Below are 57,671 nucleotides of genomic sequence, written 5' to 3'. Positions count from 1 at the left end.
GTGTCGAGGTCGTTGGTCGGTTCGTCGAGTAGCAGCACGTTGCCACCTGCCTTCAACATCTTGGCGAGATGCACGCGGTTGCGCTGGCCGCCCGAGAGATTGCCGACCTTCTGCTGCTGGTCGCCACCCTTGAAATTGAACGCGCCGCAATAAGCCCGCGAGTTCATGTCGTACTTGCCGAGCTTGATAATGTCGTTGCCGCCTGAGATCTCCTCCCAGACGGTCTTGTTGCCGTCGAGCGAATCGCGGCTCTGGTCAACGTACCCGAGATGTACGGTGTCGCCGATGCGGACGGTGCCCTCATCCGGCTTTTCCTGGCCGGTGATCAGGCGAAAGAGTGTCGTTTTACCCGCACCGTTCGGACCGATGACGCCGACGATACCGCCAGGCGGCAGCTTGAAGGTCAGGCCTTCGAAGAGAACGCGATCGCCATAGCTCTTCGAGATGTTCTCGGCCTCGATCACGACCTGCCCGAGGCGCTCGCCGATCGGGATGATGATCTGCGCGTCGCCGGGACGGCGGTCCTCGGCGGCTGCGACCAGTTCGTCATAGGCGCGGATACGCGCCTTCGACTTCGCCTGGCGCGCCTTGGGGCTGGCGGAAATCCATTCCTGCTCGCGGGAGATCGCCTTCTGACGGGAGGCCTCTTCGCGGCCTTCCTGCGCCATGCGCTTGGCCTTGGCCTGCAGATAGGCCGTATAGTTACCCTCATAGGGAATGCCGCGGCCGCGATCGAGTTCGAGAATCCAGCCCGTGACGTTGTCGAGGAAATAGCGGTCGTGGGTGATCATCAGCACCGAGCCCGGATATTCTCGCAGGTGTTTTTCCAGCCAGGCGATCGTCTCGGCATCGAGGTGGTTGGTCGGCTCGTCGAGCAGCAGCAGGTCCGGCTGGGACAACAGCAGCTTGCAGAGCGCCACGCGGCGCTTTTCACCGCCGGACAGATTGTCAACGGGGGAATCGCCCGGCGGGCAGCGCAGTGCATCCATGGCCATCTCGACCTGACTTTCGAGATCCCACAGATTCTGGCTGTCGATGATATCCTGCAGCTTGGCGCCCTCTTCCGCCGTCTCGTCGGAATAGTTCATCATCAGCTCGTTGTAGCGGTCGAGGATCGCCTTCTTGTCGGCGACGCCCTCCATCACATTGCCCATGACATCCTTGGAGGGATCGAGTTGCGGCTCCTGCGGCAGATAACCGAGCGTCGCGCCCTCTGCGAGCCAAGCCTCGCCGGTATATTCCTTGTCGAGCCCGGCCATGATCTTCAGCACAGTGGATTTACCAGCGCCGTTCGGGCCGAGGATGCCGATCTTCGCATCCGGATAGAAAGAAAGATGGATGTTTTCCAATACCTTCTTGTTGCCGTAGGCCTTGTTGAGGCCGGCCATGTGATAAATGAACTGACGTGCCATAGGATGAACTGCTCCGGGAGGGGGATCTGTTTTGCCGCTATGTAGTGCATCCAACCGAAGAGTGTGAAGCACTTTTCGGAAAAAACCGATGCACAAGCTGGAAAATCGCGCATAAACGGTGAGGCAGACGGGAGGATCCGCATGTTCGACGAAACCAGACAGCTCGCAAGCGCCACGGGAGCGAGCCTTGCCTATCACCATCAGCCGGGCGCCGAGCCGGTGACGGCAATCCTCCTCATCTGTCATGGCCTTGCCGAGCACTCGAAGCGCTACGGACCATTTGCCGAAGCCATGGCCGGCCACGGCTTTCATGTCTACGCGTTCGATCATCGCGGCCACGGAGAAACGACGGCACCGGATGCGCCACTCGGACGTTTCGGCAGACGAGACGGCGTTCGGCTCGTTTCGGAGGATGTTAAAGCCATGCGCGACATGGCGGCTCAAAATCATCCCGGTTTGCCCGTCCTGCTCTTCGGCCATTCCATGGGAGGTCTGATCGCGCTCAACGCAGCGGTCGATCGTCCCGATAGTTATGATGCCGTCGCTGTCTGGAATTCGAATTTTAATCCCGGCATAGCCGGGCGTGCGGCGCAGGCAATCCTTCTTACGGAAAAAGCGCTCAAGGGCTCCGACGTGCCGAGCGGCCTCTTGCCCAAACTGACCTTCGAGGCCTGGGGCCGTTCAATTCCCGGCCATCGAACCGCCTTCGACTGGCTGAGCCACGATCGGGAGATCGTCGATGCCTATATCGCCGATCCTCTTTGCGGTTTCGATGCCAGCGTCTCGCTCTGGCTCGACCTCTTCGAAATGACTTTTCGGGCTCCGAAGCTCATCGGCAGGCTGCGGAAGGATCTGCCGATTCACCTGATCGGCGGAGCCGAGGACCCGGCCACCAACAGGGGACGCGAGGTCCTCTGGCTCTCTGGGCATTTGAAGAAGAACGGGCTTTCCAACGTCACGACGAAAATCTGGCCGGCGACCCGCCACGAGACGCTGAACGATACGGTCCGCGTTCGCGCTGCCGCCGAATTCGCCGCCTGGGCAAAAGCCGTGCTTCCCCTCCCGACGATGGCGAAATTGGAATGAGTTCATGACATTTCATCAAGTGCTTCCGATGCCTCCCCCCGCTATAGGAAGAACATGAGTTCGCAGCCCAGAAGCCTCGCCGGATCGATACCCGAGAGCCGCACCGTTCACGGCCTCGGTCTGATGATCCTTGCAATGCTGCTCGCGCCGCTCATCGACATCTTCTCCAAGCTCGCGACCGAGGCCGCCTCGCCAACCTTCATCACCGCAGCCCGGTTCGTTTTCCAGGCACTCTTTATGCTGCCGATCGTCCTCTGGAATGGGTCCTGGCGCACATTCTCCTGGCGGCTCAGTGGCTACCACGCCATCCGCGCCGGCCTGATCACCCTAGCCATGATCTGCTTCGTCGCAACCCTCGCCGTCATGGAGGTGGCCGATGCGGTCGCCATCTTCTTCGTTGAGCCGATCATCCTGACGGTGCTGTCCAGTATCTTCCTCAAGGAGATTATCGGCTGGCGCCGTTATACTGCCTGCACCATCGGCTTTCTCGGCGCAATGATCGTCATTCGCCCGAGCTTCGAGGAAATCGGCTTCGTTGCCATGCTGCCGATCGTCACCGCTTTCTGCATAGCGATCTTCGCCCTGATGACCCGCGCTCTTTCGCATCGCGAGGACCCCTGGTCGATGCAGTTCCAGATGGCGCTTTGGGGAATCCCAATCTCCGCCGTCCTGCTGCTTGTCGGCGCCCAGACAGACATCACCTTCCTCGCGCCATCGATACCGGATTGGCTAACCCTCACATGGCTGATCGGGGTCGGCGCCTTCGCGGCACTTTCCGGCATCCTGGCCGTTTATGCCTACCGGGCGGCGCCCGCCTCCGTCATCGCGCCGCTGCAATATTTCGAGATCGTCTCCGCCACCCTGTTCGGCTGGCTGGTCTTCGGCGATTTTCCTGATCCTATGAAATGGCTCGGCATTTCCATCATCATCGGCTCCGGCCTCTACATCATCTGGCGCGAACGGCGGGTCGCCTCCACGAAACCCGTGACCCGCACAGCAAAGACATCCGTGACCCCATGACCGAGACGAAAAAGAAGCCGCCGCTGGACGGTATACGCGTCATCGAACTGGCCCGCGTGCTCGCCGGCCCCTGGGCGGGCCAGATGCTGGCCGATATGGGCGCCGATGTCATCAAGGTCGAAAATCCCGACGGCGGCGACGATACGCGTGCCTGGGGACCGCCCTTCGTCGAAGGCACGAACGGCGAGAACCTTTCCGCCGCCTATTATCATTCGACAAACCGCGGCAAGCGCTCGATTGCCGTCGACCTGAAGAGCGAGGAGGGCCAGGACATCGTCCGCCGTCTCGCGGCGACGGCGGACGTGCTGATCGAAAACTTCAAGCTCGGTGGCTTGGCGAAATATGGCCTCGACTACGAGAGCCTGCGGAAAATCAATCCGAAACTGGTCTATTGCTCGATTACCGGGTTCGGCCAGAATGGGCCTTATGCAAACCTGGCGGGCTACGACTACATCGTCCAGGGCATGTCGGGCTTCATGTCGATCACCGGCGCACCGGACGGCGAACCGATGAAGGCAGGTGTCGCGATCGCCGACATCTTTACCGGCGTCTACGCCGTGACGGCAATCCAGGCAGCACTGATCCACGCCATGAGGAGCGGCGAAGGCCAGCTCATCGACATGGCCCTGCTCGACGTGCAGGCCGGCGTACTCGCCAACCAGAATATGAATTACCTGGTTTCGGGCAAGGCGCCGAAGCGGTTGGGCAACGCCCATCCCAACATTTCTCCTTACGAGGTCGTGCCGACCGAGGATGGCCATCTCATCCTTGCCATTGGAAACGACGGCCAGTTCCGTCGCCTCTGCCGCATCCTCGCCATCGAAGCCGTCGCCGACGACGAGCGTTTCTCCACCAACAAGGCGCGCGTCGCCAACCGCGACGAGGTCCGGCGCCTGGTTTTGGCGCAGACGGGTAAATGGAAAAAGGCGGATCTGTTGGCCGCTTGCGGCGAGAATGCCGTGCCGGCAGGTCCGATCAATTCTATCCAGGAAATGTTCGACGACCCACAGATCAAGGCGCGCGGGCTTCGGATCGATCTCGAAGCAGCCGACGGCACGGTCATCCCGGGTGTCCGCAGCCCGATTGTATTGTCCGAGACGCCGCTCGCCTATCACCGTCCAAGCCCGGCACTTGGGGAGCATACAGCCGAGATCCTCGGCGAACTGGAAGAAATGCAAAAAAGGGGGAAACAGAAATGAAGACCGGCGGCCAGCTTATCGTCGAGGCGCTCAAGGCGAACGGCGTCAAACGCGTCTCCTGCGTGCCGGGCGAAAGCTATCTCGCCGTCCTCGACGCGCTCTATGACAGCGGCATCGACGTGCTCGTATGCCGCCAGGAAGGCGGCGCGGCGATGATGGCCGACAGTTGGGGCCGGCTGACGGGAGAGCCCGGCATCTGCATGGTGACCCGCGGCCCTGGCGCCACCAATGCCTCCGCCGGCCTGCACATCGCAAGGCAGGATTCAGTCCCGATGATCCTGTTCATCGGCCAGGTTCAGCGCGAAGCGCGCGAGCGCGAGGCTTTCCAGGAGGTCGAGTACCGCCGCGCCTTCACCGAATTCGCCAAATGGGTCGGCGAAATCGATGATGCCCGACGCATTCCCGAATTCGTCACCCGTGCTTTTGCCGTCGCCACCTCCGGCCGCCCCGGCCCGGTGGTGCTGACGCTGCCGGAAGACATGCTGGTCGAGGAAGTCGAGGCGCCGAAAGCCCGCGCTTACATGCCGGTCGAGAGTCATCCGGGCAAAAGCCAGATCGCCGCCTTCGAAACCATGCTGAAGAGTGCTCAGCGTCCGATGTTCATCCTTGGCGGCACCCGCTGGAGCGAACAGGCGGTGGCCGATTTCCAGGCTTTCGCCAGCCGTTTCAAAATCCCGGTCGGCTGCTCCTTCCGCCGCCAGATGCTCTTCGATCACCTGCACCCCTCTTATGCAGGCGATGTCGGCATCGGCATCAATCCAGCACTGGCCAAGGAAATCCGGGAATCGGACCTGCTGGTGCTGCTCGGCAGCCGCATGTCGGAAATGCCCTCCTCCAGCTACACGCTGATCGACATTCCCTATCCCAAGCAGAAGCTCGTCCATATCTTCCCCGATCCGGAGGAACTCGGCCGCATGTACCGCCCCGACCTGGCGATCTGTGCCGCTCCCACGGAATTTGTCGCGGCGCTCAACGACCTCGAACCGCCGGCCTTGCCCCTCTGGGCCGAACGGAAATCGGCGATGCACGACGCCTATCTCAAGTGGTCGACGCCGCCGGAAGCCGGCCCGGGTGCCGTCAAGATGGGTCCGATCATGCAGTGGATCGAAAAGAACGTACCGGACGACGCGATCTTTACCAATGGCGCGGGCAACTACGCCACCTGGCTGCACCGCTTCCACCGCTTCCGGAAATACAACACCCAGTCCGCCCCGACCTCAGGCTCCATGGGTTATGGCCTGCCGGCGGCGGTCGCGGCAAAACAGCTCTTTCCGGAGCGTGAGGTGGTTTGCTTTGCGGGAGACGGCTGCTTCATGATGCATGGACAGGAGTTCATCACCGCCGTCCGTTATGGGCTGCCGATCATCACGGTGCTGGTCAACAACGGCATCTACGGCACGATCCGTATGCATCAGGAGCGCGAATATCCCGGCCGCGTCAGCGCCACCGACCTCGTCAATCCGGACTTCGTCGCTTACGCCGAAGCCTTCGGCGGTCACGGTGAACTGGTGGAGAAGACCGAAGAGTTCGGCCCCGCCTATTTGCGGGCCCGCGCCAGCGGCAAGCCGGCGATTATTGAAGTGAAACTCGATCCGGAAGCAATTACACCGAGCAGAACGCTCACCCAGATCCGCCAGGGCTCCTAGTCCGAATGCTACAATAGCGGCTTGCCGGAACCGATCATTTGATCCGTCGTTGATGGGCTATGGCAAAGGATACGAAACGCAAGGCACTCGGCGGAATGACGACCTTCGTCGTCGTCATCTTCCTGATCGCGATTGCGCTGGCCGCCTTTTATTTCTTCGGCCTCACCCCGGGTGAAGCCTGAATCACTGAAGAAGAATCGGGACCGGCTTATGCCGATCCCGATTCCTCGATTAAATCGCGGCCGTGACGATGAATTCAACTTTATACTTCGGAGCGGCAAGCTTGGCTTCGCTAGTGGCGCGGGCCGGCGGATTGGCCGGATCGATCCAGGCCTCCCAGACGGCATTCATCTCGCCGAAGGTAGCCATATCCGACAGGTAGATAATCGTCTGCAGGATCTTGGACTTGTCGCTACCGGCGGCAGCGAGCAGGCGATCGACTTCTGCGAGTGCCGATTTGCACTGGTCGGTGACGCTTTCGCCTTCTCCCACCTGACCGGCGAGATAGACCGTATTGCCGTGGGTCACGGCGCCGCTCATGCGGGCGCCCGGCTCGATGCGCTTGATGCTCATGGAACTACTCCTGAAATTTGAGCTGGGGAAGGTCTCGCGCTCCAGGCACGAGACACGATGAAATCTCAGCCGCGGATATGCTGGCTCTTTTCGTAGATTGCCGTCGAACGGGCGCCGGACCGGCAGAAGCCGAGCATCGGGCGCGGGAATTCGTCGAGCGCGTCGACCATGGCGCGGACGCCCTCCGCATCGACGCCCATACGACCGACCGGAATGTGGCGGATATCGAGACCAAGCTCCTTGGCGCGTGCCGCGATATCCGCAAAACGCGGTTGACCAGGCTCTTCGTCATCGGGACGGTGGCAAACGAGGGATTTGAAGCCCATCGCCTTGATCTGATCGAGCTCTTCGACGGTGATCTGACCGGTGACGGAATATTCGTCGTTGATCTGGCGGATATCCAAGGCTGAGCCCTCCGTTTTCAATGAGGCGCAAGCATTACGACGGTGCCGCGGAGGCGTCAATCACGGAACGGCTGCGCCTCAGCCGAAGCTGAGGCGCAATCCATACTCGATGCTTTCCCCCGGCTTCAGCAACCCCAGCTCCCCCTTTTCCGCCAGCTCGTATCGGCTTACCCAGCGATGCGAAACCGGTTCTATGCCAAGGACATGCGCCGGCGCCTTCTGGTTCCGCCAGATCTGCAGGTGCGGCAGCGTCTCCGTCTTGAACTTGACCTTGAGAGTGAGGCCGCCGATTGCGGCTATGGGTCCAAGGGCAATCTCTGCCCATTGTTCGCCACCGTCTTTCGCAGGCACGCAGAAGACACCTCCGGGGTCTGCACCGAACCTCCAGGGAAACCCTCCCCCCTCCAGCATTTTCCCTTTAAGGCGGACATGATCGTCGAGCAGCCATGCTCCAATATTCATGTGATACATGTGCACAGGGGCAAAAGCCTTCGTGCCGCTATTTGTGATCTTGTCCGAAAGCGTCACTTCGCCCGTGGCGCCGTCGATCCTCCAGTGGCGTTCGAGCAACGCGGGCTCGCCGGTCGCCATGGTGACTCGCACCCGGCCTCGGCATTCGGCATCGCCACCCTGGTTATCCCAGAAGACTATCTCCGCAGGGTGGGAAGAGAAGGAACCGTGGAGCGGATATTTCCGTCCGTCGGCCGCACCTTCGATCGGTTCGGGGTGGCGAATATGGTCGGGTCCACATGTAAAGAGGAAACCCTCCAGCGAATGGTCGATTCGCGGATCGCCGTCATCGGGAATGGCGCGGCCGGGAGACAGATCGATATCGCCGATCACGCACCCCCCGATGTCGAGCATGGATGTCTCGTCGAGGAAAAGCGTCGGACCTCTGGCAGTGGAAAACGCCTTCATAATCATTCCCTTCACGGTTTTGTCAAAAGTTCTACCCGATCGTGATACGATTTTAACGGGACATTCATGACGAATTCACTTTTTCCACACTACGGTCAAATTTACCTTGTCTGTGGCGACGGGTGCGGGCTGGGAACGAACACGCGAGTTCCCGATTTTACATATATTAGGAAACCAGGAAGTCGGTGACACAGTGAAGCGGCTATTTTTTGCAGGCATCAGCCTCGTCGTTTTGACAGCTGCCCAAGGCATTCCATTTGCAGAGGCGCAGAGCCGGTATCGTTACCCGGCGGAAACGATCCTCGTTTCCCCCGATGGTGCGATCCTGGACTATGTCCCAGATCGCGGGGATGTCGTCATCAGCCGTGACGGCATGGGGCGGCGCGTATTTATCGACCGCTACGGTAATGTCCTCGCCACCGAAATACGCCAGGAGACCTACCGCCCCGCCCGCGCCGACGACTATCCGCCGGCACCCGGCGGGTATCGCAACTCCCGCAATTCCGGGGGCTATCAGGACGGTTACGGCTATCGCGATTTCCGCGAATACCGGCCGGGCGAGCCGGGAGACGTGACCGGCACCGTTCCCGATCGCGGCACGATCACCCGGCTGCCACTGGAGGACCAGCCGTTGCCGGGTGCCGACAGCGACTACCCGCAAGAAGCCTCCATCGAGCCGGACCAGCAAGCCATCGAGGCCCTGCATCCGCAGAAACCGATCATTACCGTGACCAAGAAGCCGCAGGCGGAAATCGCCGCCCTTCAGGTCTTTCTTGATCGCGAGGGCATCTCTCCGGGCGTGATCGACGGGCATCTCGGCGACAACGTCAACAAGGCCATAGCCGCCTGGCAGGAAATGACGGGCGAAACGCTCGATCCGAACAATTCCGAAGATATCATGCAGCGCCTGACCTATTCAGGCGGCCTGCCGATCATCGATTACACGATCACGCCGGCGGACGCCGCCGGCCCCTATGTTGCGTCGATCCCGGACGACTACGCGCACAAGGCGCAGCTCCCCGCCATGTCTTATATGTCGGTGACGGAAAAGCTCGCCGAGCAGTTCCATATGGACGAGAACTACCTGAAGGCGCTCAATCCCGGAGTCGATTTCACGATCCCCGGCTCCACCATAAAGGTCATCAACCCCGGTCAGCCAAAGGTCGGCCAGGTGACGCGGATCGTCGCCGACAAGGGCAGAAAGCAAGTCTTCGCCTACGGCGAAGACGGACGACTGGTTTCGGCTTATCCGGCAACCATCGGCTCCACCGACACGCCGTCCCCAACCGGTACCCACACGGTCCAGCGCATAGCCCTGGATCCGGGTTATACTTACAATCCGAAAATTAACTTCCAGCAGGGCAAGAACGATCAGATCCTGCAGATTCCACCAGGCCCCAATGGACCGGTCGGGACAGTCTGGATCGCATTGTCAAAGCCCACCTACGGCATACACGGCACACCGGATCCCTCCAAGATCGGCAAGACCAACAGCCACGGTTGCGTCCGCCTGACCAATTGGGATGCGACCGAACTTGCCAAGATGGTGAAGCCCGGAACGACGGTGGAATTCGTCGAATAGCCCGCACCGATAGCTGAGCTGTGTTTCTGAATTGTCGGAGCTTCTACCGACACTTCAGTGCCAAGATCGCTCAGAAAGAAGGCCGGTTCGTTGGAACCGGCCCTTTTTCACAACAAGTCGTGAGCTGGACGCGCCCGGATTCCGATCAGGCGGCGTAGCGGTTCAATCCGAAGAGGCGCGACGCGACGGACCGGGTAACCTTGACGGGCATCAGACGCATCACTTCTTGCGCAAAAGACCGCGCGTTTTCCTTCGCCTTGTCGACATTGCTGACCTTCGCCGGATCCAGCGTGTGGAGCGTACCACCGATCTCGAACAGTTCCTTGAAGGCGATGCGCTCGCCGATCGGCGTATCCAGCACATGCACGCCGCGTGCAGCGAGCAGACCCTTGATGGTCAATAGCGCCTTGGTGGTGACCATCGAGGTGACGCGGGTCAGCACGACCGAATGCGCGATGTCGAGGTTTGCCTTTTCCTTGAGGAAGGAGAGAAGATCAAGGATCTGCGCAGCACCCTTGGCGTCCATGGCCGATCCTTGGACCGGGATCATCACGTGATCGGAAAGGCCGATCGCGGTGGTGACCAGCGCATCGCGGGCGCCGGCGAGGTCGATGATGAAATAGTCGGTCTGCGGTCCCATCTCCCGAAGATGACACTGCAACGAGGCGATAGTCACTTCCGAGATGACCTCGATATTGCGGACTTTCCCGGACGTCTCGGCCCATTGGCTTATCCAGCGCTGCGGATCGGCATCGATGACTGTGACGCGAAAGCCCTGGTGGGCGAGTTCGGTAGCGAGCAGCAGCGCGGCAGTCGTTTTTCCGGCGCCACCCTTGGCATTTGCAAATGATATTACAGGCATTTTCGGTCCTCGAAGAAGTCCTGAGCCGCATCGCTCACGAGGACACCGGGAAGCATGGTGTCATGAAGCCATCCTTTCCAAACATGGTTAACGAATTGTAAAATTAGACCTCATGAAAATAAACCGAAAGATTTAGCTCGACTTGCTAAAACGCAGAAAAGCCCGGAGATTTTGCCCTCCGGGCTTTGTTTAAGCCGATCCTGCCAAGGCGAAAAAGTATTAAAAGCAGTCGAGGAAAAGCGCCCTGGTGTTCTCCATCGTCATCGTGACGGGATTGCCGCCGCAACTCGGGTCCTCCATCGCCATGGCTGTCAGTTCATCGATTCGGTCGGACTTGATTCCCATGGCCGTAAGATTTTCCGGCACGCCGAGCTCGGAGCGCAGTGAAAGCACATAGTCGTAAAAACCGTCGAACCCGCCGGCAATCCCCAGATAGGCGGCAGCGCGGGCGATCTTTTCCTCGATCGCCGGCCGGTTGAAACGCAGCACCGGCGGCATGACGACAGCATTCGTCATGCCGTGATGGGTATTGTAGACGGCGCCGATCGGGTGGGAGAGCGAGTGGATCGCGCCGAGCCCCTTCTGGAAGGCAACGGCGCCCATCGCGGCGGCCGACATCATATTGGTGCGCGCCTCGATATCAGTGCCATCCTTGTAGGCGCGCGGCAGGAATTCCTTGACGAGCCGCATCCCTTCGAGTGCTATGCCCCCGGACATCGGATGGTAGAAAGGCGACGAATAGGCTTCCAGGCAATGGGCAAAGGCGTCCATTCCGGTGCCGGCCGTGATCGCCTTCGGCATTCCCATCGTCAATTCCGGATCGCAGATGACGACGCCCGGCAGCAGTTTCGGGTGGAAAATGATCTTCTTCACATGGGTGACCGAGTTGGTGAGAACCCCTGCCCGCCCGACTTCGGAACCGGTCCCTGCCGTGGTCGGCACGGCAACGATCGGCGCGATCTTCGAGGCATCGGCGCGCGTCCACCAGTCGCCGATATCCTCAAAATCCCAGACGGGCCGGGTCTGGCCGGCCATGAAGGCAATCAGCTTGCCGAGATCGAGGCCCGAGCCGCCGCCGAATGCCACCACGCCATCATGGCCGCCATCCTTGTATGCCTTGATACCGGCTTCGAGGTTTTTCTCGTTCGGGTTCGGATCGACATCGGCAAAGATCGCCCGGCTAAGACCTGCCTCTTCGAGAACGTCGAGGGCATGGCCGGTGATCGCCATCGGAGCGAGTCCGCGGTCGGTGACGAGCAGCGGCTTCCTCAGACCCAGCGTCTTGCAGGCGTCCGCCAGTTCCTTGATGCGGCCGCGGCCGAGCTTGATGGCGGTCGGATAACTCCAGTTCGCGACGATATTCATTTCGTGACCTTTTTCAGGTGATAGGATTTGGGACGGGTCAGGTTGTGGAAACCGAGGACGGAAAGCGAGCCACCCCGGCCGGTTTCCTTGACGCCTGTCCAGACGAGCGCCGGATCGAGATAGTCGGCGCGGTTCATGAACACAGTGCCGGTTTCAAGCTCCTGCCCGAGCCGGCCGGCGCGTTCGGCATCCTTTGTCCAGAGCGACGCGGTCAAACCATACTGGCTGTCGTTCATCAGGCCGAGCGCCTCTTCGTCGCTCTTGACCTTCATGATGCCGACTGCCGGACCAAAGGTTTCCTCCCGCATGAACGGCATGGAATGATCGACATCGACGAGGATCTGTGGAGCGAGATAGGCGCCGCCATCATCGGCCGGAAAGAGTTTCGGATCGATCAGTGCCTTGGCCCCCTTGGAGACGGCGTCGGCGATCTGTTCGCGCACCACCTTGGCGAAACGTTTGTTCGCCATCGGACCCAACGTCGTTTCCGTGTCCAGAGGATTGCCGAGCTTGTAGTTGGAAACCCAGGCGACCGACTTCTCGACGAACCGGTCGTAAAGCGATTCGTGCACATAGATACGCTCGATGCCGCAGCAGCACTGGCCGGAATTGTAGGTGGCGCCATCCATCAACACGTCGACGGCCGCATCGAGATCGGCATCCTCCATGACGTAACCGGGATCCTTGCCACCAAGTTCGAGGCCGAGGCCGGTGAACGTGCCGGCGGCGGCGCGCTCGATCGATCGACCGCCTTCGACGGAGCCGGTGAAGTTGATGAAGTTGAAGAGTCCCTGCGAAATCAGTTTCGCCGTCGTATCGTGATCCAGGAAGAGGTTCTGGAAGACGTCTTCCGGCACACCCGCTTCGATGAAAGCGCGCACCAGGCGTTCACCGACCAGCAGCGTTTGGGAGGCATGTTTGATGACGACGGTATTGCCGGCCATCAACGCCGGCGCGACAGTGTTGATCGCCGTCATATAGGGATAGTTCCACGGCGCGATGACGAAGACGACGCCATGGGGCTCGCGCTCGATGCGCCGTTCGAATGTCGCGCTATCTTCGATCACCATCGGCTTTAGCGCATCGGCGGCGATCGACGCGACATAGTTCGAGCGTTCGTTGAAGCCCTTGAATTCGCCGCCATAACGGACCGGCCGACCCATCATCCAGGCAAGCTCCGGAACCACCTCGTCGGCCATCTCGTTCAGCCGCGCGACGCCTTTCAGCACCAATTGCACGCGCTCTTCGAGCGGCCGTTTCGCCCAGGCCTTCTGTGCATGCCGAGCCCGGCCGATCGCTTCCGCCGCCGCCTGCAGCGACATGGCCTCGCGCTCGGCATAAACCGAGCCATCCACCGGCGAGATACATTGGATCATCGTCATGATCTCACTTCCCATTACGTTTTTGATTTGTGCGGAGAGGTCTACACCCTCTCGAATCCGCGCGCCACTTCCCAATCTGTCACACGGCGGTCATATTCCTCCTGCTCCCAGTGAGCCGCCCGCACATAGTGGTCGATCACTTCGTCGCCGAAGGCGGTGCGAAGCAACTCGGAACCGTGCAGCAGATGGGTCGCGTCGCGCAGGGTTTTCGGGATTTCCCTGATGTCCTTGCCGGCATAGGCATCCCCGACAAAGGCCGGCTCGAGCTCCATCTTCTTCTCTATTCCGTCGATGCCGGCCGCAAGCAGCGCCGCCATGGCGAGATAGGGATTGAGGTCGGAGCCGCCGACGCGGCATTCGACCCGGATCCCGCGGGTAGCCTCGCCGCAGAGCCGGTAGCCAGCGGTGCGATTGTCTTTCGACCAGACGGCCTTGGTCGGCGCGAAGGTTCCCGCCATGAAACGCTTGTAGGAATTGATATAGGGCGCCAGGAAATAGGTGATCTCGCTTGCATGGTTCAGCAGACCGGCCACGTAATGCTTCATGACCGAAGACATGCCGTATTCACCGTCCTTGTCGTGGAACAGCGATGTCTTGCCGTCGGCGCTCCACAGGGATTGGTGAATATGGGAGGAACTGCCGGCTGCGCTGTAATTCCATTTTGCGAGAAAGGTAATGGCTTTGCCCTTCGCCCAGGCGATCTCCTTGGCCGCATTCTTGATGATCACGTGCCGGTCGGCCATGGTCAGAGCATCGGCGTAACGCACGTTGATTTCTTCCTGGCCGGGAGACGCTTCGCCTTTGGAATTTTCGACGGGAATGCCGGCCCCTTGCAGGCCGGTGCGGATCGCCCGCATCACCTCCTCCTCCTTGGTCGTCTGGAAGATGTGATAATCCTCGTTATAGGCGCTTGCCAGCTTGAGATTGCGGTAGCCGCTCTCGCGTGCGCTGTCATAGGTCTGGTCGAACAGGAAGAACTCCAATTCGGTTGCCATGAAGGCCTTCATGCCCATGGCTTCCAGGCGCTTTACCTGCTTCTTCAGGATGGCGCGCGGCGAATGCGGCACCTCCTCATGGGTATGATGATCAAGCACGTCGCAGAGGACCAGCGCGGTGCCTTCCAGCCAGGGCAGTTTCCTCAGCGTCGAAAGATCCGGCTTCATGGTGTAGTCGCCGTACCCCTTTTCCCAGCTGGACGCCTTGTAGCCTGGGACAGTCTCCATCTCGATGTCAGTGGCGAGCAGATAATTGCAGCTGTGGGTCTCTTCGTAAGCGCTCGCGACGAAATATTCTGCCTGGAACCGCTTGCCCATCAGGCGGCCCTGCATGTCGACCAAAGCAGCGATAACGGTGTCGATACGGCCTTCGGCTACATCGCGCTTCAAATCGTCGAAAGAATAGTTGGCGGTCATGCCCTGCATCCGTTCCTATTAAAAACTGGGAGGCGTGGCCAGCGGAGTGCGGGCCACGCCGATAAGTGGATTAATCAGGCGAGCGAAGCCGCTTGCTTGTGTTCCATCGCAAACTCCTCTTCCGGGGAGAGGATCAGGCGGTGGCGGCCGACGAATGCGAAATAGGCAATCGCGATCGCAAACCAGATGACGACCCAGAGCACGCCCTTGGTGAAGTTCGGATCCTGGATCTGGTAGAGCAGCGTGACGATGGCAATGATGATCGTCAACACCGCCCCCGGGATACCCAGCGGCGAGCGGAAAGGCCGTTCGATATTCGGGAGCTTCTTGCGCAGGATGATGAACGAGATCGCCTGCATGATGTAGGAGAACATCGCCCCGAACACTGCCATGTTGAGAAGCACGCTGCCAATGATGCTGCCGCCCTGCTCCGCACCGAGCGCGAACCAGATCACGAGCATCACAGCAAGGCCGACGACGGAACCGGTGATCATCGCCACATACGGTGTCTTGTAGACCGAATGGGTGACGGACAGTACCGTCGGGAAATAGCCGGCGCGAGACAGCGAATAAACCTGCCGCCCCTGCGCGTAAAGGATCGTGTGGAAGCTCGCGATGAGGCCGGTCAGCGCCACGAGGCCGAGGATCACCACGCCGCTATCGCCGTATACTGCCTTGAACCCGTCGAGCAGCGGTTCCAGCGACGAGCCGAGATGGAACGAGCCGACGCCCGGCACGGACGGATTGAGCAGGACGATCATGAAGGCGGAGACCATTAATGTCACCATGCCGAGGATAATACCCTTCGGCATGTCCCGCTTGGGATCGACGGATTCTTCGGCCGCCAGCGGCAATTGCTCAATGGCGAGGAAGAGCCAGACGGCGAAGGGAAGCGTGGCAAGCACGCCGGAAAAGCCGAAGGGGAACCATTCGCCGTTGCCTTCCGGCAGTTCGACGGCTGCCCCGTCCGGTCCCACGCCGATATTCAGCGCCCAGCGCGAGAAATCCATGCTCGGAATTGCGCTGATCCAGAAGAACACCAGAACCGCCAGCGAAAGAACGGTGATGACCAATGTCACCTTGAACGACAGTTCCAGCCCGAAGACATTGAGAGCGAGAAAGATCGCGTAGAAGATCATCCACACGAGCGGCGAATAGGCCGGATCAAGTCCGAGGATCGAATTCACATAGGCCGTGATGAATGTCACGATAACCGCTGGCGTCAGCACATATTCGACATTTTCGCAGAGCCCGGTGATGAAGCCCCCCCAGGGCCCCATGGCCGTGCGGGCGAAGGAATAGGCCGCGCCCGTGTGTGGCAGCGCCGGGCTCATCTCGGCAATCGAGAACGTGAGGCCGAGATACATCACCGCGATGATGATGCCCGCAACCAGCATGCCACCCCAACCGCCGGTCGCAAAACCGAAGTTCCAGCCGGAAAAGTGTCCGGAAATGACCGCTCCGACGCCGAGCGCCCAGAGCGACCATACGCCCGCATAGCGGGAGAGCCCGCGCTTTTCGAAATAGGAAGCGTCTGCCTTCTTGTAGCTGACGCCCGCAGATGAATTTTCCATGCCCTTCTCTCCTGATCAAAGAATCGGGCGGCCGATCATCATGATCAACCCCCACCCCAGTCGACATATGTTGACGCCGCCCGTTCTTTTCCGGTGTCGGCGCCTGCAGCTTTCACTGCTCCCCCGGGTCTTATCTTGGGATGTCTGCGAGACTTTCCCGCAGCAGTCCTGTCAAGAAATCGGCCGCGACCCCCTGGCCGGTTTCGTCTGCAATCAAATCGTTTCTCACCTCGATCATCACATTGAGCAGCCCCGCGGGCAAAGCGTGAACTTCAAGCGTGTGGGTGACGCCATCGGCTGGTCCATAGGGCTCGTTGCGCTCGACCCGATAGAGATGAGTATCGGAGGCTGCCTTGAGCATCCGATCCGCAAGACGGCTGTCCGCATCGTGCAGAATGCCGATCTCGACCGGACGCGCCTTGCCGAAATAGACGGGCGTGAAACTGTGGACCGTGACCAGCACGCTCGCCTGACCCCTTGCCCGCCTGGCGGCGATCTCTTCCCGAATGCGGCCGTGGAACGGCATGTAGAGCGCCGTGGTGCGCCGGGACTTTTCGGCATCGGAAAGGTTTTCGTTGCCCGGAATGCGAAAGACTTCCGAAACATCGCGCATCGCCGCAGGCGAGTCCGGCGGACGGTTGCAGTCATAAATGAGGCGGGAGAAGCGCTGGTGGATGAGCGTGGCATCAAGCCCCTTTGACATCAATCGCGCAACGGCAAGCGCGCCCGGATCCCACGCGATGTGGGAAGCGAGCGCCTCCTCCGGCAGACCGAGATTGCCGTAACTTTCAGGCAAACGCCGCGAGGCATGCTCGCAGATCAATAAGACCTCACCCTTGCCGCCGGCATTTTCCACGGCAACGGGTTCACCGTCCGCCGCCGTGAAAAATTCCGATTGGACCAGCATGGAAGGCTTCCCGCGAAATTTGAGTAAAATCGACCCAAGAAGAGAATTCTTCACTTTTTGATGATCGTCAACGTGAAACTGAAAAATTCTCTTCAAACGAGCCGTTGACTTCTCTCCAGAAACAATCGTTAATCCTGTCATAAACCGGCGAAGACCGGAGGGAACAGCTTTCGTGCCACCAACAGCACGCACCGTATCGGATGTCATTCGTCGTCGTTACGACGGGCTGACGCGTGCGGAAAAACAGTTGGCGGACAGCTTATTGGAGAATTATCCCGTGTCGGGGCTGGGCAGCATCACGACGATCGCGGAAAACGCCGGCGTCTCGACGCCGACTGTTGCACGCATGGTGCAGAAACTCGGTTACAAGGGTTATCCGGAATTCCAATCCCACCTTCACCAGGAGCTGGAAGAGACGATCTCCAATCCGATCGCCAAGCACGACCGCTGGGCCTCCAATGTGCCCGGAACCCATATCCTGAACCGCTTTGCCGAGGCCATCACCGCAAACCTGCGTGATACCCTTTCGGATTTGGATACCCGGACGTTTGAGGGGGCCGCCGCGCTGCTCAAAGATCGGGAGCGAAGCATCTACTTCGTCGGCGGCCGCATCACCGGTTCGCTGGCGGAATATTTCTTCACCCACATGCAGGTCATCCGCCCGAAAACGACGTTGATCACCAACAATTCCAGCTCCTGGCCGCAGCACGTGCTCAACATGAACGCGGGCGACATCCTGGTGATTTTCGATATCCGCCGTTACGAGCAGGAGATGGCGACGCTGGCAGAGGCCGCCAGGGCCAATGGCGTCGTCATCATCTTGTTTACCGATGTCTGGGCCTCGCCGGTCGCCCAGCAGGCACAGCACATATTCAAGGTGCGTACCGAGGCTCCTTCCGCGTGGGATTCGTCCGTCGTCACGCTCTTTGTTGTCGAAGCTCTGATCGAGGCGGTTCAAAACGCCACATGGGAGGAAACCCGCGAACGCATGAATTCTCTTGAGGGCCTTTTCGAACGGAGCCGCCTCTTCCGCAGACCGGGCCGTCAGAGCTTTTCTTGAACGAGGACAATGAGGCTGAAAACTGCAGGCAGATCAGGAGCTTCATAAGCGGATGCTGATGCGCCCGAGCTGTCATAGACGATACATAAACTGACTCTACGAGTCGCGCCCGACACGACCTGAACCCTAGGAGGATACCGTGCTCAACAAGACCCAACGTCTTCTTTCGATGACGACCGCGATCGTCGTCGCTTCGGCCAGCCTTGCAGCCGCCGAGCCGAGCGCCGAACTGATTGCTGCCGCAAAGAAGGAAGGAACGCTCACCACGATCGCGCTGCCCCACAGCTGGTGCGGTTACGGCGACGTGATCGCCGCGTTCAAGACCAAATACGGGATCGAGGTCAACGAACTGAACCCCGACGCCGGTTCCGGGGACGAAATCGAAGCCATCAAGGCCAACAAGGGCAACAAAGGCCCGCAGGCTCCCGACGTGATCGACGTCGGCCTTTCCTTCGGACCGTCGGCAAAGGCTGAAGGCCTGCTCATGCCCTATAAGGTCTCGACCTGGGACAGCATCCCCGATAGCGCCAAGGATGCCGAAGGCTACTGGTACGGCGATTATTACGGCGTCCTCTCCTTCGTCGTGAACACGGACATCGTCAAGGACGTGCCCAAGGACTGGGCCGACCTGAAGAAGTCGGAGCTGGCAAATTCCGTAGCGCTTGCCGGTGACCCGCGCGCCTCCAACCAGGCCGTCCAGGCCGTTTATGCGGCTGGATTGGCAGCAGGCGAAAAAGACGCGGCCAAGGCTGGGGAAGCCGGTCTCTCCTTCTTCGCGGAAGTCAACAAGGCCGGCAACTTCGTGCCCGTTATCGGCAAGTCCGCCTCGCTCGCCCAGGGATCGACCCCGATCGTGATTGCCTGGGATTACAACGGTCTTTCCTGGCGCGACAGCCTCAAGGGCAACCCGCCGGTCGAGGTCGTGGTCCCGGCTTCGGGCGTCGTGGCCGGCGTTTACGTGCAGGCGATTTCGGCTTTCGCTCCGCATCCAAACGCGGCAAAGCTCTGGATGGAGCATCTTTATTCGGACGAAGGTCAGCTTGGCTGGCTGAAGGGTTACTGCCACCCGATCCGCTTCAACGATCTTGCCAAGAACAACAAGATCCCGAAGGCGCTTCTCGACGCGCTGCCGCCGGCTGCAGCCTATGAAAAGGCTGTTTTCCCGACGCTCGATGAACAGGCCGCAGGCAAGGCCGCCATCACCACCAAGTGGGACAGCGTTGTCGGCGCCAACGTCAAGTAATCTTGCGATCCTCGGTCTTCCCGCCTATGCGGGAAGACCTCCCTTCCTGCGAAAGACCTCCGCATCATGAGCGCCGCAACGACGTCCTTCATCGACCGCCGCACTGTCGTCGACTGGCTCGGCATCGTTCCGTTCATGATCTTCGCATTGATGTTCCTGATCATTCCGACGCTTTATCTGGTGATGGGGGCATTCTTTACCCCTGACGGCCAGTTCACCTTCAGGAACATCGCCGACCTCTTCACGCCGTCCATCATCAGCGCCTACTGGATCAGCATCAAGGTCTCCGTCGCCTCTTCGCTCGGAGGCGCGCTGATCGGCTTCTTTCTTGCCTGGGCAATCGTGCTCGGCGGCGTCCCCTCCTGGGTGCGCTCCGGGCTTTTGACCTTTTCCGGCGTTGCGTCCAATTTTGCGGGGGTTCCCCTTGCCTTCGCCTTTCTCGCCACCCTCGGGCGAACCGGCCTTGTCACGGTCCTGTTGCGGGACTGGCTGGGCTTCAATCTCTATTCCACCGGCTTCAATATCCTGTCCTTCTTCGGGCTGACCATCACCTACATGTTCTTCCAGATCCCGTTGATGGTGCTGATCCTGACGCCGGCCCTCGATGGCATGAAAAAGGAATGGCGCGAGGCTTCGGAAATACTCGGAGCTTCCACATGGCAATATTGGCGCATGGTGGCGCTGCCCATCCTCTGGCCGAGCCTGATGGGTACGACGCTTCTTCTTTTTGCAAACGCGTTTGGAGCGATCGCGACCGCCTACGCCCTCACCGGCTCCTCGCTCAATATCGTGCCGATCCTGCTCTACGCGCAGATCCGCGGCGACGTCTTGCACAATGCCAATCTCGGTTATGCGCTGGCGCTCGGCATGATCGTCATCACCGGCATCTCCAATCTCCTCTACATCCTGCTGCGCATGCGCGCTGAACGGTGGCAGAAATGAAGACGCAGAAGATACTGGCCTGGATCGCCATCGCCATCGGCGTCATCTACTTCTTCGTTCCGCTGATCGGCACCTTCGAATTTTCGCTGCGCATGCGGCGCGGCGAATATTCCGCCGACGCTTACCAGTCCGTCTTTTCGGACATGCAGTTCCGGGAGACCTTCGGCTTTTCGATGGTGATGGCGCTGCTCACCATCATCTTCGGAATGTTGCTCGTCGTGCCGACCGCCTACTGGGTGCGGCTACGTCTGCCGCAAATCCGCCCGGTTATCGAATTCATTACGCTGCTGCCGCTCGTCATCCCTGCGATTGTCATCGTCTTCGGTTACCTGAGGCTCTACAATTCATCCTCCTGGATACCCTTCACGGGCTCCACGTCCGGCACCAATGCGCTGCTGGTATTGTCCTATATAACGCTCTCCCTGCCCTACATGTACCGTGCGGTGGATACCGCCATGCGCGCCATCGATGTGAGGACGCTGACCGAGGCAGCGGAAATTCTGGGGGCCAAGTGGCCGACCATCATGCTTCGCTGCATATTCCCCAACGTGATGTCGGGTGTGCTCTCGGGGGCCTTCATCACCTTTGCGATCGTCATGGGCGAATTCACGATGGCCGCCCTTCTCAATCGCCCGGCCTTTGGACCTTACCTGCAGCTCGTCGGCGCCAACAAGGCTTATGAGCCTGCGGCCCTCGCCGTTATCGCATTTGCGATCACCTGGCTATCGATGGGGCTCCTTCAGCTCGTTTCCCGTTTCAGCAAGATGGCACCCTCCCGGCCATAAGGAATTCCTCGCATGTCTTTCCTCGTCCTTGACAACATCAAGAAGAGTTTCGGTCAGACGCAGGTCGTCAAGGACTTCAACATGTCCATCGAGAAAGGCGAATTCGTTTCCTTTCTCGGACCGTCCGGCTGCGGAAAGACGACGGTGCTGCGCATGATCGCGGGTTTCGAAAACCCGAGCGACGGCACGATTTCCATCAACGGCAAGAACCAGAACCGCCTCAAGACCAATCAGCGCAACATCGGCATGGTTTTCCAGGCCTATGCACTTTTCCCCAACATGAACGTCTTCGACAACGTCGCCTTCGGCCTCAAGGTCGCCGGCAAGCCGAAAGAGGAAATCGAAACCCGCGTGAAGGAGATGCTTGCCCTGATCCGGCTGGACCATCTTGCGGACCGGTATCCCTATCAGATGTCGGGCGGCCAGCAGCAGCGTGTTGCCCTCGCCCGCGCGCTTGCCCCCAAACCACAGGTCCTCCTGCTCGACGAACCCCTGTCCGCGCTCGACGCAAAGATCCGCGTTTCCCTGCGCGAGGAAATCCGCCAGATCCAGCGGCAGCTCGGCATCACCACGGTATTCGTCACCCACGACCAGGAAGAAGCCCTGTCGATCTCGGACCGCATCGTTGTGATGAACGCCGGCCGCGCCGAACAGATCGGCACGCCGTCGGAAATCTACAACCGACCGAACACCCGTTTCGTCGCCTCCTTCGTGGGTACGCTTAACATCATCGAGGCGACCGTCGCCGATCCGTCCGCCAATACCGTCAAGGTGGGCGACAATACGGTGAGACTGCGCGAACCGATCGGCGCATTGAACGTAGACGACAAGATTTCGATCGCGCTTCGTCCAGAAGCCGGTTCTCTCTCGGAAAGCGCCAAGGGAGACACTGCGATCGTCGGCAAAGTCATCTCTTCGCATTTCCTGGGGTCGGTGATCCGCACAAAAATGGATGTTGGCGGCAACCAGATTTCCTTCGACATGTTCAATGCCCCGGACGCCGTATTGCCGCAACCGGGCGAAGTACTGACCCTTCGCTTCTCGTCAGGAGATTTCCTGATCGTCAGGGACTGATCCAGCCGCCTGGAGAAAAGGTGATCGAATTCGCCGATCACCTTTCAGGTAACGTCGTCGATTTCAGGCGGCATCCTCGACCAGCGAGGAAGGCACATAGTTGAGGACCGGGCCGAGCCAGCGCTCGACCTCCTCAACCGACATGCCCTTGCGCTTGGCATAGTCCTCGACCTGGTCGCGCTCGACCTTGGCAACTCCGAAATAATACGAAGCGGGATGGCCGATATAGAGGCCCGAGACCGACGAACCGGGCCACATGGCGTAGCTGTCGGTAAGCGCCACACCGGTTGCGTTCTCGGCGTCCAGCAGCCGGAAAAGCGTCGACTTTTCGGTATGATCCGGCTGTGCCGGATAGCCGGGCGCCGGACGGATGCCGGCATAGGCTTCGGTGACCAGTTCGTCCGAGGAAAAATTCTCGTCCGGCGCATATCCCCAGAATTCCTTGCGCACGCGCTCGTGCATGCATTCCGCAAAGGCTTCCGCGAAACGGTCCGCCAGCGCCTTCACCAGGATGGACGAATAGTCGTCGTTGGCCCGCTCGAAGCGCTCGGCGATGGCGATCTCCTCGATACCCGCGGTAACGACGAAGCCGCCCACATAGTCCTGAACGCCGCTTGCCAGCGGCGCCACGAAGTCAGAAAGCGCCACATTCGGCCGCCCGTCCCGCTTCGACAGTTGCTGACGCAGCGTGAAGAAGGTCGCAAGCTCTTGGCTCCGGCTGTCGTCGGTAAAGAGGCGGATGTCATCCCCTACCGTATTGGCCGGCCAGAAGCCGATCACCGCCCGCGGCCTGAACCACTTTTCCGCGATGATCTTGTCGAGCATCGCCTGTGCATCGGCATAGAGCTGGCGCGCCGCCTCGCCCTGAGCTTCATCCTCCAGGATCGCAGGGAAACGCCCCTTCAGTTCCCAGGTCTGGAAGAATGGGGTCCAGTCGATATACTTCGCAAGTTCGGCAAGATCGTAGGTTTCGAACACTTTTGTGCCGGTGAACTGCGGCCTGACCGGTTTGTAGCCGGTCCAGTCGAGCTTTTCCGGATTGTCGCGGGCACGGGCGATCGGCAAACGGGTCTTCTCCGCTTCCGAGCGTGCATGGGCAGCGGCCACTTTGCTGTATTCCGCCTGAATGGTGCTGATGTAGTTCTGCTTTGCCTCCGGCGACAGCAGCGAAGATACGACTCCCACGGCGCGGCTTGCGTCGGTAACGTAGATCGCCTGGCCCCGATTGTAACGCGGATGGATCTTGACCGCAGTATGGACACGGCTGGTCGTAGCGCCGCCGATCAGCAGTGGAATATCGAAGCCCTGACGCTCCATCTCCGAAGCCACGTGCGCCATCTCGTCAAGCGACGGCGTGATGAGGCCGGAAAGCCCGATGATGTCGACCTTCTCGGCAATCGCCGTTTCCAGGATCTTGGTCGAGGGCACCATGACGCCGAGATCGATGATCTCGTAATTGTTGCAGGCGAGTACGACACCGACGATGTTCTTGCCGATATCGTGGACGTCGCCCTTCACGGTTGCCATCAACACCTTGCCGGCAGACTTCCTCTGGTCGCCACCCTTCAGCCGCTTCTCTTCCTCCATATACGGCAGCAGCACCGCCACCGCCTGCTTCATGACCCGCGCCGACTTCACCACCTGCGGCAGGAACATCTTGCCCGAGCCGAAAAGATCGCCAACCACGTTCATGCCGGCCATCAGCGGCCCTTCGATGACGTCGAGCGGCCTTGCAGCCTGTTGCCTTGCTTCCTCGGTATCCTGTTCGATGAAATCGGTGTTGCCGATAACCAGCGCATGGGAAAGGCGCTTTTCGACAGGCCATTCGCGCCAGGCGAGATCCTGCGCCTTGGCTTCCTTGGTGCCGGTGCCGCGATAGCGCTCGGCGATATCGAGCATCCGCTCCGTCGCATCGTCGCGCCGATTGAGCACGACATCCTCACAGGCTTCGCGGAGCTCCGGGTCTATGTTCTCGTAGATTGCCAGCTGACCGGCATTGACGATGCCCATGTCCATGCCCGCCTGGATGGCATGGTAGAGAAATACGGCATGCATCGCCTCGCGCACCGGCTCGTTGCCGCGGAAGGAAAAGGAGAGGTTCGAAACGCCGCCGGAGATATGTACCAGCGGCATCCGCTCGCGGATCGTTCGGGTCGCCTCGATGAAGGCAAGTCCGTAGCCGTTATGTTCCTCCATCCCCGTGGCGACCGCAAAAATGTTCGGGTCGAAGATGATGTCTTCCGGCGGAAAGTCCGCCTCTTCTGTCAACAGCTTGTAAGCGCGCTCGCTGATTGCCACCTTCCGCTCGTAGGTGTCGGCCTGCCCCTGTTCGTCGAATGCCATGACGACCACGGCAGCACCGTAATTGCGAAGCAGACGCGCCTGGGCCAGGAACTTCTCCTCGCCTTCCTTGAGCGAGATCGAATTGACGACGGGCTTGCCTTGCACACACTTGAGGCCGGCCTCCATAATCTCGAACTTCGAGGAGTCGAGCATTACCGGAACACGGGCGATATCCGGTTCGGCGGCGATGAGGTTCAGGAAATCCACCATCGCCTTTTCAGAATCGATAAGCCCCTCGTCCATGTTGATGTCGATCACGGACGCGCCGTTTTCCACCTGATCCCTCGCAACGGCGAGAGCCGCCGTAAGATCGCCAGCGGTGATCAGCTTGCGGAATTTTGCCGAGCCGGTGACGTTGGTGCGCTCGCCGACGTTCACGAAAGGGATGTCCTTCGTGAAGACGAAGGGTTCGAGGCCGGCAAGCGACATAAAAGGCTTGTGCTCGGGGACTTCACGCGGCCTGTGCGGGGCAACCGCTTCGGCAATCGCGCGTATATGCTCCGGCGTCGAGCCGCAGCAGCCGCCGACCACATTGACGATTCCCTCTTCGGCAAATCCCCGGATCTGCCGCGCCATATCGTCGGGCGTCTCGTCGTAGCGACCGAACTCGTTCGGCAGGCCCGCATTCGGATAGGCGGAGATGAATGTGTCGGCGACCGCTGAAAGCTCTTGCAGATGCGGCCGCATCGCGTCGGCGCCGAGTGCGCAGTTCAGCCCGATCGTGAAAGGCTTGGCGTGGCGGACCGAATACCAGAAGGCCGATGGTGTCTGGCCGGACAGCGTACGCCCCGACAGGTCGGTGATCGTGCCGGAGATCATCACCGGCAGGTGAATACCCTTTTCTGCAAACCGCTCGGCACAGGCGAAAATGGCCGCCTTGGCGTTCAGCGTGTCGAAGATCGTCTCGATCAGGATGATATCGGCACCGCCATCGACGAGCCCGTCGATCTGCTCACCATACGCAATTCGCAGATCATCGAATGTCACCGCGCGGTAACCGGGATTATTGACATCAGGCGAGATCGACGCCGTGCGGTTGGTGGGCCCGATGGCACCGGCGACGAAACGACGGCGGCCGTCCTCCCTCTCTGCACGAAGCGCTGCACGGCGCGCCAGGCGGGCACCGTCACGGTTCAGATCGTAAACCGCATTCTCCATCTGATAATCGGCCTGGGCGATCCGGGTGGAGGAGAAGGTGTTTGTCTCGATGATGTCGGCCCCGGCCTTGGCGTAGCGATAGTGGATCTCTTCGATCGCCTGCGGCTGGGAAAGGATCAGGAGATCGTTGTTGCCCTGCTGATGACAGGCGCATCCGATAAAGCGCTCTCCACGGAACTGCTCCTCGTCGAAGCCAAGGCCTTGAATTTGAGTCCCCATGGCGCCGTCGATAACAAGGATTTTCTCCCTGGCGGCAGCCTGAAGCGCGGCAAGAATTTCGGCGCCATCCCGGCGGGCATCTTCCGGACCAAACAGATCATCCAACATAGGCGCACTCCCAAATCGCAGCAGGTGACTTAATGATATAAAGATGTCTTTATGTGAAGTCCAGCACGGTTGACGCATTCTGTCCAAGTTTTGCCGATGACAGACTATTGCGGGGACGTTATAGCCTCCAGTCAGAAACGACGAGTGCATCAGGGAGACCAGCATGAGCGACGGCGGAGCGACGGCAGAAAAATGGAACAATCTTCCATACCATCGCCGTTGGCTGCTCGATCAGGCCGACGGACTTTTCGATTTCTTCCAGTACCGTGCGGTCAATCCAGCCGGCGGCTTTTTCGACCTCGATGACACCGGCCTTCCCTTGGGCGGAGCCAATCCTACCCGCGGTATCCATGCATCCGCTCGTATGGTGCATTGTTTTTCGATCGGCTACCTGCTCGGCCGTCCAGGCGCAGGTGAGATCATCGATCACGGCATGCGCTACCTCTGGGAGCGGCATCGAGACAGCGAGCACGGCGGCTATTTCTGGCAGGTCAACGACGACGGCGCCGTGGATGCCGCCAAACAGGGTTACGGACACGCCTTCGTCCTGCTCGCCGCATCCTCTGCCAAGGTCGCCGGCCATCCGCTCGCAGACAAGATGCTGGCGGATATCAGCGAAATTCTCGATACGAAATTCTGGGAAGCCTCGCACGGTGCGATTGCGGAAGAATTCAATCGCGATTGGTCGCCGATCGATGGCGGCGGCTATCGCGGGCAAAACTCCAATATGCATCTTACCGAGGCCCTGATGGCGGCCTACGAGGCGACCGGAGAGAAGACCTATCTCGCCAAGGCGGAGAGTATCGCGGATCTTGTCATCTGTCGTCTGGCCGGCAGCGTCGGCTTCCGCGTCGCCGAGCATTTCGACCAGGAATGGACCATCGACAAGTCCTATTACCACCCCGACGAGATGTTCCGCCCGGCCGGCACCACGCCAGGGCACTGGCTGGAATGGGCACGTCTCCTGCTCCAGTTGTGGGTGCTGGGGGACAAACGGCACGGCTGGATGCCGGATGCCGCAAAATCACTCTTCGTCCAGTCCATGTCACTGGGCTGGGACAGGGAGAAAGGCGGCTTTTTCTATACGCTCGACTGGAATGACAATCCGGCCAAGACCAACAAGCTCTGGTGGCCGATGTGCGAAGGTGCCGGCGCGGCCCATTTCCTCAATGAACATCTTCCCGCAGACCGCTTCTACGAAGACAGCTATCGCCTGATCTGGGGCACGATCGCCAACCGCTTCCTCGATCATGAGAACGGCGGCTGGCACGAAGAACTGACGGAAGATCTTATCCCGGCCCACACGCTCTTTCCGGGTAAGGGCGATATCTACCACGCATTGCAGGCATGCCTCATCCCGCTGTTCCCGGCCACCGGCAGCCTGACGAAGGTGATTGCGGAAGCCAAGGGGCCTATCTGACGTCGTCCCGCAAGGTGACGGAACCATCCCCGCCCGGATCAGTTTTTTCGAAAGTCACAAAACCGTAACATTCGGAAGACGATCAACGATGCTGAGCAGCCTTGCCGAGGAGTTTTCCCACGAGGCCCCCGTGGCGATTGAAGTGCTTCTGGCGAGGCTGGTGGGGGCGACAATTCTCTGTGGCCTCATTGGACTGGAGAGAGAATTCAGGAAAAATCCTGCCGGACTGCGAACCAATATGCTGATCGGCTTAGCCGCAGCGGTTTTCGCACTCGTGGGATTGCAGCTGATGCACGATTTCGGCGACCGACCGAACACGGTCCAGTTCGATCCGATCCGCCTCATCGAAGCGATCACCGCCGGCATAGCCTTCCTGGCGGCCGGAGTCGTCATCTACACGCGTGGCGACGTGAAGGGGTTGACGACCGGCGCCAGCATGTGGCTCTCGGGTGCAATCGGCCTTTGTGCAGGCCTCGGCATGTGGCTTGTGGCAGTCGGTGCCACGATCGCCGGCGTCATCATCCTTTGGCTACTGCGCAAGACCGAGGTCGCCGCCGGAATGAAGGAAGATTGACGATGACGGCCTTATCACGGCGCAACCATGCCGCGGATAAGGGAGGCCAGTGCTTCATAGTCGTAGGGCTTGGTGATAAGCGCCGTTTTGCTCAAGCCCTCCGCCTCGGGAACGTCGGAATCGCCCGTTGCAAATACGACGGGAAGATCCGGCAATACCTCGCGTATTTTCAGGACGAGCTGCGGTCCGCTCATTTCTGGCAGATGGACATCGGTCACGGCAATATCGATCCGCACGTCGTCGTCGACGGCAGCGAGCGCCTCCTTCGCTGATCCCGCCTCCACGACGGTCAGGCCCGAGTCCTGAAGAAAATCCGCGGCGGAGATACGGATCAACGCCTCGTCCTCCACAAACAGCACTGTGATCTGCCGACCCTCCGGGACAGGTCCTTCGACAGCCGGATTGGTTGCCGGTGTTGAGCCCGACGGTACTTTTTCACCGCCCTGCATACCGGAAAGATTGCTCAGATCATCCTTGCCGACCGGAGGCAGTTCTCCATCGAGACCCGCAACCGGATAGGATGTCGAGGATGGGAGCTCCACCTCGGGCATCAGTGGATCGTGCGCGAAAGATCGCGGCTTCGGATCGATGTTGAAAAGCTCCGTCAAACGGAACATGGGCCGCCCCCGATGCTGACACGTACCGGGAGGTTATAGAGGTTCGGGGATCGTTGACAATTGAAATCAAATGCCGGCGAACAAAATCACACCTATTATTATGAATATCTAAAAAATATCTGATTTCATCACGTTGTCTTTGGTTCTGGCACAGTCATCGCGCTCGAGGGACGCAAGACGGGTCACCAGATACTCATGCGCTGGTTGGTCGTCGGGCGGGCGATGAGACGGGCAACAGCCTCCGCCGGCATCGCCTTTCCATAACGGAAACCCTGCCCCGCCTCGCATCCCATCAGCCTCAGCGCTTTCTCCTGCTCCAGTGTTTCAATTCCCTCGGCGATCGTCCGCAGTCCAAGCTCGGTGCTGAGCATGATGAGGGCGCGGGTGATGGCTGCGTCCTTCGGCTTGGTCAGGAGGTCGCGGACAAAGCCCCGATCGATCTTCAACGTCGTCAAGGGATAACGCTGCAGCGATCCGAGCGAGGCGTAACCGGTGCCGAAATCGTCAAAGGCAACGCCGACCCCCATTTCCCGCAGGGCCTGGATCGTTTCCAGCGACTGATCGTCATCCTTGAGCGTGACGGTCTCGGTGATCTCGATCTCCAGAAAATGCGGATCGAGATTGTAGCGCGAGATCAGGTTTTCCACGAAACGCGGCAAATCGCCCGCACGCACCTGCGCGGGAAAGAGATTGATGCCCATCTTGATCGGCGGGTAGCCGACCTGTCTCCAGGCAGCCATCTGGCGTGCGGCTTCCTCGAGCACCCAGAAACCGACGTCGAGGGCGATCGAACTTTGTTCCAGGGCAGGCAGGAAGGCCGCCGGCGACAACAGGCCGCGCTCGGGATGCCGCCAACGGATCAGCGCTTCGACGCCGAACACGTCGCCCGTTTCGAGGATCACCTGCGGCTGATAGTGCAAAACGAGCTCCTGCCTGTTCAAGGCGCGAAGCAACCCATCTCTGAGCGTGCGGCGAACCAGCGTCTCGTTCCGCATCGAAGGCTCGAACATTCGCGAAACGCGCCCACCGGCCTGCTTGGCGCGATACAAGGCGAAATCAGCGCCTGCGATAAGCTCATCCGCGTCGGATCCGTGGGACGGAGCAAGCGAGAAGCCCACGCTTGCTCCGACGCGCAGCGTATGACCGCCAACCTCGAAAGGCGCCTTGAACGCCTCGATTACGGTGTTGGCATTTTCCTGTGCGATGCGAGGATCACCGGTGCCCGGCACGAGTATGGCAAATTCGTCGCCGCCGAAACGGGAGACCGTGACGTGGCGGTCGAGAACCGCTGGCAGCCGGACGCCGATCGCCTGCAACAGGGAATCTCCGACGGCATGGCCCAGCCGGTCGTTGACATCCTTGAAGCCGTCCAGGTCGAAGAGCAAAACCGCAAGCGGTCTGCCCTGCCCGAGCTCTTCGCGCAGCAGATCCTCGAAGCGGGGCCTGTTGCAAAGCCCCGTCAGAGTATCCTGGCTGGCGAGCCTCAGAAGCCGCATGTCGCGGTCCCGCCGCTCCGATATGTCCTTGATGATGGCACCGACACCGACCCCTTGTTCGTCGCGCCAGATAGACAGGGCCAGTTCGATCGGAAATTCCTCGCCATCCTTTCGCCGTGCCGAAATCTCGACCGTTTTGCCGCGGAGGTTGGAATTGCCGCCCGAAATGACGCGCGCAAAGCCGGCATTGTGAGCGGCCCGAAAACGTTCCGGAACGATAAGATCGAGCGGATTCCCAATCATCTCGTCGCGTTCATAGCCGAACATGTCGAGCGCAGCCTGGTTCACGAACTCAATGCGGCCCTTCGGATCGGCGGTAATCAGAGAAAGATCGGTGGAATCTGCAAACTTCGCCGCCGTGGCCTGAGGTATTCCCTCGCGGCGCAGCTCGATATGCTCCATCACCATCGATGCCAGGCCGGCCAGTGCCTTTCTCTCGCGTTCCGAGAAGTTTGCTCGGGCCTTGGTATCTGCGATGCAAAGAGCCCCGATCCGCCATCCGTCCGGCGTGGTCAAGGGCGCTCCGGCGTAAAAGCGGATGAATGGCTTGCTCGTCACGATCGGCAGGCCCGAAAAACGCGGATCGAGCCTTGCATCCGGGACGACCAGAACATCATGCGTGGTGATTGTATGCTGGCAGAAGGATTCCGATCGGAGGGTCTGCTCGAACTCGTAGCCGGCGCAGGACTTGAACCACTGCCGATCCTCTTCGATCAGCGTCACAAAGGCCATGCGGGTGGAAAAAAGCTCCGACGCAAAGCGGCATATCCGGTCGAAGCGATTTTCCGAGGCAGTGCCCGCGATCCGGTAGCGATCCAGAACATCGAGCCGTCTGCGCTCCGCAATGTCCATGCTATCGGCGTTAGACATCTCTCCTCCGCAAAAGGGCTGTGGAGCCGCAACATAGGCATTCATGAATTAGAAAAGCGATAACAACGAACCTCGAAAATGCAGGATTTCCGAAGAAGACTCGGATTTTTCTAGCTGCGACCACTTTCATCGATTATTCGGCCGCCGGGCTCGCAATGGCCCGCTGCAAGCACGCCGTCCACTGGCGCAGGAATGCAGGAAAAAGCATGTGTATCACATGTTTGTCCTCGGTTCCGCGGTTGGACGCGCAGCCGTTCGGCGTGCTAATATATGTTCTGGATAACCTGTCAGGTTTCATATGAACGAACAGAGACTTTCTGTGAGAGACCGGCGGCGGGCGGGCGCCGTTGACATGCGAATGGCCGCAGACGGGAAGAATGGCCTCATCCAGTCTTTTTTAAGCCACCGCTTTTCTACCGCAGAAATCTATTTCATCGCGGTCGCCTGTGTGTTGACCGCCTTCGTCTTGCGCCTTGCTCTGCACGGCCTGCTCGATGACCGGGCGACCTTTACTTTCTTCATTCCGCCCATTCTGATTGCCGCGGTCATCGGCGGCATTCCGGCATCGATCTTCTCGGTCGCCCTTTCCGTCCTGGCCGTCTACGTCATCAAGGAATTTACCCCACGCGGACCGACCCTTTCGGAAATGGCCGCCATCGGAATCGTGGGGGTTGCGATCGCGCTTGTCGGCGAGATTCTTCATTCCGCGCGCAAGACCATCGAGAAGGTCCAGGCCAGGGCGGATTCGCGCGAAGCGCATCTGCGCTCCGTGCTCGATACGGTGCTCGACGCCAGCATCGTCAGCACCAAGGACGGGACGATCGTGTCCTTCAATGCGGCGGCCGTCCGACAGTTCGGCTACACCGAAGAGGAGGCGATCGGGCAAAACCTTCGTATATTGATGCCGGAGCCCTATCACCGCGAGCATGACGGATATCTCGCCCGGTATCTGTCGACCGGCGAAAGGCGGATCATCGGAATCGATCGGGTCGTCGTCGGGCGCCGCAAGGACGGCTCCACGTTTCCGATGAAGCTCGCCGTTGCCGAAACCCAGTCCGATGGAGAAGTCTTTTTCACCGGTTTTGTGCGCGATCTGACGGAGCGGGAGGAATATGCCGCCCGCCTTCAGGAAATTCAGGGGGAACTGGCCCGGCTCGCCCGCCTTAACGAAATGGGAGAAATGGCTTCGACGCTCGCCCACGAGCTGAACCAGCCACTCTCGGCAATCTCCAACTACGTGCATGGCTGCGCGCGCCTGCTGCGCGACGTCGACGAGCCGATCGCGATGAGGATGCGCGAAGCCTTGGAGGAAACGGCCAGACAATCGCTCAGGGCCGGCCAGATCATCAAGCACCTCAGAGAGTTCGTCACCAAGGGAGAGACGGAAAAGGCGCCTGAGAACATTCGCCGGCTGGTCGAGGAGGCCGGAGCGCTGGCATTGGTCGGTTCACGCGAGAAAGGCGTCAGGGTGGTCTTCGAATTCGCACCCGGTCCAGAAATAGTGGTGGCCGACCGTATTCAGATCCAGCAGGTTTTGACGAATCTGATGCGCAACGCGATCGAGGCCATGAGCGAGAGTGAACGGCGCGAATTGGTCATCCGCACCGAACCCGAGAGCAACAACCTCATGATGATCACCGTACGCGACACGGGACCAGGCATTCCGGGTGAAATTGCCGAACAGCTATTCAGGCCCTTCGTCACCACCAAACCGGGCGGGATGGGGATAGGCCTCTCTATCTCGAAGCGTATTGTGGAAGCCCATGGCGGCGATATGATCGTATCGAGCAATCCGGCGGGAGGAGCGACGTTCCGCTTCACGCTTCCGATCTACAAGGGGGACAGCGAGAATGCAGACAGGTGACTATACGGTTCATATCGTCGACGACGAGGAGCCGGTCAGGAAATCTCTTGCATTCATGCTGACGATGAACGGCTTTGCCGTGCGTATCCATGAAACGGCGTCGTCCTTCCTGCAGTTCGCACCCAGCATCCGCAACGGCGTCTTGATAACGGATCTGCGCATGCCGGACATGACCGGCGTTGAGCTGATCCGTAAACTCGTGACAGGACGTACAAATGTCCCGGCCATCGTGATCACCGGCCACGGCGACGTACCCCTGGCCGTGGAAGCGATGAAAGCCGGCGCCGTGGATTTCATAGAAAAGCCCTTCGAAGATACGGTCATCATTGAAGCGATAGAACGTGCCGCGGCTCAATTCCGGGAGAAAACCGCCGATCCCGGCGATATGGACGAAGTCAGGAGCCGCCTTAAGAGCTTGAGCGATCGGGAGCGGCAGGTATTGGCGGCAGTGGTCGCCGGCCAGCCGAACAAATCGATCGCATATGATCTCGACATCAGCCCTCGAACGGTCGAGGTGCATCGGGCAAACGTCATGGCAAAGATGAAAGCAAGGAGCCTGCCACAGCTCGTTCGCATGGCCATTGCCGCCGGCTCGCCCCTCGGTGAAGCGGATAATTAATTTTCATTTCTTGATCCAGCGCAAAGCGGACCTGCCCTGAAGGCGCTAGGAACCGGATGTCGGAGGTAATTTGCCATCCAAGCTTGCGGATAGTCTGGTGCACTCATCGTTGAGAAACATCGTCATCATCGAACCGGATCTCGGCCTCCGGCAATCGTTGACGTTTGCGCTCGAGGTGGAGGGATATCGGGTCGAAGCCCTCGATACGTGGCGCAAGGCGTATATTCCGATCACCCCAACCCTCTGCATGATCATCGACGACAACCTGTTGCGGAGCCGCGAGGATGCGAGGCGGTACCTGCGCGATTTGGGCCAGACCGTCATCCTCCTCACCGATGGCGTATATCCTGCCGTAAACGATGACGGTCTCATCCTCACAAAACCCTTCGAGGGCGCCGATCTGCTGCGGCTCGTAAGAAGCCTCGAGACGGTAGACTGATATCCCCAATCCTTTCGTTACCCCGCGGCTACGTACATCCCCCTAGTGAGAGAACCGAATTTTTCACTGGTCCGTCTTGAGGCATCCTGAAACCTCAGAACGGGAGAATGCAGTATGCAAACCGCCGCCGCCCACAATCAAAGGCAACCCGGATCGACGGCAAACTCTCCCAAGACTGCCGGCTTTTGCAGGCCATATCCCGTCGTGGGCTTTACGGCAGGCGCGGAAATCTACGCTCCGGGCAGCAGGGCTGGTACGTTCTATCAGGTCGAATTCGGCGCGGTACGCGTCCACAGGCTGCTGTCGGACGGAAGACGGCAGATCATCGCCTTCTACCTGGCTGGAGAGACCTTCGGCTATGATGCAGACCGGACCCACAGTTTCTTCGCGGAAGCCATCACGCAAACGGGGCTGCGCGCCATGACCCGCCCTGCCAACGACGAAGCCTCGCCCGAACTTCTCAGCCTGGCATTGCGCGGGATGCTGCGTGCCCAGGAACACATCATGATGATCGGTCGACAGACCGCGGTCGAACGGATCGCCAGCTTCCTGATCGACATGGCAAACCGCCAGGGCGACCTCGAACATTTCGATCTGCCGATGAGCCGGCTGGACATCGCCGACCATCTCGGTCTGACGATAGAAACGGTGTCGCGGGTATTCGCGAAGCTTCGTTCGGGCGGGTTCATCAGGCTGAAGAGCACTCGCCGCGTCGAATTCAAGAGGCCCGACGCGCTCCGCAGCCTCTGCGCATAGATTAGGCCTCACTTCCAGACCAGCGGCTCAACCGATCTCGTCCAGCATGGCGCGCATGCTGCGGACGATCCCGCTGTCGGTCGCGTAGGAGGCGGAAGCCTGGAAGCCGAAAGCAATGGCTTTTGGGCTAACGCCGTCAATCGGTCGGCGGCAGGAACTATGAATCTCGCGGGCTCCGGTCTGCCGCACGATCTGCTCGGCATTCATTAGGTTGATGCCGCTGCCTGGCATGATCGACAGACGTCCCTTCGCCTGTTCCACCAGTCTGCCAAGCCGATCGAGGCCATTGGGCGCGCTAACCTCGAGGCCCGATGTCAGGACGCGTTCCACGCCCAGTTCGACGGCCTGCTCAAGCGCCTCGTCGGCATTCGGCACCAGGTCGAAAGCCCGATGCAGGGTGACCCCAAGACCCGTTGCATGATCCGTCAACCGCGTTAGGAGAGCCAGGTCGAGCGTGTCGTCGGGACGGCTTGCTCCGAGCACGACGCCCGCCAGGCCAGCGGCGCGCACTGCATCGATATCGGCCAGCATTGCCGTTTCGTCGTCGGCGCCGAAGACGAAGTCTCCGGCACGCGGTCGTATCATTGCATAGACCGGAATCGGCGCTTTTGCCGCAAGCGTCAGGAGGCCTGGCGTAGGGGTCAATCCGCTGACATCGAGCGCCGAGCAGAGTTCGACCCGGTCCGCGCCTCCGGCGATCGCGGCGGCTAGGCTCTGCGGGCTGTCGACACAGACTTCGAGGAGAATACCCACATCAACCTCCCTGATGGCCGAGCACGGCGGCACCCACCAGTCCGCCGTCATCCTGCCGAAGCGCCGGCGTCACCAGGGGGTGACCGAAGCGATTGAGAATGCGCCTGCGCACGGCCTGATCCAGCGCATCGATTAGCGGTATCACTGATGCAAGGCCGCCCCCGACCGGCACGATCGACGCACCCGTGACGTTGACCGCCAGCGCCAGCGGATCGGCGAGAAGTTCGAGATAAACCGCCACCGTTTTGACCGCCCGCGCCTCGCCCGCCTGCCAGCTTCCGAGGATATCGTGGCTGGTCTCTTCGCAGCCATGCAGGAAATCGTGCAGCCGTTCGATGCCGCGAGCCCCACCAATCGTATCGACGCAGCCGGATTGACCGCAGCCACAGGGAAACCGCGGCACATGCAGCGTTTCGCCGTAGAGCTCGACCGTCGTGTTGAGGATCGGGCCATGCCCCCATTCGCCGGTCACGCCGCCGGCACCCCGCACCAGACGGCCATCGATCGCCAGTCCACCACCGATCCCGGTGCCCATGATGGCGCAGAAGACGACCGAATGCCCCCGCCCTGCCCCCTCATTGGCTTCCGCCAATGTCAGGCAGTCGGCGTCGTTGGCCGCCAGCACCCGCCGGCCAAGCATGACCGACAGTTCGTCAACGAGCCGTCTTCCGGTTATGCAGGGAATGTTCGCCGATGTGGCCCTGCCATCACGGGGGTCGACGAGACCGGCGATCGACAATGCCAGAGGCGATTCCGGATCACCTGCACCTTGGTGACGCTCGATCAGCGCCGACAGCGAAGCAGCCAGGTCACCCCAGTTTGCAGCGGGCGTCGCTACCTTCTCCAATGGCACCAACGCACCCGGCGCCGGCGACACGGCAAACTTCATGAACGAACCGCCGACATCGGCGCAGAAGACCGGCTTTCCCGACCCCCGCCTATCCGCCCATTCAGATTCCGCCGCGATCATACTCATTTGCGCGGATCCAGCAGATCGCGCAGTCCGTCACCGAGGATGTTGAAGCCAAGCACCGTGATCATGATTGCGAGGCCGGGAAACAGCGACATGTAGATATTGAGGCCGAGATAATTCCGGCCGTCGCTCATCATCGCGCCCCATTCGGGAAGCGGCGGCTGCGCCCCGAGGCCAAGGAAGGAAAGGCTCGCGGCAGAAAGGATGACGGTTCCGGCCGTCAGCGTCGACTGGACGATGATCGGCCCGATCGCATTGCGCAGGATATAATGGGTCATGATGCGGCGGCGCGAAATCCCGAGCGAGATCGCAGCTTCGACATAGTCCATGCTCTTCAGCCCAAGCGTGAGGTTCCGGCTGAGCCGGGCGTAGACCGGCACGGAGAAGATGGCAATGGCGATCAGAAGGTTGATCAGGCTGCTGCCGAGCACGCTGACGATCAGGATTGCAAGCACGATGCCCGGAAAGGCGAATAGAATGTCCATGACCCACATGACCGCCTGGTCGACATAACGGCCGCTCATGCCCGACAAAATGCCGAGCGGCACGCCAACGATCACCGCCAGGCCGACGCTGAGCACCACCTCGAGCAACGAAATACGCGCTCCATAGAGGACGCGGGCAAATATGTCGCGGCCGTTGTCGTCCGTCCCGAACGGATGTGCCCAGGAGGGTGGCTCCATGGTCGCAAGCAGGTCCTGCGCATAAGGGTCGACGGAAGCGATCAGCGGCGCAAGGATTGCGGCAAGCACGATCAGGCCGACGAGGAAACCGCCGAGAGCGATGCTGCGGTGGACCGCCATCCAGCGCAAAGCCCGCGATAACGCCCGGCGGCGCGGTGCAATCTCCGTTTCGATCGACGCCATCAGTCGAACCTTATCTTCGGGTTGAGAACCGCGATCAGAAGTTCCGCGAGCAGGTTCATGACGACCACGCCGGTCACGGCGACGAGCGTCACGCCCTGGATGACCGGATAATCCCGATAACGGACGGCATCGACAAGGAAACGACCGATACCCGGCCAGTTGAAGACGGATTCGGTGACGACTGCGCCACCGACGAGACTGCCGAAATTGAGGCCGACGATGGTGATGATCGGGATCAGCGCGTTGCGCAGCGCGTGGCTCCAGTAGATCGTCTGGGGAGCGACGCCTTTCGCGTAGGCGGTGCGGATATAGTCCTGAGACATGACCTCGATCATGCTGGAGCGGGTCATGCGGGCAATGACGGCGGTCGGCAGCACGGCGAGCGTGATCGAGGGAAGAATGAAGCTCCTCCATGAAGAGGCGCCGAGCAGCGGCAGCCAGCCGAGCTGGACGGAGAACGTGTTCATCGCCATCAGCGCCAGCCAGAAATTGGCGATCGACGCGCCGGCAATGGCAAGGATCATGACGATCTGATCAGGCCAGCCGTGACGGTAGATCGCGGCAATCATGCCGGCCGGCACGCCGATGCCGATCGCCAGGAGATAAGCGGTGATTGCAAGTCCAAGCGTAAACGGCAAACGCTCGGCAATCTCGTCGACCACCGGCAGCTTGGACTTGATGGAGATCCCGAGATCGCCTCTCACGGCTCCATAGGCAAAGGAGGCATATTGCTCCGGCAGGCTGCGGTCGAGACCGAGCCGGCGAGTCATGTTGTCCACGGCTTCCTGGGTCGCTTCCGGCCCCGCCATCAGCCGTGCAGGATCGCCGGGCAGCGCGCGTATGGCGACAAAGACCAGAAGGGATACCCCGATGAGGATCAACGGCAAGGCCAGCAGCTTCTTGGCGATATAGGCTTTCATCCGCTCGCTCGGTCAATTCATCTAAAGGAGTGGCGGGCGAATCTCCTTGCCCGCCCGCACCTCAGTTATTTCCTGGCGTCTTTGACGATGATCAGGCCGCCCGGAATGACCCAGGTGCCCTTGACGCCTGCCCGCGTCGCAAAAAGATCCTGCTTCGTGAAGAGAAGCACATGCGGTGCCTGTTCATTCACGAGCTTCTGTGCATCCACGTAGATGGCGTTGCGCGCTTTCTCATCGAGGGTCGAAGCCGCCTTGTCGATCAACTCGTCGAGCTTCGGATCGGAGAAGAAACCGAGATTGGCGCCGGCCGGTGACGCGCTCTTCGAGTGGTAGAGAGGACGGAATTGAAGATCCGCACCGTTCACCCCTGAGGACCAGGAGGCGATCGAGGAACCGATAGTGTCTTTTTCCTTGCCAGCCGGGTCGAGAAATGCCGCCTTGGACCAGACGCCGCCTTCCATCTTGCGCACTTCGAGCTTGACCCCGGCTTTCGCCCACATGGCCTGCAGCAGCTCGCCGATGCGGGATTCCTGCTCCTGCACGATGGTCGACATGGAGAAGCCTTCCGGGTAGCCGGCCTCCTTCAACAACTGCTTCGCCTTCTCGACGTCATAGCTATAGGGTGCGAGCGATTTGTCGTAGCCGGGCGTCACCGGCGCCAGCGGCGAGTTGGCCGGCGTCGCAAAACCCTGCATGAAGGCCTTTACGATCCCTTCGCGGTCGGTCGCGTAGTTCAGTGCCTGACGAACGCGCACATCGTCGAGCGGCTTCATCTTGGTGTTCAGCGAAACCCAGAACACCGCCGAACCGTCGGTGGCGCTGAGCGTCATGTCCGGATTGGCCTTGATCTGCTGGGCAAAGGCCGCAGGGAACGGATTGACCACATCGGCATCGCCTGTCTGCAGCGCCATGTTCATGACCGACGGCTCCGGCGTCCAGGTCCACTTGATCTCGTCTTCGCCCTTCGGCGCGCCACCCCACCATTCAGTGTTCTTGGTCTGCAGCACGTATTCGCCGGATTTATATTCGGCGAGTTTATAGGGACCGGTTCCCACCGCTTTGCTGCCGATCGTTCCCGCGGTCTCCGCGGCAGGGCTCACCATCAGGCAGGGACCGGTGGCAAGCAGCGCCAGGAAGGCCGGATACTGGGTCTTCAGCTTGAATTGCACGGTCATCGGATCGACGGCAGTCACGCCTTCGAGAAAGGTGCGCAGACGGCCGCTCGCGGCAAGCCCGCGTTTGGTGTCGAGGTGGCGGGTGAAGTTCTTGACCACGGCATCGGCGTCAAAGGGGGTGCCATCATGGAACTTGACGCCCGGGCGCAGCTTGAAAGTCCACACCAGACCTGCAGCATCCGAGGACCATTCGGTGGCAAGCGCCGGTTTGAGCGAAAGATCCGGATCCCGCTTGGTCAGGCCCTCATACATCGGATCGAGCAAAGCGGCTGTGTAGGTGGCAGTCTGGTCGCCCGGATCCATGGAACGCGGCGCTTCGGTCTGCATCACGTTCAGCGTCGCAGCGCCCGCAACGATCGGAAACATGAGAGCGCCCGCAACCGCCGAGGCGAGTACAAAGCGACGATTTTTCAGAAACATGGCCATGATTGTTCACCCTTGTTTTTTGTTGACGTCAGGGCATGCTGTGCCCCTTAGATCACTTTTATAATTTATTACCGTTGATTTGTTCACTTTCTAAACTTAGTGTCAAGGCACAATCCATAGGGGCCGAAGCCGCTTGACCGCCATGCTCACTTCCTCGCAACGCCAACTGCTGCGCGCCATCAGCGAGTCCGGCCCCCTCAGCCGGACAGAGATGGCTCAGATGCTGGGATTGAGCAAAGCGGCGATGAGCGGCATTGCGCGCGACCTGATCGATCTCGGCGTGCTGCACGAGACAGAAATCATCTACGGCCAGGGCCGGCCTTCGGTACTGCTCGACCTGCATCCCGAATGCGCCTTCTTCGTCGGCATTTCGCTGCTGGAAGACCCGGCGCCGATGATCCTCAGCGACCTCAACGGCAAGATCATCGCCCGTCAAGCAATGCCGCTGTCGCGCGACCCGAAGGTCATTGCCGAGGCGATTTCGGAAGGGCTGCCGAGCCTTCTCGAAGCTCATCCGGACGCGAAGGAAAAACTCTCCGGCATCGGCGTCGCGCTCTCGGGCTTCGTTGATGAGACCCAGGCCCATTGCGTCCAGTCGACGCTTCTGAACTGGCAGGATGTACCGCTCGCGAAAATCATCCGCGAACGCTCCGGCATCGAAACCTTTATCGAGAACGACGCGAAGGCAGTCGCGGTCAGCGAGAAACTGTTCGGCAGCGCCCGCGAAATCCAGAATTTCAGCGTGGTTTCGCTCGGCGACGGCATCGGCTGCGCCCATTTCATCGACGGCAGGCTCTATCGCGGCAATCACGGCGGCGCAGGCGAAATTGCCCATTGCACCATCGAGCCCGGCGGCGCCCCCTGCCGATGCGGCAAACGCGGCTGCCTCGATACTGTCGCCTCGATGAAAGCGATCAAGGAAATGTCGCGCGCCGAGGGGCTCGAATGCGTTTCGCTGTCGGACATCGAAGACGAAGCTTCGACCGGCAATGCAGCGGCAATCCGCATCCTGCACCGCGCCGGCTCGGCGCTCGGGCTTGCGATAGCCAACCTCATCCAGATGAACGACCCCGGCCTCATCCTGATCACGCACACGGAAGGTTCGTTCGAGGGTCTTTTCGGCACCGTGGTCAACCAGGCGATCGAGACCAATGTTCTGCCGCGTTACGCCGGCCAGACGCCCATCCGCATCAAGCGCGTCGACGGCGATGTCTGGGCACGCGGGGCGGCAAGCATTGCCGCCCATAATTTCCTGATCGGTTCCCATACGAGTTGAGGTTTTTCCATGCGTATTGCTGTCGGCGGCATCCATATCGAATGCAGCACCTACAACCCCGTCCTGAACGAGGAGAAGGACTTTCGCGTCGTGCGAGGCGAGGAGCTGACGGCATCGCCCTATTTTGCCTTTCTCAAGGACTATGAAGCCGAATTCCTGCCGACTATCCATTGCCGGGCCATCGCGGGCGGTCCGGTCGCCCGCTCCACATATGAGCGTTTCAAGGCCGAATTCCTGGAGCGCCTGAAGCCGCTGCTGCCTTTGGACGGCCTCTATCTGGCAATGCATGGCGCCATGTATGTCCAGGGCATGGAGGACGCCGAAGGCGACTGGATTACCGCTGCACGCGATCTCGTCGGCCCCGACTGCACGGTTTCTGCAAGCTACGACCTGCACGGCAATGTCAGCCAGCGCATCATCGACGCGCTCGATATGTATTCCACCTATCGCACCGCGCCCCATATCGATGTCGAGGAGACGATGCGCCGGTCGGTGAAGATGCTGGTCGAAAGCCTGAAGACCGGCGTAAAGCCGCTACTGCTCTGGGCACCGATACCGGTTCTGCTGCCAGGCGAGCGCACCAGCACGGTCGACGAGCCGGCAAAGAGCCTTTACGCGATGATGCCTGAAATCGATGCGATCGACGGCGTGTGGGACGCCTCGCTGATGGTCGGCTACGTCTGGGCCGACGAACCGCGCGCCACAGCGGCCGCGATCCTGACCGGCACGGACCGCGCCGTTCTGGAACGCGAGGCCAGGCGCGTCGCAGCGGCCTACTGGAATGCGCGAGGAAAATTCGTCTTCGGCTGCGAAACCGGCTCGATTCAGGAATGCGTCGCAAGGGCCGTGGCCAGCAAGACCGCTCCGGTGGTGCTTGCAGAATCCGGCGACAACCCGACCGGCGGTGGCGTCGGCGACCGGGCCGAGGTGCTCGCCGAACTGATCACCAGGAGCGCCACCGGCGTTGTGTTCGCCGGCATTGCCGACAAGGCCGCGGCCGAGGCCTGCTACGCCGCCGGCGTCGGCGCGGAACTCGATCTTTCCGTCGGCGCCTCGCTCGATACGATCGGCAGCAAACCGGTACAGGCCAGGGTCAAGGTGAAATTCCTGCACGAAACGACCGACCTTGCCGATCGCCAGGCGGTGGTTGCAATCGGCGGCATCGATCTGGTGCTGTCAGCGAAGCGCCGGCCCTATCACAACATTGCCGACTTCACCCGTCTCGGCCTGGATCCGAAGAAGGCCAAGATCATCGTCGTAAAATCCGGTTATCTCTCGCCGGAATTGGCGCCGATCGCCAATCCTAACCTGATGGCACTCTCGCCGGGCGTTGTCGACCAGTTCGTCGAACGGCTGGAGCGCCACCGCAAGCAGCGCCCGACCTATCCCTTCGACAGGGATTTCGCCTACGAGCCGCAGGTGTTTTTGTCGGCGCGTTCGGCGGGACGGTGAGGACTGCACAAGCCAACCGCCGCTCCGGCGGCAGGATTGCCTCCCGAAGACGGACGGCGGGTGAGGAAAAATCTCGTCCCGCTGGAAAGTTTTCATATTTTAATTCAAATACTTAGCAATCTTCTTTTCCCCACTTCGTCCCCGCATCCCGCACCACCCGCATAATCCTTCCCGTCATCGGATGGGAAACCGGGTTCGCGAACCGGTCGCATCCACGGTCTTGCAAAGTCCGGTTCCCGATGATGGTCGATGAAGTGGTCGAAGGGGGCTGGGAAATCCCCGGAAACCACTGAGACGGTCGGGGCAGGTGGAAACCTGAATACCCAATACCCGAATACCCCGCCTGCCCCATTCCCACAAAAACCGAACCGCGCCGGATTTTTATCCGCGCGGCCAAAGGTGCTTGCCGGCAAAGCTGGCTGACGCCGGGGTCAGGAACAAGAGGCCGCTCCCGCGTGTTTCATTGGATCCCATGAGGATGCAGGAGGAAGCAGGATGGGTATCGAACAGGCACCGACCGAAAAGGGTCGTGAATCGGCCCGTGGGCTGAAGCAGAGCACTCGGAAGGAAGAAAAGAAGGTCGAAGCCCAAAAAGGCTCCGATCTCCCAAAGGGTAAGGATCGTTTCGAGGAACGTTCGAAGAGTTCCGACGGCAAGAGCGCCGGCGCCAAACAGCGTTAGGTGACGGTCCGTCGGGCCGGAATACGAAAAGCGGCGACCGGAGGTCGCCGCTTCACATTTTGTCACTAGAAATCAGCTTCTCTTCGTGCGCCAGCTTTCGGCGTAGTTCTCGCGGGCTTCCCGCGCATAAGGCGTCGGGGAGACACGCACGCGGATTTCGGCCTGCTTGTGCCCCTTCTCGATCGAGGTCTTGCCCGTCCCCCCGTTCGGCTCACCCCAGATGAGTGTCAGCACGTCGCCTTCCTGGATGTCCGCATCGACGACACCGAGCGAGAGCATGCAGCGTTCGTTGTAGCTGTAGCCGTTGAACATCGACATGCCGACAACTTTGTCGCCATGCATGATCCTGTCGGCGCTGGAGGATGCGTAGTTCGGCTGCGGCAGGTCGATCCACTTGTAGGCCTGCTCGCCCGGAACGAAGCTCGATGCGATGACTTTCATGACATCTTCGGCGTTCCATTCGAAGGTGACCTTCTTGCGATGCGGCTTGCCCTTCATCTTTTCCAGCGCCTCGCGCCCGACAAAGTCGTGGTCGAACTTGATATAGATGCCGTAGCCGAGTTCGTAAGGGGTGACGTAATAGTCCTCGATGTTATCGGAAACGAGGCTGCCGCCGATCGAACCCATGGCTTCGTAGCTGTCCTCCGTCAGCCAGTCGCGGTATCCCTGCAGTTCAGGCCCGGTATAGATTGCCGGAAGAGGCGACGGGATCCAGCCGGATTCCAGCGTATTGGTGGAATAGGCACGCGCGCCTACAAGATAGAGGTCGACGCCTGCATCTTTCGCGGCCTGAACCACGATCTCGCGTACCTCGTCCTTTTCCGCGTAGGGCCCCCATATCTCGAGACCCGGGGCACCGGCCATGCCGTGGCGCAGCGCCTGAACCTTCCGGTTGCCGACATTGATCCAGTCGACATGAAAGAACTTGATGTCGGGGATCGGACCTCCGTTCATTTTCTCGAAGATCTTCGGCGCATCCGGTCCCTGGATCTGGAAACGGTAGTGAACCCGGTTGACCTCCTTGCCATCGGGACGCGAAGGCGAGCGCGGGTCATGGGTAAGCTTCACATCATGCTTGCCGAGCGAGGCGTTGTAGCGCAACCAGTTGGCGGTCGGCGCCCGGCCGACGAGCACGAACTTGTCTTCCCGCTCCCGAAAGATGATCATGTCGCCGATGACATACCCCGCCGGCGTGACCGGCACGTAGTGCTTGGCGCGATTGGTGCCGAAATTCGCAAAGCTGTTGATCGCGAGGCTTTCGAGAAATTTTGCCGCGTCCGGGCCCTCAACGATCAATTCGTCCATGTGGTGCGACTGATCAAAGAGAACGGCCGACTCGCGCCACGCGACCTGTTCCGTCCGCCAGTTGGAAAACTCGGGCGCGACGACCGGATAGATATACATGCCGATGCGCGAATTGCGCAGCATCTCGACCGGATTTCCCTTTTCCTTCAGGACCTGCGTCAGATTCTTTGTCATAAACCTTTCCCTCTGTTGCTCCCCGATTAGGCCGTCCGCACCGAAGGAAGGAGCGACCGAACAGGTCAAGATTGCCAATGCATGTGAGGGGCCGCGGTTCTCCTCCCGCCATTCTCCTCTCGCCGGCCGGTCTCGCTCCGCGACTGTCGCCAACGGCGAAAGCTTCGTCCGCCCCCCGGTTCCAAGATTCATAGAACAAGGATTCGGCATACACAACAATAAATAGACGACAATGCATACACGAATGAATCAGAAAGCTGACATTCCGCGCGGATTTTTTCCGATAATGACCTTATCAAGCCAATTATGTATACAAAGCAAGGCTGCGACGGACGGCGCTCGTCCTCGTGCAACGCGTCACCGTTCACGGCAGACGAAATCGCGTGGCGTGCCAAAGACGCAGGTCACGGTTGGAGGACCGCTGTCCTCGTATCCATTGATAAGAGAGAGCCTGCTTAGCTGCGGACAGCCCAGGCGGCGTCCGAGGGCGCGGCTACCGTCACCGCACGGCCGATGCCGACATCGGCCAGCGACGGCGTTTCGATATGCAGCGTCTGGTCGGCGGTCTTGACCATGACGGAACGATGGGGCCCGCGAAAAATAGCCTGGCTGATCTCGCCTGCCCAGGAAAGACCGCCATTTGCCGCTCCCGCCTCGCCGAGTTGCAGGTTTTCCGGCCTCACCATAACGGTCACGTCCGCTCCCGCCGGTATCTCGATGGCCGCGTGACATTCGCCCGACCATCCCCTCCCTTCGACGTCCAGCTTGTAATACTGGCCGCCGTTCGGGCGGCAATTCCTGACCTTCGCCTGCAGGAGGTTCGGCGTACCGAAGAATGCCGCAACCTGCCGGCTTTCCGGCCGCCGGTAAATGTCCTCCGGTGCGCCGACCTGCAGGATCTTGCCGCCATGCATCACGACGACCCGATCGGAAAGCGCCATGGCCTCCGACTGGTCATGCGTGACGTAAAGGGTCGTGATCTTGAGGCGCTGCTGGAGCTGGCGGAATTCGTCGCCCATCTGCGTGCGCAGCCGCGCATCGAGGTTCGACAGCGGCTCGTCAAGCAGCAGCACCTCAGGCTCGAACACCAGGGCGCGCGCGATCGCCACGCGCTGTTGCTGACCGCCCGATAGTGCCGGCGACGGGCGTTCGGCATATTGCTCCATCTCGACGAGGCGCAACGCATTCATCACCCGGTCCTGGATCTCCTTGTCGGTCCGGCGACGGATGCGCAACGGATAGGCGACATTGTCGAACACCGTCATATGCGGCCAGATCGCATAGGACTGGAAAACCATGCCGAGCCTGCGCCGTTCGGAGGGAACGAAATAGCCCTTGTCCGCATCCGACACCACATTGTCGCCGATGCTGATGCGCCCACCGGTGTTCTTCTCCAGTCCCGCCACCATGCGCAGCGTCGTCGTCTTGCCGCAGCCGGACGGGCCGAGCAGCGTGACGAATTCACCGCTTTTGACCCTCAGGTTCACCTGATCCACGGCCGTGACTGCGCCGTACATGCGGGTCACATTCTCAAGGGTTACCGAAGCCATACTTTTTCTTCCTTTCGGTGCGGACAGCTCTGTCCGCCAACTGAAAACCGGCCTGCCAAGGGGGCAAAATCCCTGGCCCTAAAGCTTGCTGATGCGCGCCTTGATGAATCGGAGCTGCACCCAGCGGAACAGAATGACGAGCAGCATCATCATCAGGCCGATGACGCTCACCTGCTCGGCGTTGCCGTTCGCCCAGAGCTTGAGGAGCACGACGGCAAGCGTTTCGGAACCGACCGAATAGAGCAGGATCGACGCCGACAGCTCCCTCATGATGCCGAAAAAGGTCAGCACCCAGCCGACCGCAAACGCCGGCCATGCCAGCGCCACCATGATGCGCCACATGGTCTGGAACCAGCTCGCGCCATGGACACGGGAACATTCCTCGAGGTCGTAGGAAAGCTGGTGGTAGGCCCCGGTCATCACGCGCACGGCGACCGGCGTGCCGAGCGCCAGATAGGCGAGCAGGAGCGCCCACACCGTCCCATAGATCGGGATCGGCCCCGGCAGCATGGCGAAGGCCCATAGGAACCCCACGCCGAGCACCATGCCGGGCATCATCCACGGCAGCCAGGCCATGCCGTCGATCAGGCTGCGGCCGCGCCATCGGGTGCGGACCGAGACATAGGCGACCACTGCGCCAAGCGCCATGGTGGCGGTGGCGCCAAGCAGCCCCAGCATCATTGTATTGCGCACCGCCCGCCAGAATTCCGAATTGGAAAAGACCGCTCTGTAATGCTCGAGCGTCAGCATCTCGTAGGTGTAAAAACCGAAGAACCGGAAGAACGAGCCGAGCAGAAGCTGGCCGACCGGCAGGACCACGGTGATGATGAAGAACAGCACGCAGAAGCCGAAGGTCACCCAGCGCCAGGGGCCGAGTTCCATCACGTTCGGCCGAAACCCCTTTCCGGTGACGGTCTGGAAACTCTTGCCGCGCAGCAGCGCCCATTGCCAGATGACCAGCAGGAACATCAGCCCCATGATCGCGAAGGACAGCGACGTGGCATATTGATAGTCAGGCGTGGCGCGGTGGTTGATCGACTCGTAGATGTCGGTGGTGATCACCTTGATGCCGGCGGGAAGTCCGAAAAACAGCGGCGATTCGAAGGATTCGATGCCGCGAATGAAGCTCAGCATAAAAGAGCTCGTCAGCACCGGCAGCATCAGCAGCAGCGTGATCTTGCGGAATGTCGTCCACCGCGAGGCGCCGCACATCCGGCTCGATTCCTCCAGCGAAGGATCCATGGTCCGGAAGGCGTCGACGGTGAAGAGGAACAGGAACGGGATAGAATACTGGCACATGTGCCAGACGACGCCGCCATAGGAATAGACGTTGACGAGCGGATCCGTCGAGCCGCTGATCGAACGCCAGACGAGGTTGATGACGCCAACCTGCGGATTGCCAAGCATGCCCCAGGCCATCGCCGTCAGGATCGGCGGGATGAAGAAGGGCAGCGTGATCAACACTTCTAGGGTGCCGCGGAAGGGCGTGTCGGTGCGAGCGATAATCCAGGCCAGAAACACCGCGATCGTAAGCGAGGGAACGGTCTTGGCCAGCGAGATGCCGACCGTGTTGATCAGGACCAGAAAATTCTGGGTCGTCATGATGGCGCGATAGCCGTTGAGGTTGAACTCACCCGCAAGGCCCGGCGGAGTCGAATGGAGGCTGCCGTAAAGCAGCATGGCCAAGGGATAGATCGTCAGGAAGCCCAGTATGGCGATCAGCGCCAGCATGCCGATCAATCGCCCGATCGAGCCGCCGGAAAAAGCGCGGGTAACGGCGTTGCCGCCAAGCGTGGGGCCGGTCTCGGCAATATCATCGAGCGAGCGATTATGAATTATGGTCATGCGGTCCTCGTGGCTCCACGGCATTGGATATCGCGCCCTTGCCGCTCATATCGCGGCAACGGCGCGACACCGTCACTTGAAGATTTCTTTTGCCTTGGCGAGCATCTCGTTCTGCCGGCGCGAGTCGCTCGTGCCGTAGAGCTTGGCCTCCGAGATCGCCTTGATGTCTGCAGGCAATCCCTCGGTCACTCCGTCGATCACCGGACCGTAACCGAGGCTGGCATAGATCTTCTGCGCAGTCGGCCCCTGAAGGAAATCAAGGTAAAGCTTGGCAGCGTTCGGATGGGGCGCCTTCTTCAAAAGGACGTTGCCGTAAAGGACATAACCGACGCCCTCTTCCGGTATGATGAACTTGACCGGCAGCCCCTTCAAGTCGGACATGTCCGTCAGGATAACGGGCATATAGATCGAATATTCGCCACGCGCCGTACGGCGCTGGGATTCCCGCTGGTCGCGGGTAAAGACGAGCTTCTGTCCGGCGACCTTCTTGAGGTAATCTTCGCCGATCCGGTCATAGGTTGAAAAGAACCACAGGTAACCGGCTCCGATTGCGCGGGGATCGTCGGCGAGAATCTTTCCCTGCCATTTCGGATCGGCGAGATCCTTCCAGCTCTTCGGTTCATCGGCCGGCTTGACGAGCCCGGTATTGACCATGATGCCGTAGGGGATGGTCATGACCGAAGCCATCGGCACCTGTAGCTTGAACTGCGGTTTGATCTTCTGAGAATTCGGCGTCACGGGGAGCGGATCGATGGACTTGTCCTCCGCATCATAGAGCCGCGTCTGCCCTTCGCTGGTGAACATCACGTCCGCGGCAAAGCGACCCGCAGCCTGCTCGACGCGCACGCGCTCACGGATTTCGCTGGCGCGAGCTTCCAGAACCTCGACGGCAATTCCATATTCCTCGGTGAAGGCTTCGGCGATCTTCTTGGTGCTCGGCTGCCCGACAAGCGCGGTGTAAAGGACGACCGTACCTTCTTTTTTGGCCGCCCCGACCACCTTGTCCCACTCGGCATCCTGCGCCTGCACCGGCTGCCACACCGCCGCTGCGACCGCGATTCCGCCTGCGGCCGTCAGAAAACATCGCCTCGACCATTGCCGAATGGCCGCCGCCGTCATCGATCTGTTGCTCGTCACGTGTCTCTCCTCCCTGGAACTGACGACTGAGCGCAATCGCAGGGCCGCGCCCTGCTCTCGACACCGAACTATACGCGGCTCGATCGCCGCCCTCTCCTTCTCCGCTTTGGTGGCGCCGTTTTCCCGACCGGCACCGCCTTATTCTTCCGACATCGACTTTCCCGAGCCATTATCCCGGCGGATACATCGACCGCATAAGAACAGGCTTCCGCTTAACAAACTCCTGCCCCTGGAATCCGCAGGCAAGCCCATGCGTCCGACGACGTATAGCGCTCGCTGGAAGCCAAGTTCCCTCTCCTGCTAGATTGACCTTTTCCCCCGCAGTGGAAAAGCATCATTTTTTTACATTCACTTTTCTCGAAAGCAGAAAGATGAAGCGTGCTAAGCTGGCAGCAGATTTGCACCATAGCGCTGGGTGGGGAGGCCTAAAGCATTGGACACGCTCATCAACATCCGCACCTTTCTCGCGGTCGCCCGCTCCGGAAGCTTCTCCGCAGCCGGCCGTCATCTGGGCGTCGCGCCCTCGGTGGTCACAAAGCGGATCAGCCGGCTCGAGGACCAGATGCGGGTAAAACTGTTTGTTCGTTCGACGCGCCAACTCATTTTGACGGAGGTGGGAGAACGCTACCTGCCGCGCTATCAGTCGCTGGTAAAGGACATCGACGACGCGATCGGCGGCGCCGCAGCGGTCGCGCAGCGGATCGAAGGACATCTGCGCATCAAAGCTCCGACGACGGTGACGATCGCCTTTCTGGCGCGGATCTTGAGCGACTTTCAGCAAGAGAACCCCAACGTGACGATGGATGTTGCTCTGGTCGACCGTTCGGTCAATCCTGCCGAAGAGGGATATGACATCGCGCTTGGCGCACTTCCGGCTTCCTACTCCAACGTGGTCGACGAACCGCTCTGTCCCTACCCCCGCAAACTTTGCGCCGCTCCATCCTATCTGGAGAGCCGCGGCATCCCGAAACACCCGCGCGACCTTGTCGATCACATCTGCCTGACCTTTCATGCCACCGGATCTACCTGGTCGTTCGTGAGCCCCGGCGGACCGGTCGACGTCGAGGTCCGCTCCGCCTTCAGCGCCAACGACACCCAGGTCCTGCACGACTTGGCCTTGCGCGGTCGAGGCGTAGCCATGGTTGCGACCTATGTCGCGGAAGACTCGATCAGAACCGGCAAACTGATCGAACTGCTGCCGGAATATCCTGTCGCCGAACTCTGGCTGAAGGCGCTGATCCCGCAAACCCAGGCCCGTAAGCCGACTGTGAGAGCAGTCATGGAATGGCTTCGGGTTCATATGCACACGGCGCTCGTTCTCGGCGAGAAACCCGCATGAGAAACACTGACCTTTGCCTCCAGGGAAAAGACCAACCCCTTGCAGCTTTCTCGATTCGAGAAAACCGCTAGGACGAAAAAGCGTATTCTCTCCGGCGCCCCTGCCCCTTACCCTTCCACATCGAGGATACGCATCGCCAACGCGTGCTTGCCTTGCGCCGTTCAGCGCATCGCATGGGAGTGAAGTCGGCAACGTCCGGGAAGAGGACGTGTCGACCGGCGAAAACAGGGAGGTCTTGTGTGGTGGATACCGCTGTCGCCCGGCAGCGCTCTGTGCTCTCGCAACTGGGCGCAATCGACTGTGATGTTCATCCCGATGCGCCGCAGCGTTCTGATCTGCTGCCCTACTTCGACGATTATTGGAAGGAGATCGTCACCACTCGAGACGTGGATCGGCTGGAGCTCACCAATTTTCCGACCCGGACAAAGCCGTTCTTCCGCGAAGACTGGAAGGCAGCCGAAGGCAGAGGCGTCGAAAAGCTGCGTCGCAATCTGCTCGATCCGTTCGGCCTCAAATACGCGATCCTGAACTGCGTCACCGGCGTGCATGCGATCTACGATCCGTATCTGGCGGCCGCGGTCTGCCGCGCTACCAACGATTGGCTGAAGGCGGAATGGCTGGACCGGGATCCGCGGTTGCGCGCCTCTCTGGTCCTCCCGATGCAAAATCCGGAAGCCGCCGTCGAAGAGATCGAGCGTTTCGCGAATGACCGGCGCTTTGTCCAGGTCCTTGCGCTCTGCATGGGCGAAATGCCCCTTGGTCGCCGCTATTACTGGCCGATCTACGAGGCCGCCCAACGCCACGGTTTTTCGCTCGGCGTCCATGCCGGCAGCGCCTATCGCCATGCGCCAAGTCAAAGCGGCTTCCTCTCGTATCTCGCCGAAGATTACGTGCACCAGGTTCAGGGTTTTGCGGCCCAGGTCGGCAGCTTCGTCGCCGAAGGCGTGCTCGGCAAATTCCCCGACATGAAGATCGTGCTGATCGAATCCGGCGTCTCCTGGCTGCCCGGCCAGATGTGGCGGATGAGCAAGGACTGGCGCGGCGCACGCATCGAGGTGCCATGGGTCAAGGAGCCGCCGTCGGCGCTGGTCCGGCGTCAGATCCGCATGACGACACAGCCCTTCGACGCGCCTTCCGACCCCGCGGAACTCGAGCGCATCATCGAACATCTCGACGCCGACGACATGCTGCTGTTTTCCACCGACTATCCGCATGCACAGTTTGAAGGCGACGCTGCCATCCCGGACGGCTTCCCTGAGCGGCTGATCGATCGGCTGGCGCGGGAGAACGCGCTTGCCACCTATCCACGACTGGAGGAGCGGCCATGAACCAAGCTGTTCTCGAAAAGGAAACCGGTACAGAAGCCAAACTCGGAATCGTCGACTGCGACATCCATCCGGCGTTCAGCACACCCGACGAGCTTGCGAAATTCCTGCCCCAACGCTGGCGCAACCACCTGGCGGATTACGGCCAGCGAAGCGCCAATCCGCTGGTGGGCACCCTGCCCTATCCGCGCATGACGCCCGGCAACGGCATGCGCCGCGACGCCTGGCCGCCGAATGGCGGGCCGCCGGCCTCGGACCTTTCCTTCCTGCGCGAACAGCTCCTCGATCCGCTCGGCATCGAATACGGGATCCTTCAGCCGCTCGCCGCCGGATCCTCAACGCTCAACCAGGATCTGGGTGCGGCCATGTGCACTGCGGTCAACGACTGGCAGCTCGACAAATGGACCGGTCCGGAACCACGTCTCAAGGCCTCCATTTCCGTTGCCCAGGAAGATGCAACCGCAGCGATCGCCGAGATCGAGGCACGCATCGGCAACAGAAGCTTCGTCCAGATCGCCATCCCGCCCCGCACGATCGAGCCGGCAGGTCGGCGCCGCTACTGGCCGATCTACGAAGTCGCCGAACACTACGACATGCCGATCGGTATGCATTCCGCCGCTTTCGGCTGGCACACCAATAGCGGCGCCGGCTGGCTGAATTTCTATATCGAGGAACACTACGCCTTCTCGCACAGCCTGCAGAGTGTCGTCGCCAGCATGGTTTTCGAAGGTGTCTTCGAGCGTTTTCCCAAACTGAAACTCATTGTCGTCGAGGGTGGTTTTGCCTGGGCGGCACCCTTGATGTGGCGGCTCGACAGACAATGGAATCGGATGCGCTCGGAAGTTCCGCATGTGAAGCGGCCCCCATCCGAATATATCCGGCAAAACGTCTGGTTCACCACCCAGCCGATCGAGGAGCCGGAAAACAACCGCCACCTGCTCGATACGCTGCGCTGGGTCGGGACCGACCGGCTGATGTTCTCGACCGACTATCCGCACTGGGATTTCGACGACCCGCGCTACGCCTTCAAGGTGCCGCTGTCGCCGGCCGAGCGCGAGAAGATCTTTCGCGAAAACGCAAAACAGGTTTACCGCCTGCCTTGATCCTGGGAGTGCCCGCATGAACGAGATGATCCGATCATTGGAAAGCAAGCTGGGGCTTTCGACCGTCGGCGGCATAGACTGCGACCTCCACCCGGCATCGCCAGCAACGAAGACGCTGCTTCCCTACCTTGATGAGTACTGGCGCGAAACCTTCGTCATGCGCGGCGTCGATCGTTTAAGCCTTGCCATGACGTCCTCGCCGCCACGGGCGCCAATCAACGTCCGCTCCGACTGGAAGGCCGAGAGCGGCTTTGCCGGCGATACGCTGGAGGCGGTTCGCGCCCAAGCGCTCGATCCGTTCGGCACGCGACTGGCGATCTGCAATGTCCTGCATGGCGCGATGATCATGCATTCAGACGACATGGCTGCAGCCCTGTGCGGCGCCGCCAACGAATGGCTGGCACGGGAATGGCTCGACAGGGAACCGCGGCTGCGAGGCTCGATCATCGTCTCCGCCCAGAATGCCGAGCTTGCCGTCGCCGAGATCGAGAGACGGGCTGCGGACCACCGTTTCGTGCAGGTCCTGATCCTCGCCCAGAACGACGAGCCGCTCGGTCGCCGCCGTTACTGGCCGATCTACGAGGCGGCCGCCCGCAACCATCTGCCCCTCTGCATCCATGCAGGAGGCAGCAACCGCCATGCGCCCACCGCCACCGGCTGGCCGAGCTATTTCGTCGAATCCTATGTGGCGCAGGCATCGATTTTCGAAAGCCAGTTGTTGAGCCTCGTCGCCGAAGGGGTCTTCCAAAAGGTGCCGGACCTCAAGGTGGTCTTCGCCGAAAGCGGTTTCACATGGCTGCCGTCCTTCTTCTGGCGGGCCGACAAGACCTGGCGTGGCGTGCGTGCCGAAACGCCGTGGCTGACGGAACAGCCGAGCGATATCGTCAAGCGGCATGTCCGCTTCACGCTGCAACCCATCGAAGCTCCGCCGGACCAGGACGCGCTCGCCCGCACGCTCGAACACATCGACTGCGACGACATCCTGCTCTTCTCGACAGATTATCCGCATGCGCAGTTCGAGGGCTTGAACGCCCTGCCGGTCGCCTTTGGCGAGACGCTTGCCAAGAAGATCCTGATCGACAATCCGCTTGCCACCTATCCGCGGATCGCCGCGGATTTTTAACGAGGAGGTCGCGAAATGACGGAAAACGGCACATTGGAACGCCCGGTCGAGACGAAGGCCAAATACAATCTGATCGACTGCGACATCCATCCGTCGATGAAGACGCCGGCGGAAATACAGCCCTATCTGTCGCAGCGTTGGCGGGATCATCTCGCGACCTATGGCGGCCATACGCGCCAGGGATTGTCGGAAACGCTCTCCCATCCGCGCATGGTGCCGGAAGTCTCGCGCGTCGATAGCTGGCCTCCGTCGGGAGGCCCGCCGGGCTCCGACCTGCCCTTCCTGCGCGAACAGCATCTCGACAACCTCGGCATCGATATCGGCGTCCTCGTGCCGCTGCGCTTTAATGCCAGCGGCCAACGCCATCCCGATTTTGCCATCGCCATCGCCACCGCCATCAACGACTGGCAGGTCGGCAAGTTTTTGGATCCAGAACCCCGTCTGCGCGGATCGATCATCGCCACGCAGGAAGATCCGGCCAATGCCGTCGCGGAGATCAATCGGCGCGCTTCGGACAAGCGCTTCGTGCAGGTCCTGCTGCCGCCGCGCTCCATTGAGCCCCTGGGGAAACGCCGCCACTGGCCGATCTTCGAGGCTGCCGTCAGACATAGCCTGCCGTTATCGCTGCATGTCGGCGGCGTCGGCGGACACCAGGCGACCGGCGCCGGCTGGCCTTCCTATTATCTCGAAGAACATCACAGCCAGGTGCAGACCATGCAGGCGGTGATCGCAAGCCTCATCTTCGAAGGCGTCTTCGAACATTTCCCGGAACTGAAAATCTCCTTCGTCGAAGGCGGCTTCTCCTGGGTGCCGTCATTCGGGTGGCGGATGGACAAGGCCTGGCAAACGATGCGCGACGAGGTCCCGCATGTGAAGCGTCCGCCGTCCGGATATCTGCGGCAGAACGTCTGGTTCACCACCCAGCCGATGGAGGAGCCGAACCCGGCGAAGAACCTGGCCGATACACTGAGGTGGATCGGAACCGACCGGCTGATGTTCTCGACCGACTATCCCCATTGGGATTTCGACGATCCCCGCTTTGCCTTCAAGGTGCCGCTCACGGCGATCGAAAAGGCGGCAATCTTCGCCGGAAATGCTGTCAACTTCTATGGATTGAACTGAGAATGGCTCGTCACGTCGTCGCCAAGGTCGATGAACTCGATATCGGCAAGTCCAAGCTGGTGAAAGTCGCCGGCCGCGACATCGCCCTCTTCAACGTCAAGGGCGAATTCTTCGCCATCGCCAATCGCTGCCCGCACGAGGGCGCCGATCTCTGCCGCGGCCAGGTGGTGGGCCTCGCCGAATCCGATGAACCCGGCCACTACCGCATGACGCGGCACGGCGAACTGGTGCGCTGCCCCTGGCACGGTTGGGAATTCGACATTCGCACGGGAAAGTCCTGGTGCGACCCGGCCCGCACCCGTGTCAAGAGCTTCGACGTCTCCGTCGCAAAAGGCGGAGCGCTCGCGGAGGGTCCTTATCAGGCCGAGGTCTTTCCGGTTTCCATCGATGAGGACTACGTCATCGTGGAGATCTGAACACAGACTGCAAGATAGCGAAGATTCTAGGGAGGAGAAAATGTCGCTTATCCGTCAATTGGCAGCCCTTGCGGTTGCCGCGTTGATCGCAAATCCGGCCTTGGCGCAAGATGCCGAATGGGACAAGGTGGTGGAGGCCGCCAAGAAGGAAGGCACCGTCACCGTCTACAATTCGCAGCTCGGCGCCCCGAACTTCGTAGCGGTGACCGAGTCCTTTCAGAAGAAATACGGCATCAAGGTCGAATCCCTCGATGTCCGCGCCAGCGAACTCACCGAGCGCCTGCGCTCCGAGCATGCCGCCGGACGCTATCTGGCCGACATCCAGATGCACTCCGCCAATTCGATCGAAACGGGCAAGACCCAAGGCATCCTGGTCGAGCCTCTGGGCAAGATACCGAACGTCGCCAATATCCGCGACGACATGAAGAAGGAAGTCACCGCCGACCATGTGCCGGGTTTCCTGCAGGCCTACGGCATCCTGGTGAATACCGGACTTGTGAAGCCCGAGGACGAACCGAAGAGCTGGAAGGACCTCGCCGACCCCAGATGGAAGGGCAAGATCCTGTCCGATGACATGCGCCCGCTGGGGTCCGGCGGCACCATGTTCGTGGTCTTCAACAAGACTTACGGACAGGCCTTTAACGAGAAGCTCGCCGAGAACAAGCCGGTCTTCAGCCGCGATCTGCGCAATGACGCGCGGCGCGTCGCCCGCGGCGAATATCCGGTCTATATCCCGCAGATGTTCGCCTTTGCCAATGATCTGAAGGGCCTGCCGATCAAGGTGATCGTGCCGGAGGAAGGCGTACCCTATGTATCGATCCACTTCGCGATCATGAAGAACGCACCGCATCCGAATGCCGCCAAACTCTTCATCAACCACTTCCTCGACATGGAGCAGCAGGTTACCTACGCCAAGGCCTGGATGCTGCCAGTCGCCAAGGGCGTCGAGGATCAACTCGATCCGGAATCGAAACGCTTTGCGAGCGCCAAGCTGCTCGGCACCCGCGAGATGAACGAATACGGTCCGCTGATGGAGCTGGCGAAAAAGATCTATCCCTGACCCTCCTCCCAGGGCACCTGCCCCGGCGGCTCCGGCTGCCGGGGCCTTTTTGCGTTCGCCTCAACATCCGGCGAGAATTTGTTCCCGAATGCGCGGGGGAAGAAATTCCTGTCTGTGCGGGAAGAAAATTCGCTGCCAATATGCTGCCGAAAGACCGCACCGAGGAGCCAACCATGACGATCGCCAACCTATCCCGACGCACTCTTTTGCAGGCAGGCGCTGGCTTGCTCGCCTCGACCGCCTTGCCGACGCTGGCGCGCGCTCAAGATGCTCCCTCGGGCGGCCGGCTGATCGTCGCGGCGGATTCGGAACCGAAGAATCTCAATCCGGCGATCGTCGCCTCGAACGGCGTCTTCTTCATCGCGAGCAAGGTTATCGAGCCGCTGGCGGAGGCCTCTTTCGAGGGCAAGGACGGGCTTTCGCCGCGCCTTGCGACCTCATGGGAAGGATCGGCGGACGGGAGATCGGTGACGTTCAAGCTGCGCGAAGGCGTGAAATGGCACGACGGCAAGCCGTTCACCTCCGCCGATGTCGCCTATTCGGCGCTCAACATCTGGAAGCCGCTGCAAAATCTCGGCCGCCTCGTCTTCGCCAATCTCGAAGCGGTCGACACGCCGGATGCGGCGACCGCCGTTTTCCGCTTCTCAAAGCCGACGCCCTTCCAGCTGATCCGCAATGCCCTCCCGGTAGTCAGCAGCGTCGTACCGAAACACCTCTACGA

General features: G+C 60.5%; 50 protein-coding genes (2 of these 50 running past the window's edge). 28 read left to right on the top strand and 22 right to left on the bottom strand.

Features of this window, described 5'->3' with window-relative positions:
- Positions 1-1,412, bottom strand: partial view of an energy-dependent translational throttle protein EttA gene (gene ettA, locus EDE09_RS21315; RefSeq protein ID WP_112798483.1) — the 5' portion only. It extends 238 nt beyond the left edge of the window; only the first 1,412 of its 1,650 coding nucleotides appear in the window; the start codon lies at positions 1,410-1,412; the stop codon falls past the left edge of the window.
- 141 nt (positions 1,413-1,553) lie between these two features.
- Here ettA and EDE09_RS21310 point away from each other — a divergent pair, with 141 nt between their 5' ends.
- The 5 genes from EDE09_RS21310 to EDE09_RS28870 are packed head-to-tail and all read left to right on the top strand — an operon-like array spanning position 1,554 to position 6,545.
- Entirely contained in the window at positions 1,554-2,498 is a 945-nt protein-coding gene (locus EDE09_RS21310; protein WP_112798485.1) for an alpha/beta hydrolase, read from the top strand.
- 54 nt (positions 2,499-2,552) lie between these two features.
- Entirely contained in the window at positions 2,553-3,518 is a 966-nt protein-coding gene (locus EDE09_RS21305; RefSeq protein ID WP_112798488.1) for a DMT family transporter, read from the top strand.
- On the top strand, positions 3,515-4,717 hold the full coding sequence (locus EDE09_RS21300) for a CaiB/BaiF CoA-transferase family protein (protein WP_112798490.1): 1,203 nt from the start codon (positions 3,515-3,517) through the stop codon (positions 4,715-4,717). The genes EDE09_RS21305 and EDE09_RS21300 overlap by 4 nt, the downstream gene beginning before the upstream one ends.
- On the top strand, positions 4,714-6,363 hold the full coding sequence (locus EDE09_RS21295; protein WP_112798492.1) for a thiamine pyrophosphate-binding protein: 1,650 nt from the start codon (positions 4,714-4,716) through the stop codon (positions 6,361-6,363). Before EDE09_RS21300 ends, EDE09_RS21295 begins: the two co-directional genes overlap by 4 nt.
- A gap of 59 nt (positions 6,364-6,422) precedes the next feature.
- Positions 6,423-6,545, top strand: coding sequence for a hypothetical protein (locus EDE09_RS28870; RefSeq protein WP_280952503.1), 123 nt, complete (start codon positions 6,423-6,425; stop codon positions 6,543-6,545).
- Between the two features lie 49 nt (positions 6,546-6,594).
- Here EDE09_RS28870 and EDE09_RS21290 read toward each other — a convergent pair whose 3' ends face one another.
- The 3 genes from EDE09_RS21290 to EDE09_RS21280 all read right to left on the bottom strand — a co-directional run bounded on the left by EDE09_RS21290 (position 6,595) and on the right by EDE09_RS21280 (position 8,258).
- Positions 6,595-6,936 carry a RidA family protein gene (locus tag EDE09_RS21290; RefSeq protein ID WP_112798494.1) on the bottom strand — a complete coding sequence of 114 codons (342 nt, stop codon included), beginning with the start codon at positions 6,934-6,936 and terminating at the stop codon, positions 6,595-6,597.
- A gap of 65 nt (positions 6,937-7,001) precedes the next feature.
- Positions 7,002-7,340: a TIGR01244 family sulfur transferase gene (locus EDE09_RS21285; protein ID WP_105370092.1), complete on the bottom strand. Its 339-nt coding sequence runs from the start codon at positions 7,338-7,340 to the stop codon at positions 7,002-7,004.
- Between the two features lie 78 nt (positions 7,341-7,418).
- A complete protein-coding gene (locus tag EDE09_RS21280; protein ID WP_112798496.1) occupies positions 7,419-8,258 on the bottom strand; it encodes a DUF4432 family protein in 840 nt (279 codons plus the stop codon).
- Positions 8,259-8,490: 232 nt separating this feature from the next.
- Here EDE09_RS21280 and EDE09_RS21275 point away from each other — a divergent pair, with 232 nt between their 5' ends.
- On the top strand, positions 8,491-9,840 hold the full coding sequence (locus EDE09_RS21275; protein ID WP_245505215.1) for a L,D-transpeptidase: 1,350 nt from the start codon (positions 8,491-8,493) through the stop codon (positions 9,838-9,840).
- A gap of 145 nt (positions 9,841-9,985) precedes the next feature.
- Here EDE09_RS21275 and EDE09_RS21270 read toward each other — a convergent pair whose 3' ends face one another.
- The 6 genes from EDE09_RS21270 to EDE09_RS21245 all read right to left on the bottom strand — a co-directional run bounded on the left by EDE09_RS21270 (position 9,986) and on the right by EDE09_RS21245 (position 17,342).
- Positions 9,986-10,702 (bottom strand): ParA family protein, encoded by a 717-nt coding sequence (locus EDE09_RS21270; RefSeq protein ID WP_112798498.1) that lies wholly within the window; start codon positions 10,700-10,702, stop codon positions 9,986-9,988.
- A gap of 219 nt (positions 10,703-10,921) precedes the next feature.
- The gene (locus EDE09_RS21265) at positions 10,922-12,067 is read right to left on the bottom strand and encodes an iron-containing alcohol dehydrogenase (RefSeq protein WP_112798501.1); all 1,146 of its coding nucleotides are present in this window, start codon (positions 12,065-12,067) and stop codon (positions 10,922-10,924) included.
- Positions 12,064-13,449, bottom strand: coding sequence for an aldehyde dehydrogenase family protein (locus tag EDE09_RS21260; RefSeq protein WP_105370096.1), 1,386 nt, complete (start codon positions 13,447-13,449; stop codon positions 12,064-12,066). The genes EDE09_RS21265 and EDE09_RS21260 overlap by 4 nt, the downstream gene beginning before the upstream one ends.
- A gap of 41 nt (positions 13,450-13,490) precedes the next feature.
- Positions 13,491-14,861 (bottom strand): glutamine synthetase family protein, encoded by a 1,371-nt coding sequence (locus EDE09_RS21255; RefSeq protein ID WP_105370348.1) that lies wholly within the window; start codon positions 14,859-14,861, stop codon positions 13,491-13,493.
- 74 nt (positions 14,862-14,935) lie between these two features.
- The gene (locus EDE09_RS21250; RefSeq protein WP_105370097.1) at positions 14,936-16,435 is read right to left on the bottom strand and encodes an amino acid permease; all 1,500 of its coding nucleotides are present in this window, start codon (positions 16,433-16,435) and stop codon (positions 14,936-14,938) included.
- Positions 16,436-16,565: 130 nt separating this feature from the next.
- Positions 16,566-17,342, bottom strand: coding sequence for an N-formylglutamate amidohydrolase (locus EDE09_RS21245; protein WP_112798503.1), 777 nt, complete (start codon positions 17,340-17,342; stop codon positions 16,566-16,568).
- Between the two features lie 172 nt (positions 17,343-17,514).
- On the opposite strand from EDE09_RS21245, the gene EDE09_RS21240 reads away from it, so the two are divergent.
- From EDE09_RS21240 to EDE09_RS21220, 5 genes are all read left to right on the top strand, one after another.
- Positions 17,515-18,402 (top strand): MurR/RpiR family transcriptional regulator, encoded by an 888-nt coding sequence (locus tag EDE09_RS21240; protein ID WP_105370099.1) that lies wholly within the window; start codon positions 17,515-17,517, stop codon positions 18,400-18,402.
- Between the two features lie 139 nt (positions 18,403-18,541).
- Positions 18,542-19,645 (top strand): ABC transporter substrate-binding protein, encoded by a 1,104-nt coding sequence (locus tag EDE09_RS21235; protein ID WP_105370100.1) that lies wholly within the window; start codon positions 18,542-18,544, stop codon positions 19,643-19,645.
- Between the two features lie 66 nt (positions 19,646-19,711).
- The gene (locus EDE09_RS21230) at positions 19,712-20,587 is read left to right on the top strand and encodes an ABC transporter permease subunit (protein WP_105370101.1); all 876 of its coding nucleotides are present in this window, start codon (positions 19,712-19,714) and stop codon (positions 20,585-20,587) included.
- A complete protein-coding gene (locus EDE09_RS21225) occupies positions 20,584-21,372 on the top strand; it encodes an ABC transporter permease (RefSeq protein WP_112798505.1) in 789 nt (262 codons plus the stop codon). The genes EDE09_RS21230 and EDE09_RS21225 overlap by 4 nt, the downstream gene beginning before the upstream one ends.
- A gap of 12 nt (positions 21,373-21,384) precedes the next feature.
- Positions 21,385-22,446, top strand: coding sequence for an ABC transporter ATP-binding protein (locus tag EDE09_RS21220; protein WP_105370103.1), 1,062 nt, complete (start codon positions 21,385-21,387; stop codon positions 22,444-22,446).
- A gap of 63 nt (positions 22,447-22,509) precedes the next feature.
- Here the strand turns inward: EDE09_RS21220 and metH are convergent, their stop codons facing one another.
- Positions 22,510-26,274: a methionine synthase gene (metH, locus tag EDE09_RS21215; RefSeq protein ID WP_132412793.1), complete on the bottom strand. Its 3,765-nt coding sequence runs from the start codon at positions 26,272-26,274 to the stop codon at positions 22,510-22,512.
- Positions 26,275-26,437: 163 nt separating this feature from the next.
- Here metH and EDE09_RS21210 point away from each other — a divergent pair, with 163 nt between their 5' ends.
- Positions 26,438-27,694, top strand: coding sequence for an AGE family epimerase/isomerase (locus tag EDE09_RS21210; RefSeq protein ID WP_112798509.1), 1,257 nt, complete (start codon positions 26,438-26,440; stop codon positions 27,692-27,694).
- Between the two features lie 88 nt (positions 27,695-27,782).
- A complete protein-coding gene (locus EDE09_RS21205) occupies positions 27,783-28,268 on the top strand; it encodes an MgtC/SapB family protein (protein ID WP_105370106.1) in 486 nt (161 codons plus the stop codon).
- Between the two features lie 14 nt (positions 28,269-28,282).
- Here EDE09_RS21205 and EDE09_RS21200 read toward each other — a convergent pair whose 3' ends face one another.
- Both EDE09_RS21200 and EDE09_RS21195 read right to left on the bottom strand, forming a co-directional pair.
- Positions 28,283-28,885 carry a response regulator gene (locus tag EDE09_RS21200; protein ID WP_112798511.1) on the bottom strand — a complete coding sequence of 201 codons (603 nt, stop codon included), beginning with the start codon at positions 28,883-28,885 and terminating at the stop codon, positions 28,283-28,285.
- Between the two features lie 182 nt (positions 28,886-29,067).
- Positions 29,068-31,251 carry an EAL domain-containing protein gene (locus EDE09_RS21195; protein ID WP_112798513.1) on the bottom strand — a complete coding sequence of 728 codons (2,184 nt, stop codon included), beginning with the start codon at positions 31,249-31,251 and terminating at the stop codon, positions 29,068-29,070.
- Positions 31,252-31,609: 358 nt separating this feature from the next.
- On the opposite strand from EDE09_RS21195, the gene EDE09_RS21190 reads away from it, so the two are divergent.
- The 4 genes from EDE09_RS21190 to EDE09_RS21175 all read left to right on the top strand — a co-directional run bounded on the left by EDE09_RS21190 (position 31,610) and on the right by EDE09_RS21175 (position 34,929).
- A complete protein-coding gene (locus EDE09_RS21190; protein ID WP_280952507.1) occupies positions 31,610-33,115 on the top strand; it encodes a PAS domain S-box protein in 1,506 nt (501 codons plus the stop codon).
- Positions 33,102-33,734, top strand: coding sequence for a response regulator FixJ (fixJ, locus tag EDE09_RS21185; RefSeq protein WP_132412791.1), 633 nt, complete (start codon positions 33,102-33,104; stop codon positions 33,732-33,734). The genes EDE09_RS21190 and fixJ overlap by 14 nt, the downstream gene beginning before the upstream one ends.
- A 70-nt stretch (positions 33,735-33,804) precedes the next feature.
- The gene (locus EDE09_RS21180; RefSeq protein ID WP_132412789.1) at positions 33,805-34,173 is read left to right on the top strand and encodes a response regulator transcription factor; all 369 of its coding nucleotides are present in this window, start codon (positions 33,805-33,807) and stop codon (positions 34,171-34,173) included.
- Between the two features lie 114 nt (positions 34,174-34,287).
- The gene (locus EDE09_RS21175; protein ID WP_112798517.1) at positions 34,288-34,929 is read left to right on the top strand and encodes a helix-turn-helix domain-containing protein; all 642 of its coding nucleotides are present in this window, start codon (positions 34,288-34,290) and stop codon (positions 34,927-34,929) included.
- A gap of 27 nt (positions 34,930-34,956) precedes the next feature.
- Here the strand turns inward: EDE09_RS21175 and EDE09_RS21170 are convergent, their stop codons facing one another.
- The 5 genes from EDE09_RS21170 to EDE09_RS21150 all read right to left on the bottom strand — a co-directional run bounded on the left by EDE09_RS21170 (position 34,957) and on the right by EDE09_RS21150 (position 40,042).
- On the bottom strand, positions 34,957-35,682 hold the full coding sequence (locus tag EDE09_RS21170; RefSeq protein ID WP_112798518.1) for a copper homeostasis protein CutC: 726 nt from the start codon (positions 35,680-35,682) through the stop codon (positions 34,957-34,959).
- A 1-nt stretch (position 35,683) separates the two neighbouring features.
- Positions 35,684-36,652 carry an ROK family protein gene (locus EDE09_RS21165; RefSeq protein ID WP_132412797.1) on the bottom strand — a complete coding sequence of 323 codons (969 nt, stop codon included), beginning with the start codon at positions 36,650-36,652 and terminating at the stop codon, positions 35,684-35,686.
- Between the two features lie 2 nt (positions 36,653-36,654).
- Positions 36,655-37,521, bottom strand: a complete 867-nt coding sequence (locus tag EDE09_RS21160; RefSeq protein ID WP_112798522.1) for an ABC transporter permease — start codon at positions 37,519-37,521, stop codon at positions 36,655-36,657.
- Positions 37,521-38,441: an ABC transporter permease gene (locus tag EDE09_RS21155; RefSeq protein ID WP_105370116.1), complete on the bottom strand. Its 921-nt coding sequence runs from the start codon at positions 38,439-38,441 to the stop codon at positions 37,521-37,523. The genes EDE09_RS21160 and EDE09_RS21155 overlap by 1 nt, the downstream gene beginning before the upstream one ends.
- A 65-nt stretch (positions 38,442-38,506) precedes the next feature.
- Positions 38,507-40,042, bottom strand: coding sequence for an ABC transporter substrate-binding protein (locus tag EDE09_RS21150; RefSeq protein ID WP_112798524.1), 1,536 nt, complete (start codon positions 40,040-40,042; stop codon positions 38,507-38,509).
- A gap of 142 nt (positions 40,043-40,184) precedes the next feature.
- Here EDE09_RS21150 and EDE09_RS21145 point away from each other — a divergent pair, with 142 nt between their 5' ends.
- From EDE09_RS21145 to EDE09_RS21135, 3 genes are all read left to right on the top strand, one after another.
- On the top strand, positions 40,185-41,318 hold the full coding sequence (locus EDE09_RS21145; protein ID WP_112798526.1) for an ROK family transcriptional regulator: 1,134 nt from the start codon (positions 40,185-40,187) through the stop codon (positions 41,316-41,318).
- Between the two features lie 9 nt (positions 41,319-41,327).
- Positions 41,328-42,770, top strand: a complete 1,443-nt coding sequence (locus EDE09_RS21140; protein WP_112798528.1) for a M81 family metallopeptidase — start codon at positions 41,328-41,330, stop codon at positions 42,768-42,770.
- A 495-nt stretch (positions 42,771-43,265) separates the two neighbouring features.
- A complete protein-coding gene (locus EDE09_RS21135; RefSeq protein ID WP_105370120.1) occupies positions 43,266-43,451 on the top strand; it encodes a hypothetical protein in 186 nt (61 codons plus the stop codon).
- Positions 43,452-43,523: 72 nt separating this feature from the next.
- Here EDE09_RS21135 and EDE09_RS21130 read toward each other — a convergent pair whose 3' ends face one another.
- The 4 genes from EDE09_RS21130 to EDE09_RS21115 form a co-directional block, all read right to left on the bottom strand.
- Positions 43,524-44,930, bottom strand: coding sequence for an aminomethyltransferase family protein (locus EDE09_RS21130; protein WP_112801336.1), 1,407 nt, complete (start codon positions 44,928-44,930; stop codon positions 43,524-43,526).
- A gap of 455 nt (positions 44,931-45,385) precedes the next feature.
- Positions 45,386-46,480, bottom strand: coding sequence for an ABC transporter ATP-binding protein (locus tag EDE09_RS21125; protein ID WP_112801283.1), 1,095 nt, complete (start codon positions 46,478-46,480; stop codon positions 45,386-45,388).
- A gap of 78 nt (positions 46,481-46,558) precedes the next feature.
- On the bottom strand, positions 46,559-48,325 hold the full coding sequence (locus EDE09_RS21120) for an iron ABC transporter permease (RefSeq protein WP_245505214.1): 1,767 nt from the start codon (positions 48,323-48,325) through the stop codon (positions 46,559-46,561).
- Between the two features lie 72 nt (positions 48,326-48,397).
- Positions 48,398-49,462, bottom strand: a complete 1,065-nt coding sequence (locus EDE09_RS21115; protein ID WP_132412787.1) for an extracellular solute-binding protein — start codon at positions 49,460-49,462, stop codon at positions 48,398-48,400.
- A 433-nt stretch (positions 49,463-49,895) separates the two neighbouring features.
- Here EDE09_RS21115 and EDE09_RS21110 point away from each other — a divergent pair, with 433 nt between their 5' ends.
- The 8 genes from EDE09_RS21110 to EDE09_RS21075 all read left to right on the top strand — a co-directional run.
- Positions 49,896-50,801 carry a LysR family transcriptional regulator gene (locus tag EDE09_RS21110; RefSeq protein WP_112801279.1) on the top strand — a complete coding sequence of 302 codons (906 nt, stop codon included), beginning with the start codon at positions 49,896-49,898 and terminating at the stop codon, positions 50,799-50,801.
- 239 nt (positions 50,802-51,040) lie between these two features.
- A complete protein-coding gene (locus EDE09_RS21105; protein ID WP_348631329.1) occupies positions 51,041-52,129 on the top strand; it encodes an amidohydrolase family protein in 1,089 nt (362 codons plus the stop codon).
- Positions 52,126-53,229, top strand: a complete 1,104-nt coding sequence (locus EDE09_RS21100; RefSeq protein WP_112801277.1) for an amidohydrolase family protein — start codon at positions 52,126-52,128, stop codon at positions 53,227-53,229. Before EDE09_RS21105 ends, EDE09_RS21100 begins: the two co-directional genes overlap by 4 nt.
- 16 nt (positions 53,230-53,245) lie before the next feature.
- Positions 53,246-54,352 (top strand): amidohydrolase family protein, encoded by a 1,107-nt coding sequence (locus EDE09_RS21095; protein WP_132412785.1) that lies wholly within the window; start codon positions 53,246-53,248, stop codon positions 54,350-54,352.
- A gap of 15 nt (positions 54,353-54,367) precedes the next feature.
- A complete protein-coding gene (locus tag EDE09_RS21090; protein WP_132412783.1) occupies positions 54,368-55,474 on the top strand; it encodes an amidohydrolase family protein in 1,107 nt (368 codons plus the stop codon).
- A gap of 2 nt (positions 55,475-55,476) precedes the next feature.
- Positions 55,477-55,890 carry a Rieske (2Fe-2S) protein gene (locus tag EDE09_RS21085; RefSeq protein WP_112801271.1) on the top strand — a complete coding sequence of 138 codons (414 nt, stop codon included), beginning with the start codon at positions 55,477-55,479 and terminating at the stop codon, positions 55,888-55,890.
- Positions 55,891-55,930: 40 nt separating this feature from the next.
- Positions 55,931-56,950 carry an extracellular solute-binding protein gene (locus EDE09_RS21080; protein ID WP_112801269.1) on the top strand — a complete coding sequence of 340 codons (1,020 nt, stop codon included), beginning with the start codon at positions 55,931-55,933 and terminating at the stop codon, positions 56,948-56,950.
- Positions 56,951-57,123: 173 nt separating this feature from the next.
- Positions 57,124-57,671: the 5' end (the start) of an ABC transporter substrate-binding protein gene (locus EDE09_RS21075; protein ID WP_132412781.1), read on the top strand. The gene runs 1,063 nt beyond the window's last position; the window shows 548 of its 1,611 coding nt (coding positions 1-548); it begins with the start codon at positions 57,124-57,126; its stop codon lies off the right edge, out of view.

Source organism: Neorhizobium sp. S3-V5DH (assembly GCF_004343065.1).
Lineage (GTDB): Bacteria > Pseudomonadota > Alphaproteobacteria > Rhizobiales > Rhizobiaceae > Neorhizobium > Neorhizobium huautlense.
Note: the sequence above shows the minus strand (reverse complement) of the source record. Positions and strands in the feature narration are given on the sequence as shown.

What these genes read in the sequence shown, in the direction of transcription:
- EDE09_RS21310 (WP_112798485.1), top strand. Translation starts at nt 1,554, where the DNA reads ATGTTCGACGAAACCAGACAGCTCGCAAGCGCCACGGGAGCGAGCCTT.
- EDE09_RS21305 (WP_112798488.1), top strand. Translation starts at nt 2,553, where the DNA reads ATGAGTTCGCAGCCCAGAAGCCTCGCCGGATCGATACCCGAGAGCCGC.
- EDE09_RS21300 (WP_112798490.1), top strand. Translation starts at nt 3,515, where the DNA reads ATGACCGAGACGAAAAAGAAGCCGCCGCTGGACGGTATACGCGTCATC.
- EDE09_RS21295 (WP_112798492.1), top strand. Translation starts at nt 4,714, where the DNA reads ATGAAGACCGGCGGCCAGCTTATCGTCGAGGCGCTCAAGGCGAACGGC.
- EDE09_RS28870 (WP_280952503.1), top strand. Translation starts at nt 6,423, where the DNA reads ATGGCAAAGGATACGAAACGCAAGGCACTCGGCGGAATGACGACCTTC.
- EDE09_RS21290 (WP_112798494.1), bottom strand. Translation starts at nt 6,936, where the DNA reads ATGAGCATCAAGCGCATCGAGCCGGGCGCCCGCATGAGCGGCGCCGTG.
- EDE09_RS21280 (WP_112798496.1), bottom strand. Translation starts at nt 8,258, where the DNA reads ATGAAGGCGTTTTCCACTGCCAGAGGTCCGACGCTTTTCCTCGACGAG.
- EDE09_RS21270 (WP_112798498.1), bottom strand. Translation starts at nt 10,702, where the DNA reads ATGCCTGTAATATCATTTGCAAATGCCAAGGGTGGCGCCGGAAAAACG.
- EDE09_RS21265 (WP_112798501.1), bottom strand. Translation starts at nt 12,067, where the DNA reads ATGAATATCGTCGCGAACTGGAGTTATCCGACCGCCATCAAGCTCGGC.
- EDE09_RS21260 (WP_105370096.1), bottom strand. Translation starts at nt 13,449, where the DNA reads ATGACGATGATCCAATGTATCTCGCCGGTGGATGGCTCGGTTTATGCC.
- EDE09_RS21255 (WP_105370348.1), bottom strand. Translation starts at nt 14,861, where the DNA reads ATGACCGCCAACTATTCTTTCGACGATTTGAAGCGCGATGTAGCCGAA.
- EDE09_RS21250 (WP_105370097.1), bottom strand. Translation starts at nt 16,435, where the DNA reads ATGGAAAATTCATCTGCGGGCGTCAGCTACAAGAAGGCAGACGCTTCC.
- EDE09_RS21245 (WP_112798503.1), bottom strand. Translation starts at nt 17,342, where the DNA reads ATGCTGGTCCAATCGGAATTTTTCACGGCGGCGGACGGTGAACCCGTT.
- EDE09_RS21230 (WP_105370101.1), top strand. Translation starts at nt 19,712, where the DNA reads ATGAGCGCCGCAACGACGTCCTTCATCGACCGCCGCACTGTCGTCGAC.
- EDE09_RS21225 (WP_112798505.1), top strand. Translation starts at nt 20,584, where the DNA reads ATGAAGACGCAGAAGATACTGGCCTGGATCGCCATCGCCATCGGCGTC.
- EDE09_RS21220 (WP_105370103.1), top strand. Translation starts at nt 21,385, where the DNA reads ATGTCTTTCCTCGTCCTTGACAACATCAAGAAGAGTTTCGGTCAGACG.
- metH (WP_132412793.1), bottom strand. Translation starts at nt 26,274, where the DNA reads ATGTTGGATGATCTGTTTGGTCCGGAAGATGCCCGCCGGGATGGCGCC.
- EDE09_RS21210 (WP_112798509.1), top strand. Translation starts at nt 26,438, where the DNA reads ATGAGCGACGGCGGAGCGACGGCAGAAAAATGGAACAATCTTCCATAC.
- EDE09_RS21205 (WP_105370106.1), top strand. Translation starts at nt 27,783, where the DNA reads ATGCTGAGCAGCCTTGCCGAGGAGTTTTCCCACGAGGCCCCCGTGGCG.
- EDE09_RS21200 (WP_112798511.1), bottom strand. Translation starts at nt 28,885, where the DNA reads ATGTTCCGTTTGACGGAGCTTTTCAACATCGATCCGAAGCCGCGATCT.
- EDE09_RS21195 (WP_112798513.1), bottom strand. Translation starts at nt 31,251, where the DNA reads ATGTCTAACGCCGATAGCATGGACATTGCGGAGCGCAGACGGCTCGAT.
- EDE09_RS21190 (WP_280952507.1), top strand. Translation starts at nt 31,610, where the DNA reads ATGGCCGCAGACGGGAAGAATGGCCTCATCCAGTCTTTTTTAAGCCAC.
- fixJ (WP_132412791.1), top strand. Translation starts at nt 33,102, where the DNA reads ATGCAGACAGGTGACTATACGGTTCATATCGTCGACGACGAGGAGCCG.
- EDE09_RS21175 (WP_112798517.1), top strand. Translation starts at nt 34,288, where the DNA reads ATGCAAACCGCCGCCGCCCACAATCAAAGGCAACCCGGATCGACGGCA.
- EDE09_RS21165 (WP_132412797.1), bottom strand. Translation starts at nt 36,652, where the DNA reads ATGATCGCGGCGGAATCTGAATGGGCGGATAGGCGGGGGTCGGGAAAG.
- EDE09_RS21160 (WP_112798522.1), bottom strand. Translation starts at nt 37,521, where the DNA reads ATGGCGTCGATCGAAACGGAGATTGCACCGCGCCGCCGGGCGTTATCG.
- EDE09_RS21155 (WP_105370116.1), bottom strand. Translation starts at nt 38,441, where the DNA reads ATGAAAGCCTATATCGCCAAGAAGCTGCTGGCCTTGCCGTTGATCCTC.
- EDE09_RS21150 (WP_112798524.1), bottom strand. Translation starts at nt 40,042, where the DNA reads ATGGCCATGTTTCTGAAAAATCGTCGCTTTGTACTCGCCTCGGCGGTT.
- EDE09_RS21145 (WP_112798526.1), top strand. Translation starts at nt 40,185, where the DNA reads ATGCTCACTTCCTCGCAACGCCAACTGCTGCGCGCCATCAGCGAGTCC.
- EDE09_RS21140 (WP_112798528.1), top strand. Translation starts at nt 41,328, where the DNA reads ATGCGTATTGCTGTCGGCGGCATCCATATCGAATGCAGCACCTACAAC.
- EDE09_RS21135 (WP_105370120.1), top strand. Translation starts at nt 43,266, where the DNA reads ATGGGTATCGAACAGGCACCGACCGAAAAGGGTCGTGAATCGGCCCGT.
- EDE09_RS21130 (WP_112801336.1), bottom strand. Translation starts at nt 44,930, where the DNA reads ATGACAAAGAATCTGACGCAGGTCCTGAAGGAAAAGGGAAATCCGGTC.
- EDE09_RS21125 (WP_112801283.1), bottom strand. Translation starts at nt 46,480, where the DNA reads ATGGCTTCGGTAACCCTTGAGAATGTGACCCGCATGTACGGCGCAGTC.
- EDE09_RS21120 (WP_245505214.1), bottom strand. Translation starts at nt 48,325, where the DNA reads ATGACCATAATTCATAATCGCTCGCTCGATGATATTGCCGAGACCGGC.
- EDE09_RS21100 (WP_112801277.1), top strand. Translation starts at nt 52,126, where the DNA reads ATGAACCAAGCTGTTCTCGAAAAGGAAACCGGTACAGAAGCCAAACTC.
- EDE09_RS21095 (WP_132412785.1), top strand. Translation starts at nt 53,246, where the DNA reads ATGAACGAGATGATCCGATCATTGGAAAGCAAGCTGGGGCTTTCGACC.
- EDE09_RS21090 (WP_132412783.1), top strand. Translation starts at nt 54,368, where the DNA reads ATGACGGAAAACGGCACATTGGAACGCCCGGTCGAGACGAAGGCCAAA.
- EDE09_RS21085 (WP_112801271.1), top strand. Translation starts at nt 55,477, where the DNA reads ATGGCTCGTCACGTCGTCGCCAAGGTCGATGAACTCGATATCGGCAAG.
- EDE09_RS21080 (WP_112801269.1), top strand. Translation starts at nt 55,931, where the DNA reads ATGTCGCTTATCCGTCAATTGGCAGCCCTTGCGGTTGCCGCGTTGATC.